General features: G+C 70.0%; 48 protein-coding genes and 2 pseudogenes. 26 read left to right on the top strand and 24 right to left on the bottom strand.

Translation table 11 applies throughout. The features are described from left to right. The first annotated feature begins 82 nt into the window (after positions 1–82). From Ari01nite_RS50570 to Ari01nite_RS45815, 3 genes are read left to right on the top strand one after another with little or no spacing between them, the layout of a single operon-like run. Positions 83–1,342 (top strand): IS701 family transposase, encoded by a 1,260-nt coding sequence (locus Ari01nite_RS50570; protein ID WP_239163581.1) that lies wholly within the window; start codon positions 83–85, stop codon positions 1,340–1,342. Beyond that, on the top strand, positions 1,231–1,725 hold the full coding sequence (locus Ari01nite_RS45820) for a substrate-binding domain-containing protein (protein WP_239163580.1): 495 nt from the start codon (positions 1,231–1,233) through the stop codon (positions 1,723–1,725). Before Ari01nite_RS50570 ends, Ari01nite_RS45820 begins: the two co-directional genes overlap by 112 nt. 17 nt (positions 1,726–1,742) lie before the next feature. Continuing rightward, a complete protein-coding gene (locus Ari01nite_RS45815; protein ID WP_203790594.1) occupies positions 1,743–2,816 on the top strand; it encodes a LacI family DNA-binding transcriptional regulator in 1,074 nt (357 codons plus the stop codon). Here the strand turns inward: Ari01nite_RS45815 and Ari01nite_RS45810 are convergent. Then, complete coding sequence (locus Ari01nite_RS45810; RefSeq protein ID WP_203790593.1) at positions 2,771–3,004, bottom strand: hypothetical protein; 234 nt, start codon at positions 3,002–3,004, stop codon at positions 2,771–2,773. The genes Ari01nite_RS45815 and Ari01nite_RS45810 overlap by 46 nt on opposite strands. Before the next feature lie 71 nt (positions 3,005–3,075). Here Ari01nite_RS45810 and Ari01nite_RS50565 point away from each other — a divergent pair, with 71 nt between their 5' ends. The 5 genes and pseudogenes from Ari01nite_RS50565 to Ari01nite_RS45795 all read left to right on the top strand — a co-directional run bounded on the left by Ari01nite_RS50565 (position 3,076) and on the right by Ari01nite_RS45795 (position 5,589). Further along, positions 3,076–3,222 (top strand): hypothetical protein, encoded by a 147-nt coding sequence (locus tag Ari01nite_RS50565; protein WP_239163579.1) that lies wholly within the window; start codon positions 3,076–3,078, stop codon positions 3,220–3,222. A 55-nt stretch (positions 3,223–3,277) separates the two neighbouring features. After that, positions 3,278–3,388, top strand: a pseudogene (locus tag Ari01nite_RS51330) (hypothetical protein); the annotation flags it as partial. A 27-nt stretch (positions 3,389–3,415) separates the two neighbouring features. Continuing rightward, the gene (locus Ari01nite_RS50555; protein ID WP_239163578.1) at positions 3,416–3,742 is read left to right on the top strand and encodes a hypothetical protein; all 327 of its coding nucleotides are present in this window, start codon (positions 3,416–3,418) and stop codon (positions 3,740–3,742) included. Beyond that, positions 3,709–4,230: an ABC transporter permease gene (locus Ari01nite_RS45800; RefSeq protein WP_239163577.1), complete on the top strand. Its 522-nt coding sequence runs from the start codon at positions 3,709–3,711 to the stop codon at positions 4,228–4,230. Before Ari01nite_RS50555 ends, Ari01nite_RS45800 begins: the two co-directional genes overlap by 34 nt. 126 nt (positions 4,231–4,356) lie before the next feature. Further along, positions 4,357–5,589 carry a poly(ethylene terephthalate) hydrolase family protein gene (locus Ari01nite_RS45795; RefSeq protein ID WP_203790592.1) on the top strand — a complete coding sequence of 411 codons (1,233 nt, stop codon included), beginning with the start codon at positions 4,357–4,359 and terminating at the stop codon, positions 5,587–5,589. Here Ari01nite_RS45795 and Ari01nite_RS45790 read toward each other — a convergent pair. The 7 genes from Ari01nite_RS45790 to Ari01nite_RS45760 all read right to left on the bottom strand — a co-directional run bounded on the left by Ari01nite_RS45790 (position 5,558) and on the right by Ari01nite_RS45760 (position 17,192). Continuing rightward, entirely contained in the window at positions 5,558–7,063 is a 1,506-nt protein-coding gene (locus Ari01nite_RS45790) for a tagaturonate reductase (protein ID WP_203790590.1), read from the bottom strand. The two genes, Ari01nite_RS45795 and Ari01nite_RS45790, sit on opposite strands and share 32 nt — an antisense overlap. A gap of 65 nt (positions 7,064–7,128) precedes the next feature. Next, entirely contained in the window at positions 7,129–10,275 is a 3,147-nt protein-coding gene (locus Ari01nite_RS45785; RefSeq protein WP_203790589.1) for an alpha-L-rhamnosidase, read from the bottom strand. Further along, positions 10,275–11,486, bottom strand: coding sequence for a glycoside hydrolase family 1 protein (locus tag Ari01nite_RS45780; protein ID WP_203790587.1), 1,212 nt, complete (start codon positions 11,484–11,486; stop codon positions 10,275–10,277). The genes Ari01nite_RS45785 and Ari01nite_RS45780 overlap by 1 nt, the downstream gene beginning before the upstream one ends. Before the next feature lie 6 nt (positions 11,487–11,492). Further along, positions 11,493–12,767 (bottom strand): ABC transporter substrate-binding protein, encoded by a 1,275-nt coding sequence (locus Ari01nite_RS45775; RefSeq protein WP_203790585.1) that lies wholly within the window; start codon positions 12,765–12,767, stop codon positions 11,493–11,495. A gap of 20 nt (positions 12,768–12,787) precedes the next feature. Next, the gene (locus tag Ari01nite_RS45770) at positions 12,788–15,460 is read right to left on the bottom strand and encodes an alpha-L-rhamnosidase (protein ID WP_203790584.1); all 2,673 of its coding nucleotides are present in this window, start codon (positions 15,458–15,460) and stop codon (positions 12,788–12,790) included. Then, entirely contained in the window at positions 15,457–16,278 is an 822-nt protein-coding gene (locus Ari01nite_RS45765) for a carbohydrate ABC transporter permease (RefSeq protein WP_203790583.1), read from the bottom strand. Before Ari01nite_RS45765 ends, Ari01nite_RS45770 begins: the two co-directional genes overlap by 4 nt. Beyond that, on the bottom strand, positions 16,275–17,192 hold the full coding sequence (locus Ari01nite_RS45760) for a carbohydrate ABC transporter permease (protein WP_239163576.1): 918 nt from the start codon (positions 17,190–17,192) through the stop codon (positions 16,275–16,277). Before Ari01nite_RS45760 ends, Ari01nite_RS45765 begins: the two co-directional genes overlap by 4 nt. Before the next feature lie 181 nt (positions 17,193–17,373). On the opposite strand from Ari01nite_RS45760, the gene Ari01nite_RS45755 reads away from it, so the two are divergent. The 7 genes from Ari01nite_RS45755 to Ari01nite_RS45725 all read left to right on the top strand — a co-directional run bounded on the left by Ari01nite_RS45755 (position 17,374) and on the right by Ari01nite_RS45725 (position 23,422). Next, on the top strand, positions 17,374–18,375 hold the full coding sequence (locus Ari01nite_RS45755) for a LacI family DNA-binding transcriptional regulator (protein ID WP_239163575.1): 1,002 nt from the start codon (positions 17,374–17,376) through the stop codon (positions 18,373–18,375). A 13-nt stretch (positions 18,376–18,388) separates the two neighbouring features. Further along, positions 18,389–19,300 (top strand): DUF6910 family protein, encoded by a 912-nt coding sequence (locus Ari01nite_RS45750; RefSeq protein WP_203790581.1) that lies wholly within the window; start codon positions 18,389–18,391, stop codon positions 19,298–19,300. A gap of 7 nt (positions 19,301–19,307) precedes the next feature. Further along, positions 19,308–20,087: an MEDS domain-containing protein gene (locus Ari01nite_RS45745; protein WP_203790596.1), complete on the top strand. Its 780-nt coding sequence runs from the start codon at positions 19,308–19,310 to the stop codon at positions 20,085–20,087. Beyond that, on the top strand, positions 20,084–21,034 hold the full coding sequence (locus Ari01nite_RS45740) for a sensor histidine kinase (RefSeq protein WP_203790580.1): 951 nt from the start codon (positions 20,084–20,086) through the stop codon (positions 21,032–21,034). The genes Ari01nite_RS45745 and Ari01nite_RS45740 overlap by 4 nt, the downstream gene beginning before the upstream one ends. A 65-nt stretch (positions 21,035–21,099) precedes the next feature. Beyond that, positions 21,100–21,792 (top strand): FKBP-type peptidyl-prolyl cis-trans isomerase, encoded by a 693-nt coding sequence (locus Ari01nite_RS45735; RefSeq protein ID WP_203790579.1) that lies wholly within the window; start codon positions 21,100–21,102, stop codon positions 21,790–21,792. Positions 21,793–21,866: 74 nt separating this feature from the next. Further along, complete coding sequence (locus Ari01nite_RS45730; protein ID WP_203790577.1) at positions 21,867–22,391, top strand: RNA polymerase sigma factor; 525 nt, start codon at positions 21,867–21,869, stop codon at positions 22,389–22,391. Next, positions 22,388–23,422, top strand: coding sequence for a CU044_5270 family protein (locus Ari01nite_RS45725; RefSeq protein WP_203790575.1), 1,035 nt, complete (start codon positions 22,388–22,390; stop codon positions 23,420–23,422). The genes Ari01nite_RS45730 and Ari01nite_RS45725 overlap by 4 nt, the downstream gene beginning before the upstream one ends. A gap of 171 nt (positions 23,423–23,593) precedes the next feature. On the opposite strand, the gene Ari01nite_RS45720 is transcribed toward Ari01nite_RS45725, so the two are convergent. After that, the gene (locus tag Ari01nite_RS45720) at positions 23,594–24,004 is read right to left on the bottom strand and encodes a peptidase inhibitor family I36 protein (RefSeq protein WP_203790573.1); all 411 of its coding nucleotides are present in this window, start codon (positions 24,002–24,004) and stop codon (positions 23,594–23,596) included. A gap of 318 nt (positions 24,005–24,322) precedes the next feature. Between Ari01nite_RS45720 and Ari01nite_RS45715 the strand changes: the two genes are divergently transcribed. After that, positions 24,323–25,042 (top strand): SIMPL domain-containing protein, encoded by a 720-nt coding sequence (locus Ari01nite_RS45715; protein ID WP_203790571.1) that lies wholly within the window; start codon positions 24,323–24,325, stop codon positions 25,040–25,042. On the opposite strand, the gene Ari01nite_RS45710 is transcribed toward Ari01nite_RS45715, so the two are convergent. Beyond that, positions 25,008–25,484, bottom strand: a complete 477-nt coding sequence (locus tag Ari01nite_RS45710; protein ID WP_203790569.1) for an SRPBCC family protein — start codon at positions 25,482–25,484, stop codon at positions 25,008–25,010. The genes Ari01nite_RS45715 and Ari01nite_RS45710 overlap by 35 nt on opposite strands. Further along, on the bottom strand, positions 25,481–25,810 hold the full coding sequence (locus Ari01nite_RS45705; protein ID WP_203790567.1) for an ArsR/SmtB family transcription factor: 330 nt from the start codon (positions 25,808–25,810) through the stop codon (positions 25,481–25,483). The genes Ari01nite_RS45710 and Ari01nite_RS45705 overlap by 4 nt, the downstream gene beginning before the upstream one ends. A gap of 78 nt (positions 25,811–25,888) precedes the next feature. Here Ari01nite_RS45705 and Ari01nite_RS45700 point away from each other — a divergent pair, with 78 nt between their 5' ends. Then, complete coding sequence (locus tag Ari01nite_RS45700) at positions 25,889–26,710, top strand: GNAT family N-acetyltransferase (RefSeq protein ID WP_203790565.1); 822 nt, start codon at positions 25,889–25,891, stop codon at positions 26,708–26,710. Between the two features lie 65 nt (positions 26,711–26,775). After that, entirely contained in the window at positions 26,776–27,555 is a 780-nt protein-coding gene (locus Ari01nite_RS45695; protein ID WP_203790564.1) for a maleylpyruvate isomerase family mycothiol-dependent enzyme, read from the top strand. On the opposite strand, the pseudogene Ari01nite_RS45690 reads toward Ari01nite_RS45695, so the two are convergent. Next, a pseudogene (locus Ari01nite_RS45690) lies at positions 27,542–27,850 on the bottom strand (TlpA family protein disulfide reductase); the annotation flags it as partial. The gene Ari01nite_RS45695 and the pseudogene Ari01nite_RS45690 sit on opposite strands and share 14 nt — an antisense overlap. Before the next feature lie 12 nt (positions 27,851–27,862). After that, positions 27,863–28,042, bottom strand: a complete 180-nt coding sequence (locus Ari01nite_RS45685) for a hypothetical protein (RefSeq protein ID WP_203790562.1) — start codon at positions 28,040–28,042, stop codon at positions 27,863–27,865. Positions 28,043–28,160: 118 nt separating this feature from the next. Here Ari01nite_RS45685 and Ari01nite_RS45680 point away from each other — a divergent pair, with 118 nt between their 5' ends. The 3 genes from Ari01nite_RS45680 (at position 28,161) to Ari01nite_RS45670 (ending at position 30,391) form a co-directional block, all read left to right on the top strand. Next, entirely contained in the window at positions 28,161–29,411 is a 1,251-nt protein-coding gene (locus Ari01nite_RS45680; RefSeq protein WP_203790560.1) for an MFS transporter, read from the top strand. 69 nt (positions 29,412–29,480) lie between these two features. Continuing rightward, positions 29,481–29,810 carry a carboxymuconolactone decarboxylase family protein gene (locus Ari01nite_RS45675; protein ID WP_239163574.1) on the top strand — a complete coding sequence of 110 codons (330 nt, stop codon included), beginning with the start codon at positions 29,481–29,483 and terminating at the stop codon, positions 29,808–29,810. Next, positions 29,810–30,391 carry a carboxymuconolactone decarboxylase family protein gene (locus Ari01nite_RS45670; RefSeq protein WP_203790558.1) on the top strand — a complete coding sequence of 194 codons (582 nt, stop codon included), beginning with the start codon at positions 29,810–29,812 and terminating at the stop codon, positions 30,389–30,391. The genes Ari01nite_RS45675 and Ari01nite_RS45670 overlap by 1 nt, the downstream gene beginning before the upstream one ends. Here the strand turns inward: Ari01nite_RS45670 and Ari01nite_RS45665 are convergent. Further along, on the bottom strand, positions 30,382–31,659 hold the full coding sequence (locus tag Ari01nite_RS45665; RefSeq protein WP_203790556.1) for an outer membrane protein assembly factor BamB family protein: 1,278 nt from the start codon (positions 31,657–31,659) through the stop codon (positions 30,382–30,384). The genes Ari01nite_RS45670 and Ari01nite_RS45665 overlap by 10 nt on opposite strands. 207 nt (positions 31,660–31,866) lie before the next feature. Between Ari01nite_RS45665 and bglX the strand changes: the two genes are divergently transcribed. Beyond that, on the top strand, positions 31,867–34,068 hold the full coding sequence (gene bglX, locus Ari01nite_RS45660) for a beta-glucosidase BglX (RefSeq protein ID WP_203790554.1): 2,202 nt from the start codon (positions 31,867–31,869) through the stop codon (positions 34,066–34,068). Positions 34,069–34,109: 41 nt separating this feature from the next. Here bglX and Ari01nite_RS45655 read toward each other — a convergent pair whose 3' ends face one another. From Ari01nite_RS45655 to Ari01nite_RS45640, 4 genes are all read right to left on the bottom strand, one after another. After that, the gene (locus Ari01nite_RS45655; RefSeq protein ID WP_203790553.1) at positions 34,110–35,642 is read right to left on the bottom strand and encodes a S8 family serine peptidase; all 1,533 of its coding nucleotides are present in this window, start codon (positions 35,640–35,642) and stop codon (positions 34,110–34,112) included. Positions 35,643–35,853: 211 nt separating this feature from the next. Then, entirely contained in the window at positions 35,854–37,674 is a 1,821-nt protein-coding gene (locus Ari01nite_RS45650; protein WP_203790552.1) for an ABC transporter ATP-binding protein, read from the bottom strand. Continuing rightward, positions 37,671–39,488, bottom strand: a complete 1,818-nt coding sequence (locus Ari01nite_RS45645) for an ABC transporter ATP-binding protein (RefSeq protein ID WP_203790551.1) — start codon at positions 39,486–39,488, stop codon at positions 37,671–37,673. Before Ari01nite_RS45645 ends, Ari01nite_RS45650 begins: the two co-directional genes overlap by 4 nt. An 87-nt stretch (positions 39,489–39,575) precedes the next feature. After that, the gene (locus Ari01nite_RS45640; protein ID WP_203790550.1) at positions 39,576–40,349 is read right to left on the bottom strand and encodes an IclR family transcriptional regulator; all 774 of its coding nucleotides are present in this window, start codon (positions 40,347–40,349) and stop codon (positions 39,576–39,578) included. 38 nt (positions 40,350–40,387) lie between these two features. Here Ari01nite_RS45640 and eda point away from each other — a divergent pair, with 38 nt between their 5' ends. Then, a complete protein-coding gene (gene eda, locus Ari01nite_RS45635) occupies positions 40,388–41,029 on the top strand; it encodes a bifunctional 4-hydroxy-2-oxoglutarate aldolase/2-dehydro-3-deoxy-phosphogluconate aldolase (RefSeq protein WP_203790549.1) in 642 nt (213 codons plus the stop codon). Then, positions 41,026–42,132, top strand: a complete 1,107-nt coding sequence (locus Ari01nite_RS45630; RefSeq protein ID WP_203790548.1) for a sugar kinase — start codon at positions 41,026–41,028, stop codon at positions 42,130–42,132. The genes eda and Ari01nite_RS45630 overlap by 4 nt, the downstream gene beginning before the upstream one ends. 281 nt (positions 42,133–42,413) lie before the next feature. Here Ari01nite_RS45630 and Ari01nite_RS45625 read toward each other — a convergent pair whose 3' ends face one another. The 6 genes from Ari01nite_RS45625 to Ari01nite_RS45605 form a co-directional block, all read right to left on the bottom strand. Continuing rightward, positions 42,414–42,755, bottom strand: coding sequence for a colicin immunity domain-containing protein (locus Ari01nite_RS45625; protein WP_203790546.1), 342 nt, complete (start codon positions 42,753–42,755; stop codon positions 42,414–42,416). Positions 42,756–42,768: 13 nt separating this feature from the next. Further along, complete coding sequence (locus Ari01nite_RS45620; protein WP_239163583.1) at positions 42,769–49,518, bottom strand: polymorphic toxin-type HINT domain-containing protein; 6,750 nt, start codon at positions 49,516–49,518, stop codon at positions 42,769–42,771. Positions 49,519–49,583: 65 nt separating this feature from the next. Continuing rightward, positions 49,584–50,861 carry a LamG domain-containing protein gene (locus Ari01nite_RS45615; protein WP_239163582.1) on the bottom strand — a complete coding sequence of 426 codons (1,278 nt, stop codon included), beginning with the start codon at positions 50,859–50,861 and terminating at the stop codon, positions 49,584–49,586. A 334-nt stretch (positions 50,862–51,195) separates the two neighbouring features. Then, complete coding sequence (locus Ari01nite_RS50550) at positions 51,196–52,629, bottom strand: hypothetical protein (RefSeq protein WP_239163573.1); 1,434 nt, start codon at positions 52,627–52,629, stop codon at positions 51,196–51,198. Between the two features lie 579 nt (positions 52,630–53,208). Next, positions 53,209–53,448, bottom strand: a complete 240-nt coding sequence (locus Ari01nite_RS45610) for a hypothetical protein (protein ID WP_203790542.1) — start codon at positions 53,446–53,448, stop codon at positions 53,209–53,211. A gap of 183 nt (positions 53,449–53,631) precedes the next feature. Next, positions 53,632–54,516, bottom strand: a complete 885-nt coding sequence (locus Ari01nite_RS45605) for a Sco1979 family transcriptional regulator (protein WP_203790541.1) — start codon at positions 54,514–54,516, stop codon at positions 53,632–53,634. Between the two features lie 262 nt (positions 54,517–54,778). Between Ari01nite_RS45605 and Ari01nite_RS45600 the strand changes: the two genes are divergently transcribed. Continuing rightward, entirely contained in the window at positions 54,779–55,510 is a 732-nt protein-coding gene (locus tag Ari01nite_RS45600; RefSeq protein ID WP_239163572.1) for a hypothetical protein, read from the top strand. Positions 55,511–55,704: 194 nt separating this feature from the next. Beyond that, a partial coding sequence (locus Ari01nite_RS45595; protein ID WP_438872302.1) for a glycoside hydrolase family 6 protein occupies positions 55,705–56,121 on the top strand: 417 nt, incomplete at its 3' end.

Here is a 56,121-nt window from a genome sequence, read left to right as displayed (position 1 = left end):
CGGTAGTTTGTCGGCTTCGTAACCTTTCTTCGGTGTGTGGCGTTGCGCTCGGCAGGTGTCGGATCGAGCGTTGGGGTGCTGGGTGGTTCGCGCGGTGTGCCCGCCGGCTGCGGGTCCGTTGGAGGACTACGCGGCCTGTTTCGACGAGTTGTTCTCCCGGTTGGCGCAGCGGCGGGGGTTTCGGGAGTATCTGACCGGCCTGCTGGCGCCTCGCGATCGGAACAAGACGCTCACCGGGCTGGCCGGAGCGGAACCGGTCACCGGGGCGCAGCACGCTGCGGTGCAACGGTTGCAGTACTTCCTGTCGCAGTCCACATGGGACGCCGACGAGGTCAACCGGCGGCGGCTCGAGTTGCTGGTGAACGATCCGGCGACCGCGCCGCACGCGCGGGGTGTGATCGCGATCGACGACTCCGGCGACCGCAAGGACGGCACCGCGACGGCGCATGTCGGCCGGCAGTGGCTGGGCCGTTACGGCAAGACCGACAACGGCATCGTCACGGTGACCACGGTCTGGGCTGACGAACGCCTCTACTATCCATTGCACGCGCAGCCTTACACCCCGGCTTCCCACTTCCCCCGCAAGCAGTCCGACCCCGAGTTCCGGACCAAGTTGCAGATCGCCGCCGATCTGATCGCCGAAGCGCTCGCGGCAGGCGTGACCTGCCGGGCAGTGGTGGCGGACAGCTTCTACGGCGAGCACGACGACCTTCGCGGCGCGCTACGTCAGAGCGGGCTGGGTTTCGTCATGGCCCTCAAACCGTCGCGCGGCTCGTGGCAGTACGGCGCCGAGGTGTACACGCCGAAAGACGCCGCCCGCGCCGTGCCCTGGGCCGGCCCCGAGAACCCGGGCGGCTGGCAACCGGTCACGCGAACCTTCCGCGACGGACGCACCGAGACCTGGTGGGCCACCGACGCCCGGCTCGGCTGGTGGGGACCCGACGGGCACACCCGCCTGGTCATCGCCACCACCGACCCGCAAACCCTGCCGGACAAGGCCACCTGGTACCTGGCCACGAACCTGCCCCGCCCCAGCGGCCCGCACGACAATGCCGAGGCCGCCCGCGAACCCGCGGACCTGACCGAGGTCGTGCGGCTCTATGGGATCAGGCACTGGATCGAGCAAAGCTACAAACAAGTCAAGGACGAACTGGGCTGGGCCGACTTCCAAGTCCGCTCCGCCACCGCGATCCGCCGCCACCAAACCCTCGTGAACTGCGCATTCTCGTTTTGCTGGGACGCCTGGTTCGACCAACCACCCACAAACGACCACACCGCAACCGTCCCGGAAACCGTCCCCGACGACTCCGGAGAGAGGGGGCGCCGAAACCAGCCCCACTGAACAGCCCAGTTGGCCGAAAGCCCTGCGCGCTGTCCGCGCCTGGCTCACCCCATGGCTGCTCCTGCAACGCTGCTGGACAGCATGGACCACCAAACCGCCACCCCGCGAACTCCAGCAACTGCTCAACGCCGTCGGAAACGGCCACGCCCTCAACCTCTATCTACCACCATAAAGACGACAAACTACCGCTAGACAACATCAGCCCCGCCAGGATCGGCCCGGTCCCGCCCACCACCGTCGACCAGGCCGGCCACCAGGTCGGCGTGACCGCGGCCCGGCTGCTGCTGGAACGCATCGCCGACCGCGGCCGGCCGGCCGCGCAGGTGCGCTTCTCCCCCACCCTGGTGGTCCGGGCCAGCACCGCGCCGCCACCGGTCCGTTGATCAGTACTCTCGGGGGTATGCCCAAGCCCGCGCCCCGCCGGATCACCATCATCGACGTCGCGCGCCACGCACAGGTCTCCACCACCGCCGTCTCCAAGGTCCTGCGCAACGCCTACGGTGCCAGCCCGGCCATGCGGGCCAAGGTGCAGCAGGCCATCGACGAACTCGGCTTCCGGCCGTCCGCCGCGGCCCGGGGACTCCGCGGGCAGACCTACACCATCGGCGTGATGCTGCCCGACCTGCGCAACCTGTTCTTCGCCGACATCCTCGACGGCATCACCACCCAGCTCGGCGACACCGACTACCAGGTTCTGCTCGCCCCCGGCTGCAACGGCGAACAGGCCGAGGCCCGGGTCATCGACGCGATGATCGACCGCAGCATGGACGGCCTCGTCCTCATCGCGCCGGTCTCCTCGAAGACCCGGCTGAACACCGTCGCGCGCAGCGTGCCCACCGTGGTCGTCGGCCGGCATGGCTCCGCCACCACCTACGACTCGGTCACCGACGACGACGTCGCGGGTGCCGCCCTGGTCGTCGACCATCTGGCCGACCTGGGCCACCGCCGCATCGCGCACATCGAACACCACGAGACAGATCCCGTACGCCTGGCCGAAATGCCCAACGCACAACGCGCCAACGGGTACCGCGACGCGATGCGCGCCCGGGGACTGGCCGACGAGATCGACATCGCGTCGACCAGCTACACCCACCACGGCGGCTACGCCGGGGCCAAGGAACTGCTGTCCCGGCCGCACCGGCCGACCGCGATCTTCGCCGGTGCGGACGTCGTCGCCCTCGGCGCCATGGAAGCCATCGCCGAGGCCGGGCTGACCATCCCGGACGACATCTCGGTGGTCGGTTATGACAACAGCGCCCTGGCCGCGTTCGGGCCGATCTCGCTGACCAGCGTCGACCAGGACGGGCGCGAAATGGGCGCCAACGCCGCCCGCCTCGTGATCGACCGGATCGCCGACCGGACCCGCCGCACCGTTCAGGTCAAGCTGACCCCCTCACTGGCCGTCCGGCGCACCACCGCCGCACCTGTTCAGGGAGCCGAGGTGAACTCGGCGAGTCCGGCGCCGACCGAATAGACGTCGTAGAGGCCGTTCCGCCCCACGAAGGTCGCGCCGGAGGTGACCGGGGTGCTGGTGGCCGACGCCGACGCCAGCGAAATCCAGATCTGGCCCCCGGTTCCGGCCGGTGCGGTGGCCTGGAGGCGGAACTGGCCCGCCGCGTCCCGGGCCCACTTGACCACGAGCGGTCCGGCGGACGTCGGCACCTGGCCCTGCGCCAGCTCAGCGGGCCTGCCTGCGGTTTCACCCGCCAGGTCGCATCGCCGGGAAGTCCACGATGATCAAGATCGTCGCCGGCGCGGAACGGTCCGACGCCGGCACCGTCGAGTTCGGCGGCGCGCCGGTGACGATCGGGTCCACGTCCGACGCCATCGCGCTGGGCATCGCCACGTCTATCAGGAACCGCAGTTGTTCGACGAGCTGACCGTCGCCGAGAACATCTTTCTGGGTCGTGAGCTGCGCCGCCGGGGCCGGGTCGACTGGGCGGCACAGAACCGGCACGTGGTGGAGTTGCTGGCCATGCTGGATCTGCCCGGGCGCCTCGCCGGCCGGCGAGCCTTTCGGTCGCCGAGCGGCAGCAGGTCTCCATCGCCAAGGCGCTGTCCCACGACGCCACCGTGCTCATCCTCGACGAACCGTCAGCGATCCTCACCCACGCCGAGATCGACGTGCTGTTCGCCGTGGTCCGGCGGCTCACCGCGGCGGGCGTCGCGGTCGTCTACATCTCCCACCGGCTCGACGAACTGGTCCGGATCGCCGACGAGGTGACCGTGATGCGCGACGGCACCACCGTCGGCACCTATCCGATCGGCGACCTGAGCGCGCGGCAGATCGCCGAGCTCATGGTCGGTGAGGTGCTGTCCGGCGAGCGGCCCTCGCGCGCGGCACCGGCCCGCGGGCGGTCAACGGCGTGCTGGTGTCCTACATCGGCTTCCCGGCCCTGATCGCCACGCTGGCGACCTACTACGCGTGCAAGTCCCTGGCGATCGTGATCAACGATCAGAGCCCGATCAGTACGCCGCCCATCCAGGACCTCTACTCGCTGAGCCGGGCCGTCGAGCTGCCGCTGTTCGGCCGGGACACCCGGTTCAAGGCGTACGTCTACGCCGGTCTCATCTCCGGCCTGGTGGCGGTCGTGACCGTCAGCCAGTTCGCCTCGGCGCGCCCCGACGCCGGCGTCACCGGCAACGGCATGGCGCTGCCGGCCATCACCATTGCCGTGCTCCGCGGCGTCGCGATCACCGGCGGTATCGGCCGGGTGTCCGGGGTGGTGCTCACCACGCTCCTGATCGTCTGGCTCAACGCCGGCATCCTGCTGGCCTTCGCCGGTAACGAGGGTGCCCAGTACCAGTTGTTCGCCCTGGGCGCCGTGCTCGTCTTCGCGGCCCTGCTCAACGGCCTCACCAGCCGCCGTTACAGCGGTACCGGCTGAGCAACGTTATCCGGCACGTGTGCGCATAAAGACCATGCTCATCTTGACCGCCAACGCATAGATACATATCGTTCTATGGCCCAGTTGAGCAACGTTACCCACAACACCCAGGGAAGGGTGAAAGCCATGTCCCGCGTCCGCAAGTTCCTGGCCGCGACAACGATCGGGTTGGGCCTCCTCGCCGGCTCGGTGGCCGTCAGTCCCGCGTCGGCCGCCGACAACCCGTACCAGCGTGGGCCGGACCCGACCGCCGCCAGCATCGCGGCGGTGACCGGCCCGTTCGCCACCGCATCGGTCACCGTGCCGCGCGGCAACGGCTTCGGCGGCGGAGTGATCTACTACCCGACCGACACCAGTCAGGGCACCTTCGGTGGGATCGCCATCTCGCCCGGTCTCAACGGCACCTGGCCCGGCATCGCCTGGCTCGGCCCGCGACTCGCGTCGCAGGGCTTCGTCGTGTTCGGCATCGAGACCAACAACCTCAACGACAGCCCGACCAGCCGCGGGACCCAGCTGCTGGCCGCGCTGGACTACCTGACCGGGAGCAGCTCGGTGCGCACCCGGGTCGACGCCGGCCGGCTCGCGGTGGCGGGCCACTCGATGGGCGGCGGCGGTGCGCTCGACGCGGCCCTGCGCCGGCCGTCGCTGCGGGCCACCATCGGCAACGCGCCCCACCTGCCGTCGGGCAGCCTGGCCAACGACCGGGTGCCGACCCTGATCTACGCGATGCAGAACGACACCCTCGTGCCGCCCTCCCGGCTCACCAGTCTGTACAACACCGTGCCGGCCACCACCGAGCGGGGCTATCTCGAGATCACCGGCGCCGGCCACAACTACATCGGTCAGCCGAGCACCATCCTGGCGCGCACGATGATCCCCTGGCTGAAGATCTTCGTCGACGACGACGCCCGCTACAGCCAGTTCCTGTGCCCGCTCACCGACCGCTCCGGCATCTCCCAGTACCAGAGCAGCTGCCCGCTGATCACGACGTCACCGACGACCGGCCCCACGGCGCAACCGACCACGGCCGCCCCGACGACGACGCCGACCACGCCGCCGGTTGGCGGCCCCTGCGAAGCCACGCACCGGACGGTCAACTCGTGGTCCGGCGGATACCAGGGTGAGGTGACGGTGCGGGCCGGCTCGGCGGCGATCAACGGCTGGACCGTCAGCTGGACGCTGGGCAGCGGCCAGACGATCAACCAGGTCTGGGGCGGCGCGCTGACCGCGAGCGGCACCGCGGCGACCGTGCGAAACGAGACGTGGAACGGTCCGGTGGCGGCCGGCGCGTCGACCACCTTCGGCTACATCGCCACCGGGAACGCTCCTACTCAGCCGCTGGCTTGCAGCGCCCGGTAGTCCCGGCTTCCCGGCCGGCCAGCAGTGCGGACAGCACGCCGGCCGGCTCGGTCCCGAGCAGCGCGCGCACGTGGGCATCGGTCTCCGCGGTGAGACGTGCTGCCGTCGCGGCGTCGCGCAGCTCGGGCCAGTCGAGCGACGCGACGAAGCCGGCGATCCAGGGGCCGGTGCGGGTGGCGTCGAAATCGGCCCGCAGACGGCTCACGAGCGTCTCGTCGTCGCGGACCTCGACCGTCCCGAAGGCACCCGCGTAGCTGGTCAGCAGGCAGGCGAACGCGAACACCCCGAGGTCGGCCCGCCGCCCTCGGGACCACGCGTCGAGCACCACCGGCAGGTTTCTCGTCCGCCACTTGGCGAGCGCGTTGAGCCGGATGTCGGCGAGCAGGTGCTGCAGCGCGGGATTGCGGAACCGGTCGAGGATGGCGGCGGCGTACTGCTGCAGGTCCGCAGGGCCCTCCGGCGCCGGCAGCGACGGCAGCACCTCGTCGTCGAGCAGATGCCGCAGGTAGGCGCCGACCGCCGGATGCTGGACGGCGTCGAGCACGGTGCGGCAGCCCACCAGCGGGCCGACGGCCGCCATCGCGGTGTGCGTGCCGTTCAGGATGCGCACCTTGCGTTCCCGGTAGGGCCGGATGTCGGACAGGAACCGCACGGGCAGAGCGGCCCGGTCGAGCGGGAACTCGTCACGGATCTCCGGCCCGCCGGCGATCGCCCAGTCGGCGTAGTGCTCGCCGCGGACGATCAGCCGGTCGTCGAAGCCCAGCGAGGCGCGGAGTTCGGCGGCCTCGCCCTCCGAAAGCCCCGGCACGATGCGGTCGACGATGGTGTCGTAGAAGCGGCAGTGCGCGGTGACCCACTCGATGAACTGCGGGTCGAGCGCCGCCTCGGTGGCATGCCGCAGGATCAGCGAACGCAGCGTCGCACCGTTGTCCTCGATGAGCTCGCAGGGCAGGAACGACAGGCCCCGCCGGGGGTCGCCGGCGAAGTGGCTCCAGCGTTCGTGCAGCAGTGCCGTCATCTTGGCGGGGAACGAGGCGGGTGGTGCGGCGCCCAGGTCGCCGGGGGCGTAGACGATGCCGGCGTCCGTGGTGTTGGAGATGACCAGGCTCAGCGTCTCCTCGTGCATCAGGGCACGGCAGCCGTCCCAGTCCCGGTACGCGTCGACGACCGACTGCACCGCCGTCACCAGCGTCGTCTCGGTGAACGGACGGCCGTCCCGGACGCCGTCGAGCAGGACGTGGAACATCCCGTCCTGCTCGACGAGCCGACCGGTGACCTGTTCGGGCCGCGGCGTGGCCTTCATGACCGCGATGCCGTGCCGCAGCACGCCCGCGTCGTTGGCCCGGTGCACCATCCAGTCGGCGAAGCCGCGCAGGAAGTTGCCGGCGCCGACCTGGAGGATCCGGATCGGCAGGGTCTCCCGGCCCGGGGCCGCCTCGGCGAGTGGCCGTAGGTCACGGATGGTGGCGGACACGCTCAGTCTCCTCGATCGACGATGTTCAGTGTCGACCAACGTAGTGCAAGCGCTTTCCTCCGTGGTCAGCGGCCGGTTCGCACCGTGAAGGAGTGCGAGCCGGACGGGACGGCATAGACGACGTAGGCACCGTCGGCGCGCTGGAACACGGCGCGGCCCGACGCGGTGACGAGGCGCCGGTCGGCCGCCGGCACCCACACCTCGGCCTGGGTGTTGGCCGGAACGGTCACTGACAGCGCGAACCGGCCGGCGCTCTTCGTCCACGCCGAGCGGGCCCACCCGGCCGGGGTCTGGTGGGCACCGCTCGCCCTGGTCAGGTCGCCGACCGGCTTCGGCTTGACGACGAGCCGGTCGTAGGCCGGCGAGCCGGGCGCGGCCTGGATCCCGGCGATGCCGGCGTGGAACCACTCCTCGATCTGGGCCAGGATCATGTGGTTCTTGGAGTCGCCGCGGTTCCACCGTTCGCCGATGGTCGTCATGCCGCCCGGGTTGGCGGGCGTCGGCTCCATGAAGTAGCCGTAGCTCGGCTGGTCGTTCTGCTGCAGCACCTCCCACAGCACGTCGTCGCGGTCGCCGTTCATCAGCGCCCGCACGATCGGGCCCATCCCGATGGTGCCGCCGCTGAAGTGCGGCCCGGTGCCGTTGGGATGGAAGGCGTAGATCAGTTCCACCAGCGCCTCGAGCACCTTGCCGTGGCTGTCGGCCGGTACCAGGCCGGCGTCGAGGGCGAGCGCCTGCGCGGCCTGGGTGGCGCCGTCCGTCCCGGCGTTGCCGGTGGCGGTGTAGCGGCCCAGTGCCTCGTTGAAGAACGCGCGGTTGAACGCCGCCTTGATCTCCCCGGCCAGCGCGGCGTACCGGGCGGCGTCGGCGGTGTGCCCGGTCAGCGTGGCGATCCGGGCCATCGACTGGATGGTCAGGTAGTAGCCCCAGGTGCCGGTGATGCGCCCGGAGGTCGGCTCGGCGCCGACCCAGTCGCCCAAGGCGGCGTCGACATAGAACCCGCCGACCACCTTCTGCCGCTGGATGTAGTCGACGAAGCGCACCAGCCGGTCGTAGTACCGGGACATCTCGCCGGTGTCGCCGTACAGCTGGTGCAGGATCGCCGGGACGAGCACGATCGCGTTGCCCCAGTTGATCTCGTCACCGAACCGGCCGTTGTAACCCCAGTCGTAGACCGGGGTCTTCAGCGCGACGTTGCCGGCCATCGGGGTGTCCGCCAGCGACTGCCCCTCCACGAGATGGCGCATGGTCGTACGCATGAAGGCATTGAGCTGGAAATCGCGGTGAATGGCGCCCATCGGCATGGTGTAGTCGGCGGGGTACGACAGCTTCTCCCGGCCGGGACAGTCGGTGAACACCGACATGATGTTCGCGGCGAAGGAGTACCGCGACATCGTGTGGATGCGGTTGATCCGGTCGTTCGACGACGAGAAGGTGCCGGCGATCGGGGTGTCGGCCTGCAGGCGTACGCCGGTGATCAGGTTCTTGCCCGGGGTGAAACCGTCCGGCAGGCCGGTCACCTGCACCCACTGCATGCCGAAGTAGTTGAAGCGGGGATGCCACGTCTCGGTGCGGCCCCCGGCGGTGGTGTAGGTGTTGAACAGGTCGACGCCGCGGGATCCGCCGCCGCCCATCAGGGAGGCCTGGTTGACCGTGCCGTCCGGGTTGAGCGACTCGGCCGGCGCCACCTTCACCGTGGTGCCGGCGGGCACCCGGTCGAGCCGGAGCCGGGGCCAGCCCACGATGTTCTGCCCGAAGTCGAACACCCAGGTGCCCGGTGCCGGGTTGGTCACCGAGACCGGCTCGAACTCCTCCTGCACGGTGATCGGCTCGGCGGTGCGGGCGACGAGCGTGGTGGCGAGATTGGGCGGCGGCGCGAAGCCGGCGGCGATCCAACCGGTCGGGGTGCCGTCGCGGCGCTTCGCGGACGCTCCGAGGTCGGCGCCGGGGGCGTTCCAGCCGGGCTGCTCGCGGCGGGCGTCGTAATCGGAGCCCGAGTACCAGGCGTCGGTGACCAGCGGGCCCAGCGCGGTACGCCAGGACCGGTCGGTCACGATCGTCTCGCGGCTGCCGTCCCGGTAGCGGATCTCCAGCCGGCCGATGAAGCGCGGGGTGACGGCCGCGCCGGCGGAGGCGTCGCTGGCCGCGATGTTGTTGCCGGAACCCGTCACCTTCGCGCCCGCGGCGTGTGCCAGGGCGAGCGCCGGGGTGAAGGTGATACTCGTGGTCCCGATCGCGGTGATGGTGCGCGATTCGAACCGGTCACCCCCTCCCCCGGTGTCCACGTTGACGGTGCCGCCGACGTGATAGCCGGCGACCTCGCTGACCTCGACGACGGTGCTGCCGGCGGGAACGTCCGCGGTCAGGGTGCCGTTGCCCTTGAGCTGGCTCTGCCACCACGAGTAGGGAGAGGTGCGGCCGACCGCGGGGTTGGTGACGCTGCGGCGTACGTAGGCCGGGCCGTTGCCGAGTTCGACGCCGACGGCGTTCGCGCCGGACCGCAGCGCGGACGTGACGTCATAGGTGCGGTACTCGCTGGAGAGCTGGTAGTTCGAGTTGCCGGGGGCGAGGACCTCGTCGGTGACCTCGCGGCCGTTGACGGTGGCGTGGTGCAGCCCGACGCCGGAGAGATAGAGCCGCGCGTCGGCCACGCTCTTGTGCCGGGGCACCGCGAACTGCCGGGCGAAGATCGGCATCGGCTGGTTCTCGGCGCGGTCCGGGTAGTCGATCCACCGCGCCGCACCCCAGTCGGCGGCGTGCAGCAGGCCGGTGGTCCAGGTCGACGGGGCGGACCAGGCGGACACCTGCCGGTGGGCGTCCCAGACCCGCACCCGCCAGGCGACGCTGTCGCGCGAGCCGAGGTCACGGCCGAAACGCACCTGCTGGTCGTCGCCGGACACCCGGCCGGTACGCCAGAGCAGCCGGCCGGCGCGCAGGTCGGCGACGGTCGCGGCGGCCTGCACCTCATACCCGGTCTGCCGGTCGGCGGCGCAGACCCGGTGCCGGCAGTCGCCGATCGCGGTCATCTGCCAGGCCAGGGTGGGACGGACGTTGTCGAGGCCGAGCGGCGAGTCGTACCGGCCGTCGACGCTGAGCCGGACGACCCGGACACCGCCGGCGGAACCGGAGTGGGCGGCGGCCGGTACGGCGGCGCCGAGGGTGAGCAGTAGCGCTGTCGTCGTCAGGATCGCGGGTCTTCTGATCGGGGCCATCAGATTGCTCCTCTGTCGATAAATGCGTCGAGGCGGCCGGTTCGGGCAACGCGGCCGAAAGCGTGAGCGCTGGGTTTGGGTGTGCGGGTGAAGTCGTTCCGGTCGACGGCGATCAGGCCGAACCGGGGCCGGTAGCCCTCGCTCCACTCGAAGTTGTCGAACGCCGACCAGTGCAGGTAGCCGCGCACGTCGACGCCCTGCACGCGAGCCTGCGCCAGCGCGGCGAGGTGGGTCCTGAGGTAGTCGACACGTTCGGCGTCGTCGGCGGTGGCGATGCCGTTCTCCGTCACGTACAGCGGCAACCCGGTGCGGGCGGCGCGGTGCAGCATCTGCCGCAGCCCGTCCGGGTGGACCGCCCAGCCCATCTGGGTCGTCGGCACCCCGGCGGGCGGTCTGCCGAACCAGGTCGGCGAGGCCGGGTCGACCCACTGTTTGCGGTAGTACTGCACGCCGAGCCAGTCGCCGGCATCGGGTCCGGTGAGCCCGTCGAGGTAGCGGTCGACGATCTCGTACCGCATCAGGTCGTACAGCGTCCGGCACGCCTCGTCGTCGCGGGCCGGGGCCAGCAGCGGCAGCTGAACGGCCAGGCCGACGGGGCTGCCGGTCTCCTCGCGGACGGCACGGACGCCGGCGAAATGCGCGTCCAACAGGGCATCGCCGGCACGCCGCCACAACACGGCGTTGGCGATGCCCGGCGGGTGGTAACCCTCGAGGTAGCCGTGCAGGGCGATCATCTGCGGCTCGTTGACGGTGCAGACGTACGGCATGAGATCGCCCAGTTCGGCGGCGACTCGCTTGCCGTAACGGGCGAAGACATCTGCCGCGTCCGGGGCCAGCCAGCCGCCGGCGGCGGCGAACCAGCGCGGCAGCGTGAAGTGGTGCAGCGTGACGAAGGCGGTCAGGCCCTCGTCGCGCAGCACGGTGAGCACCCGCCGGTAATGGTCCAGCGCGGCCCTGCTGAACTCGCCGGGCGCCGGCTCGATGCGCGACCACTCCACGGAGAGGCGGTGCGCATTGTGGCCGAGCGAGGACAGCAGGGCGAAATCCTCGGCGTAGCGGTGGAAGTGGTCGATGCCGTCGCCGGAGGACTCCACGGCCGGGCTGGAGGGGTCGTGCTCGAAGTCCCACCAGTCGCTGTTGGTGTTGCCGCCTTCGACCTGGTGGGCCGAGGCGGCACTACCCCACAGGAAGTCCCCCGGGAAGTCGGCCACCGGTGACTACTCGCCCTTCTGGTATTCGGTGTCCATGTCCTTGAGCACCGCGTCCGCGGTCGACTGGTTGCTGAACACCTCCTGCAGACCGCTGAGCATGGTCTGCTGCACCTTGGCGTTGGGCCAGAGCTGGTCCATGAACGGCACCGTGCGGTTGCCCTGCACGAAGGTCGTCAGTTCCTTGAGGCCCGGGTCCACGGTGGTGCCGGCGTCGGGCAGGGTCGGCAGGCTGCCCTGCTTCTCGTTGAACACCTTCATGCCGGCGGGCGACATGACGTACGAGATGAATTTGATTGCCAGCTCTTTGTTCTTGGCCTTGGCATTGACGCCGTAGCCGGCACCCGCGGCGGCGGGCATCAGGAAGGCGGCCGGGTCGTCGGTGGCCGGCAGGGCGGTCATCGTGAACTTGCCGCTCGGGTTCTTCTGCTTGAGCAGGCTGATGATCCAGTTGCCCTGGACGATGCCGAGCGTCTTGCCGGTCGCGGCGAGCGTCTGGCTGGCCTCGTAGCTGGTGCCCAGCGGGTTCTTCTGGAAGCAGCCGGCCTTGGACATCTCCTGGTACTTGGCCATCGCCTGGGTCCAGGACGAGCCGGCGAAGGTGGTCTGGCCGGCTGCGAGCTTGGTGTTGAAGTCGCGGTCCGGGCCGAACACGACGGTGGCCGCGAGGGCGTAGAGGACGAGCTGGGTGACCCAGTTGTCCTGGATGCCCAGCGCGTAGGCCGGGGTGCCCTTGCCGGCCGCGTCCCGGCAGAAGGCCAGCAGCTCGGTCCACGTGGTCGGCGCCTTGAGGCCGGACTTCTGCAGGGCCTCGTCGTTGTAGACCGCGCCGATGCCGTTGAGGCCGAACAGCGCGTTGTAGGTCTTGCCCTCGTACTGGGCGACGGTCTTGAACGAGTCCGGCAGCTTCGCGGCCCACGGCTGGTCGGACAGGTCGAGGAGATAACCGGGCTTGGCGAGTACGTAGGTGGTGCCCGGGTTGCCGTTGCCGGGCCACACGGTCATCACGTCCGGTGCGGTGCCGGAGGCCAGCTGGGTCCGGATCTGGGCCTGGTACTGGTCGGCCCCGCTGGTGGTGAAGGTGACCTTCACGCCCGGGTTGGCCGCCTCGAACGCCTTGATGACGTCCTCGATGGAGCCCTGGTCGACCGACGCGAGGGTGAGGGTCTTGTTGTCACCGCCGCCGTCCGCTCCGGAGTTGGCGTTGGTGCCGCTGCTGCACGCCGCGGCGAGAGTGACCGCGGTCAGGGCGGCGACGAGGGGCGTGAGTCTGCGTATGTTCATGATCGCTCCCGGGGTGAAGATCAATAGGCGGCGGTGAAGGTGAACCGGCCGGAGGTCAGCCGCACGGTGGCGCCGCGGGCGGACGGTTCGGCCGGGACGGGAGCGTCGTCGAGACGGACGCTGCCCGGGTCGGTGGTGGGGATCTCCAGAACGGCGGTGCTGCCGGGCGGCACCGCGACCACGACGGTGAGCTGGTCACCGTCCAGGTCCCAGCCGCAGCAGACGAAACCGCGGGCGGTCTCCTGCTCGGCGCGCGCCCAGGTGAGCTGCCCGCCCGGTGTCGGCCGCAGCATCAGTTCGCGGTAGGCGACCGAGCCCGGCGCCTGGTCGATGCCGGCGACGCGGCCGAAGAGCCAGTCGCCGACGCTGCCCAGGCTGTAGTGGTTGAAGGAGTTCATCGCGGCGGACTGGAACCCGCCGTGCTCGGTCCAGCCGTCCCAGCGCTCCCAGATCGTGGTGGCGCCGTGCCGGATGGAATAGCCCCAGGACGGAAAGTCGTCCTGGTGCAGCAGGGCGTACGCGAGGTCGGCGCGGCCGTGCTCGGCCAGCACCGGGCACAGCAGTGCGACCCCGACGAAACCGGTGGTCAGCCGGTTGCCCCGCTTCTCCACGTCGGCGGCCAGGTGACCGGCCGCCGCTTCGACCAGGTCCGGCGGCAGCAACCCGAAGTCGAGGGCCAGCAGGTAAGCCGTCTGGGTGCCGCCCTCGACGGTGCCGTCGTCCCGGACGTAGGCGTCGATGAAGGCCGACCGGATCTTGTCGTGCAGGGCCCGGTACTCGTCGAGTTCGGCCCCGCGCCCGAGCACCTCGGCGGCGTCCGCGACGATCCGGGTGCTGTACGCGAAATAGGCGGTCGACAGCACGTCACGCGGGGTCTCGGCGTCGACCTGCAGCCAGTCGCCGTACGAGTTGCCGGTGCGGTGCCGCCACAGCAGGTCGGGATTGTGCCGGCGGACGTGCTCGATCCAGGCGACCATCGCCGCGAAGCTGTGCTCCAGCGTGCGCCGGTCGCCGTAGGCCCGCCACAGCAGCCAGGGGATGATGACGCCGGCGTCGCCCCACGCCGGAGCGCCCTCCCGGTCGAGCACCAGGACCGGCGCGACGTCGCGGAAGGCCCCGTCGGCGTCCTGCCCGTCGACCACGTCGCGCATCCAGCGGGCGAGGAACGCGGACACGTCGGCGTTGCGGGTCGCGGTCGGCGCGAACACCTGGGCGTCGGCGAGCCAGCCGAGCCGCTCGTCGCGCTGCGGGCAGTCGGTGGGCACCGCCACGAAGTTGCCGCGCTGCCCCCACACGATGTTCGCCTGCAACTGCTCGACCATCGGGTCGGAGCAGGTGAACCGGCCGGTGAACGGGGTGTCGTTGTGCAGGACCCGGGCGCTCACGTCGGCCGCGGACAGCTCCCCCGGGTAGCCGGAGACCTCGGCGTACCGGAAGCCGTGGAAGGTGAACTGCGGCTCGAACTCCTCCTCGCCGCCGGCCGTGACGTAGGTGTCGGTGGCCGCGGCCCGGCGCAGATTGTCGAGGTAGAGCTCGCCGCCGGAGAGCACCTCGGCGTGCCGCAGCACGATCCGCCGCCCCGGCTCGGCACCGCGGATCCGCAAGCGGACCCGGCCGACCACGTTCTGTCCGAAGTCGACGACGAACCGGTGCGGTCCCCGCCGGTCCACCGCGACGGCCGGCACCTCGGCGGTGACGCGGATGGGATGATCCGGCTCGGCGACCAGCGGGCCGGGCTCGCGGTCGAGCACCGCGACCGGCCGGAACGACGGCGATCGCCGGGCGTCGGCGAACTGGCCCATCAGCAGGTCGGCCGCCAGGATCGGTCCGGCCCCTTCGGTCCAGTCGCCGTCGGTGGCGACCACCTGTCGCGAACCGTCGGCGAAGTCGAGGACCAGCTGCGCCAGATAGCCGGTGGCGGTGCCGTAGTGGCGGGCCGGCCGGCTCGGGTCGAACCCGACGTGGCCACTCCACCAGCCGTCGGCCACGATCGCGCCGATCTCGTTGACACCGGCGTGCACCCGGCCGGTCACGTCGTAGGTCTGGTACTGCAGGCGCCGGTGGTACTCGGTCCAGCCGGGTGCCAGCTCGCGGTCGCCGACCCGGGCGCCGTTGAGGCTGGGCTCGTAGACGCCGCGCGCGGTGGCGTACAGCCGGGCCCGCACCGGGCGCTCGGCCACCTCGAAATCGTGCCGCAGGTAGAGCGGGGCGGCAGCCGGGCTGGGGAAGGAGCGCTCCTCGTCGGTGGGCGGGTCGACCAGCGGCAGGCTCACCGGGTCGCGGCCGATCCACCCGGCGGTCCAGTCGTCGCGGTGCAGCAGCCCGGTCTCGAACCAGCTCTGCGCCGTTCCCGCCGCGGCGCCGGTCTCGTCCCACACCTCGACCCGCCAGTGATAGCACGTGGCGGACTGCAGGACCGGTCCGTCCCAGGGCACGAGCAGCGTGTCGCCGCTCTCGCGGCGTCCGCTGTCCCAGATCAGCCGGGCCTCATCGTCCAGGTCACCCTCATGCCGGGCAGCCGTGATCCGGTACGCCGACGGGGCCGCACCCCGCCGGTCGCTGCGCAGTTTCCAGGACAGCCGCGGACGGAACTCGCCCAGACCCATTCCGCCCAGACCCATTCCGCCCAGACCCATTCCGCCCAGCCCGAGAGGCTCGGTGAGCTGTTCGGTCGTCAACCCGTACGGTGTCATCCTTTGAGCCCTCCGGCGAAGCCGTTGATGATGCTGCGCTGCAGCGCGAGATAGACCGCCAGGACCGGGACGATGCTGATCAGCAGGGCGGCGAAGATGAGGTTCCAGTCCGAGACGAACTGGCCGACGAAGCCGGCGACGGCCACCGGCACGGTCTGCTGGTCGCTGCCGCTGAGGTAGAGCAGCGGGGTGAAGAAGTCGTTCCACACCGCCACCGCGTTGAGCACCAGGGCGGTAACCGTGATCGGCTTGAGCATCGGCAGCACGACGTAGCGGAACGTGGTGAAGGGGCTCGCCCCGTCGATCGCCGCGGCGTCCTCGAAGTCGCGCGGCAGGGCACGCAGGAAGCCCACGTACAGGAAGGTCGTGAACGGGACCTGCAGGCCGGCGTAGAACAGCACCAGGGACCAGACCGAGCCGAGCAGTCCGAGGTCGCGGACGGTCTGGTAGAGCGGCAGCGAGGCGAGCTGGAACGGCAGGATCAAACCCAGCATGATCAGCAGGAACGTGCTGCGCGACCAGCGCGCCGTCGATCGGGCCAGGGGGTACGCCGCCAGCGCCGAGACGGCCAGCACGATCAGGACGCTGACCGTGGTCACCAGCACGCTGTTGATCAGCGCGCCGCCGAGGCCCGCCTCGCGCCACGCGCCGGTGAAGTTGGCGAACGTGGGCGAGCGGGTCGGACTGATCGGCGAGGACGTGTCCGACGGCTGCCGGATGGCGAGGTTGACCAGCACGTACACCGGGAAGGCGAAGACGACGCCGACCGCGACCATCACCATCTCGAGGGCGAACGTGCGCTTCGTGTACCGGTTCACGACGCCGCCTTCTCGTTGCGGTTGAGGACGGTGTACTGAGCGGCGGAGGCGATCGCGACGATGGCGGTCAGCACCACGGCGAGGGCGATGCTGTAGCCGAACTCGCCGAGCGTGAAGGCGTCCTTGTAGATCAGCGTGGAGATGGTGTCGGTCGCGTGTCCCGGGCCACCGCCGGTCAGGGCGTACACCTGATCGAAAAGCTTGATCCCGCCGATGATCGACAGCATCAGGTTGATCGTGATGGCGGGTGCGAGCAGCGGACGGACGATCGACCAGAAGCGCCGGACGGCACCGGTGCCGTCGATCGCGGCCGCCTCGTAGATCTCGCGCGGGATCGACTGGAGGCCGGCCAGGAAGATCACCATCGAGTAGCCGGCGAACTGCCACACCACGACCAGCACCACCATCCACAGCGCCAGATCGGGGTCGCCGAGCCAGTCCTTGCCCCAGGGCCCCAGCACCGCGTTGACCGCGCCGTCCGGGCCGAGCAGGTTGCGCCAGAGGTACGCGGTGACGATCGGCGTGATCACGGCCGGGGCGAACAGCAGCACCCGCAGGAAGTTGCGCGTCTTGATCATGCTGTTGACGCCGAGCGCGAGCAGCAGGCCGATGCCGTTCTGGATGACCGTGATGGCGACCGCGATCAGCACGGTGTGCCAGACCGCCTGGAGCGCGTCGGCGTCGTCCAGCATGTCGGTGAAGTTGCGCAGGCCGATGAAGGCGAAGTCGGGGTCGAGGCCGTCCCAGTCGGTGAAGGCGTAGTAGACGCCGCGGGCGCTGGGCACGAGCACGACGAACGCGAAGAGCACCATGGCCGGCACCGTGAACCACCACGGCGGCGCCACACTCCTCCGGCGGGAGCGGGCCGGGGCGGTCACCCCCTCGGAGGGGCGGGCTCGGAGATCGACAGACACGGCAACCCGCTCCTTGAATCGTTTCAGTGGGATTCGGCGGTCCTCGGCGTAACGTGGGTAACGTTTTCTAAATGTTTCGCCGACCTTACGAGCGCGTCACCGCCAACGTCAAGGTTTATGCTGTGTAACGTTTTCCAAACGAGGAGCAGGATTGGTCGCTCGGCGAATCACGATCGTCGACGTGGCGCGCCACGCAGGCGTTTCCACGACGGCGGTGTCCAAGGTGCTGCGGAACGCCTACGGCGCCAGCCCCGCCATGCAGACGAAGGTGCGCGCGGCCATCGAGGAACTGGGCTACCGGCCGTCGGCCGCCGCTCGCGGGCTGCGCGGACGGACGTACACGATCGGCGTCCTACTGCCCGACCTGGGCAACCCGTTCTTCGCCGACATTCTCGCCGGCATCGGCGAGCCCCTGGGCGGCACCGACTACCAGGTGCTGATGGCCTCGTCCTGCAACAGCCAGGCCGGCGAGGCCCGGCTGACCGAGGCCATGATCGACCGCAACATGGACGGCCTCATCCTCATCGCGCCGGTCTCCTCGCGCCGGCACCTGCAGAACGTGGCCCGCACCGTGCCGACGGTCGTGGTGGGCCGCCACGGGCACTCCCCCGACTACGACACCGTGGCCGACGACGACTTCACCGGGGCCGGCCTCGTCGTCGACCACCTGGTCGGCCTCGGCCACCGGCACATCGCCCACATCGAGCACCGGGAGACCGACCCGGAACGCCTGCGCGAGATGCCCAACGCCCGGCGGGCCGACGGCTACCGCCACGCGATGCAGGTGCACGGCCTCGCCGACCACATCGACGTCGCCGCCACCACCTACACCCGCGAGGGCGGCTACACCGGCGCCCGGCAGTTGCTGAGCCGCGAGCAGCGCCCGACCGCCATCTTCGCCGGCGCGGACATCGTCGCGATGGGCGTGTTCGACGCTCTCACCGAGGCCGGCCTGTCGGCACCCGGGGACATCTCACTGGCCGGCTACGACGACACCGCGTTCGCCTCGTTCGGGCCGATCTCGCTGACCACGGTCGACCAGGCCGGCCACCAGATGGGCGCCGACGCGACGCGGCTGCTGCTGGGCCGCATCGAGGACCGGTCCCGCCCGACCGCGCAGGTGCGGCTCTCCCCCACCCTGGTCACCCGCCGGACCACCGCTGCGCCGGGGACGCCCGGCTGACAGGATGAGGGCCGTGAGGCTGACCGTGGAGAGCGTGTCGTCGCTGGTCTTCGACGACGGGACGCCGGTGCGCGCGGCCTCGGCGATCGCCGCCTTCGGCGACGGCTGGCTGGTGGTGCAGGACGACGCCACCCATGCGGCCTGGTGCCGGCCGGGTTCCATCAGGCCGGTACGCGTGGTGGACCCGGTCGACGGCCTCGAGGAGTTCAGCGCCGCCGCGGGCACGAAGCACCTGAAGCCGGACTTCGAGGCGGCGTGCCCGGTCTCGCTGCCGGGCACCGGGGGTGTGCTGCTGCTCGGTTCGGGTTCGACCAGCGGCCGGATGCGCGCGTCGCTGGTGACCCTGCCCGCCGCTACCTTCGCGGTAGCCGGCCTCGAACCGGTGTACCGCGACGTGGCGGCCGCTCTCGGCCTGCGCCGGGAACAGCTCAACCTGGAGGGCGCCTGCGCGATCGGTGACCGGCTGCGCTGGTTCCAGCGGGGCAATCTCGCCGCGGGCACGCCGACCGCCTCGGTCGACGTCGACCTGGCGGCGTTGCTGACCCTGGTCACCGGTGCGGACCCCGCCGCCCGGGTGACCGTCGGCCACCCACGGTTCTACGACCTGGGCGCGGTCGGCGGCGTGGCGCTGGCGGTCACCGACGCGGTCGCGCTCGCGGACGGCCGGGTCCTGGTCAGCGCCGCCGCCGAGGACACGCCCAACGCCGTCGACGACGGACCGGTGGTGGGCGCGGCGCTGGCCCTGCTCGACGACCGGGAAGTGCTGGCCGTTGCCGCGCTACCGGCCCCGGCCGGCGAGATCCACAAGGTGGAGGGCCTGGCCGTGCGGGCGACGACCGCCGACGGGCTCCGGCTCCTCGCGGTGTCCGACGACGACGATCCGGCGGTGGCGTCGCGGCAGCTCGCCGTACGGCTGACATGGTGACCCCGGCATATGCTCGTCGGGTGAGCAGCGATCTCCGCCATCCGGGCACGTCTGCCTGGCCTTCGACAGCCGGGCCGACCTGGAGTCGCGAGCCCGCGCCTTTCTCGCCGCCGGTCAGGCGGCCGGTGAGCTGACCCAGTTCATCGCCACCGCCGCACCGGCCACGCCGCTGCCGTTCGTGCCGCTGGGCGACACCTACCCGGAAGGCGCGATCATCGATCCGTTCGCCCAGGTGGCGGCGTACGCGGCAACCACCGATCAGGCCCTCGCGGCCGGCTGGACGGGCCTGCGGGTGGTGGCCGACGTGACGCCGCTGGTGCGGACGCCGGCGAAGCTCGACGCCTTCGCCCGCTACGAATACCGGATCGACCGCTATTCCCGGGATCACCCGTTCCGGGCGATGTGCGCGTTCGACCACGCCGAGCTGGGCGACGACACGATCGCCCAGGTGGCGTGCATGCATGCCGAGTCCGACCCGGCCGTGCCGTTCCACCTGCACGCATGCCCGCCCGCCGACGGATGCGCCGCGCGCACCGGCGAGCTCGACTGGACCACCGACGACCTGTTCACCGCGGCCCTGCGCCGGGCCGACCTCGCCCCGGCCGGCCACGACGTGGTGCTGCAGGCCGGCGGCCTGCGGTTCGCCGACCACCGCTCGCTGCTCCGGCTGCAGCAGTACGCGGAGGACCACGCCATCACCGTGGTGCTGCGCGACGCCAGCCGGGCCACCGCGCGCCTGGCCGGTCTGCTGGATCTCTCCCGCCTGCGGGTGGAGGCCCAGCGATGAGGACCGGCGCGGCGGCCGGCCACGAGGGCTACTTCCACGAGGCCGTCTACTACTCCTCGGACGAGGAGCTGCTGGCCGTGCTGGTCCCGTTCCTGGTCGGCGGCTGCGCCGCGGGCGAACCCACCCTGGCGCTGGGCGGCCGCAACGCCGATCTGGTCCGGTCCGCCCTCCCGGCCCGCGTCCCGGTCGACTTCCTGGCCGGCGGCGCCGTCTACGCCCGGCCGTCCGGGGCGATCCGCTCGTACCGCCGGTTGCTGGCCGATCACGTGGCGGCCGGGGCGCATCAGATCCGGATCGTCGGCGAGCTGCCCCCCACCGCGTTCGGCACGACCTGGGACTGGTGGTCGCGCTATGAATCAGCGATCAATCACGCGTACGACGACTTCCCGCTGTGGAGCATGTGCGCCTACGACCGGCGCACCACCCCACCGGAGAAGCTGCTCGAGGTCGCCCGCACCCACCCGCGCACCGCGCACCCGGACGGCTCCCATCCGCTGAGCACGGCGTACACCGATCCGGTCTCCTACCTGAGCGAGTCACGGCCCGGATCCGCCGACCCGGTGCAGGCGATGCCGCCGGCGGTCGTCCTGGCCGCGCCCGGACCGGCCGCCGCCCGGGCCGCGGTGTGTGCCGCCGCCACCGGCGTCGTCACCCCGGACGACCTGGACGACCTGCTGGTCGCGGTCAGCGAGGTGATCACCAACGCGATGGTGCACGGCCGGGACCCGGTCGAGATGCGGCTCTGGACCGGCACCGACCGCGTCGTCGTCACGGTCCGCGATGGCGGGGCGGGTCCGAAAGACCCGTTCGCCGGGTTGCTCCCGGCCACCGACCGGGCCACCGGCGGCCGCGGACTGTGGATCGTCCACCAGTCCTGCAACCACGTCACCACCGAGCTCTCCCCGGACGGCTTCGCCCTGCGGCTGACCGCCGGAAACCCGGACTGACCCGGCAGCGGCTGCGTTAGCTCCGGGTGGCACCGGTCCGCGGCCGGGTGCCGTATGGTCGGACGGTGCCCGATCCCGTAGCCAGCCGCGGCAGCGCGACCGCGAAACGTGCCGCCTCCGGACCGCCTCTCAAGACGAAGGCGGAGAAACGTGCCGAGGCCAAGGTCGCCAAGGCCCGTGCCCGCGCCATGCAGAAACGCCGCCAGGCATTGGCCGTCGGCGGCACCGCGGTCGCCGTACTCGCTCTCATGGTCGGGCTGATCGCATGGATCGGCAGCACGTCGCCGTCGCCGAACCCCACGGCCGCGACCGCGGCGGCGACAGCCGACGCCAGCCCCGCCCCCGCCGAGCCGGCCGCGGCGTTCCCGCCCGTGCCCGAGGGCGCCGACCCGGCCCTGAGCAAGAAACCGGTCGTGACCAAGGGCACCGGCACCGTCACCAAGCTCAAGACCACCACCCAGATCAAGGGCACCGGCGCGGCGGTCCAGTCGGGCCAGACGGTCAACGTGAACTACGTCGGCGTCACCTACGCCGACGGCAAGGAGTTCGACTCCTCCTGGAGCCGCTCCCAGCCGTTCAGTTTCGAGGTCGGTGCCGGCAACGTCATCCAGGGCTGGGACCAGGGACTGCTCGGCGTCACGGTGGGCAGCCGGGTCCAGCTCGACATCCCGGCCGGCCTGGCCTACGGCGACAAACCGGCCGACGGGCAACCGGCCGGCACGCTGCGTTTCGTCGTCGACGTCTTGGCCGCCGCCTGAAAGATCTTCAAACTTTTCTCCCTCGGCTGTGAACACCACGGCGGTGCCGGACACATACGGGGAGAGGAGGTTTGATGGCCACGGCTCAAGACCGGTTCACCCGGATCTACGAGGAGCATTACGACGCCGTCGAGCGCTATGTGCGCCGGCGCGCTGACGATGCTGTCGTGCGTGACGTGGTCGCCGAAGTCTTCCTTGTCGTGTGGCGCCGGTTCGACGAGGTTCCCGCCGAGCCGCTGCCGTGGCTGTACGCGACGGCGCAACGCACCCTCGCCAACGAGGTACGCGGCAGCCGTCGTCGCACCCAACTGGTGGCCCGGGTCGCCGAACACGCGGCCACGGCGATCGACGACCACGCCGAGGACGTGGTCGGCATGGTCAGCGTGGCCGCGGCCATGGACCGGCTGTCCGAGCCGGACCAGGAAGCCCTGCGGCTGGTCGCGTGGGAAGGGCTCAACCTTCGCGAAGCGGCGCGCGCCGCCGGCTGCTCCATCACCGCTTTCGCAATGCGCCTTCATCGGGCACGGCATCGGTTACGCCAGGAGATGACCTGGACGACGCCGAACCCATTGGTGGCACTACGAGGAGAACCGACGTGAATTTGCGCATGACCAGCGAGGTGCGCCGCCTTGTCGGCCCGCTGGACCCGGTCTCCGAGCCGCTGGTCGGCCCGGAGGAACGGCGCGCGGACCTGCAGCGGATCCTCGCCACCACCTTCCCGGCGCCCGTACCGGCGCGACCCGCGGTCCGCCGCCGGCCGATGATGCTGACGGCCGGGGTCGCCGCCGCGGTGCTGGTGCTGGTTGTCGTCGCCGGCACCCAGGTGGTGGGCTTCGTCCAGCCCGCGTACGCGGCAACGCCCGCTCTCCTCTCCTACGCCAACGGTGGCGGCGACGCTGCCGCCCTGCTCACCGGCATCGCCGCTCGTGCGGCGGGAGCCCCCGGCCCCGCCCGCACCGGCCCCGATGAGCACCTGATCGTTCAGTCCTGGAACCTGTTCACGCAGATCGACGGTGAGCAGGTTCGCACTGCAGTCGTACCCGTACGCACCGAGTCGTGGAGGTCCCCCACAGACGCGGGCAGGGTCGACGTGCGCTACGGCGAGCCGGAATTTCCCGCCGGCTCAACCCGGTTGTCGTGGCGCTTGCAGGGGTCTCCCGGCGGCGAAGCCTCTCCGAACACCGAGATCTTCGCCGCCGGGAAGTTCCCGGCGATGTGGAAGGGGCCGCTGCCGAGGCCGTCCGACATGAAGCGATTTCTGGCGATCGGCCATCCCAGCACGAACGGACCGGCCGAGACCTTGGTCGCGGTCAACGACCTCGCCCGTGAGCGGGTGCTGACCCCGGCGCTGCGAGCGGCCGCCCTGCGCACGCTCGCGGCATTGCCCGGCCTGACGTACGACGGCGCTGTCACCGACCGCGCCGGTCGCTCCGGCCAGGCGTTCTCCGTGGTTTCCGGGCACACCGGCCTGCCGACCAGGCACACCGTAATCGTCGACCCCGCGACGGGCGCTCTGCTCGGCTACGAATCGACCCTCACGACCACCGCCGGCAAGCTCGGCGTCCGGGTGCCCGCCGTCATCAGCTACGACACGTACGTCACCGCGGAATACGGCTCGACCCCGAGATAACTCCATAGCCAGCGCATCAGCCGCCGACCTCCTTCCCGGCTGCTGACGCGATTCACGGTCGGTGAGCCCAATGGGCAAGGGTGAGCCGGCCGTACGAGAGGTGCGGCATCGGGTGAGAAGCCCACCCGGTGCCGCACCTCTCGACTAATCACAGCCGGACCGGACAGCTAGCTAGCCCTGTACGGAGTCGGCGATGTCATTCCAGACCGTGCCCACGTTGGCCGTGTAGCCCCCGGCAGCCAGCGACAACGTCCCGACCGAGTCGTCGGCGACGTACGCGAGGTCGCCGCTGGACTGGTTGTTACGCCAGGACGACATCACGTTGGCGAACCCGTACGCACCCAGGTCCTGCCACTCGTCATCCTGGAAGATCAGCCGCCGGCCCCCGCCGTTGATCGCCTCCCAGAGGCAGACCCAGCCGCTGGCGCACGCCGGTACGGCCGCGACCGACCGACCGTCGGCCAGGGCGGTGTTGCCGAGTGCCACGTCGGCCTCTTCCGGCGTGGTGAAGCAGCGCACATCATTGGCCGAGAAGGAGATGCAGCTCTGCGCTCCCGACCATCCATCCCTCAAATTGATCACCCGGCCGTCGTAGACGGCTGTTACGCCGTCCTCGAACTCGGCCGACTGGGCAGCCTGCGCCGCCGTTGACGAAGAGAGAACTGTCCCGACACTTATCGCGATTACACCTGCGGCCAAAGCCCAACGCATTGGCTGTTCCTCCCCATGGCCTCACCTGCGGAGCCAAATCGACCAGAGTCTATATCTGTGCGTTACCGGCGAGGCTCGGCCATACGGCCCGGTATTTCGTTCACCGGCTCGGGCTACATCGGCGCAGATTTGACACGGCCCAGAAAGGGAGCGGTATTAACTAGGGGAAATTCTGCCAGAAGGTGAAAAATGACTCGGACACGTTTCGCCCCGCCCGCGCTCTTCGTACTGGCAACGCTGGTGATGCTGCTGCTCTGGCCGCTCGGGGCGGATCCGGCGTCGGCCGCGGCCGCCCGGGACAGCATTCTGGTCACCGGAAAGGGCCAGGTGTCCGGTAAGCCGGATCTGCTCACCGCCGACTTCGCGGTGGAGACCGAGGCGTCCACGGTCGCCGAGGCCCTCGATCGCGCCGGCGCGGCAGCCACCCGGATGCGCGACGCGCTGGTGCACGCCGGGATCGCCGAGGCCGACCTGCAGACGTCGAACCTCGGCGTCGGCTCGACCATGAACGACGAACGCGAGATCACCGGCTACACCGTGAACCAGGGGCTCACGGCGAAGATCCGGAACCTGCCGCGGGCCGGCGCGATCCTGTCCGCCACCGTGGCCGCGGGTGGCGACGCGGCCCGGCTCAACGGCGTGTCGTTCGCGATCGAGGACGACGGCGCACTGCTCCGGGAAGCCCGCCGTAAGGCGTTCGCCGACGCCCGCGAGAAGGCCGAACTCTACGCCCGCGAGGCGGGCCGGTCGCTCGGCCGGGTCGTCTCGATCAGCGAGGCGGCTCCCAGCCACCCGGGACCGAGCGGACCGGACAGCATGGCCGCGGACGCCCGGTTCCCGATCGAGCCGGGCCGGCACCAGCTGGCGGTCACCATCACCGTTGAATGGGCCCTCGCACGTTCTCGGTGACGTAGGCCGCCAGGTTGCTGAGCGTCTGCCGGCCGCCCTCGATCGCGTGGAACTTCTCGACCGCCTCGTCGCGCAACTGCCGGGTCGGGAACACCGTGCGCATCACGAGCCGGGTCGCCGCACCGTCCGGAGCGAAGGTCAGAACCGACGCGAAGGCGTTCGGGTCGTCGCGGGACTCGCCGTGCAGCAGTTCGATCCGCTCCGGCGGGACGATCTCGGACCAGGTGATCCACTCGGCGTAGTCGGTGCCGTCCGGCCCGTGCATCACGAAGTCCCACACTCCGCCGACGCGGAACTCGAACGACCGCGTGGTGGTGCTGAACCCGGTCGGACCCCACCACTGCGCCAGGTGCCGGACCTCGGTGAACGCCTCGAACACCAGCTCCCGCGGCGCGTCGATGACCCGGGAGATGACAATTTCGCGGTCGGCTGTCGCGCTCATCGGTTCCTCAGTTCCCGTACGTAGACGTCCAGACGGTCGAAGCTCTCGTTCCAGAACTGCTCGAACCCGCCGGCCCACTCGTGGACCGGCCGCAGCCCGCGGGCGTCCAGGCCGTAGAGGCGCTGCTGGCCCGCCCCGCGCACCCGCGCCAGCCCGACCTCCCGGAGCACCCGCAGGTGCTTGGACGTCCCCGGCAGACTCAGGCCCAGTTCCTGGGCCAGGTCGGTCACCGGCCACTCACCGCCGCGCAGCAGCGCCAGGATGTCCCGGCGCTGCGGCTCGGCTATCGCGTTGAACGCGTCCGACGTCGTCGCTGCTCGTGCCATGGCCGACACGATATTTTCCGATATGGGAAAACGTCAAGCGGTGGTTGCGCGCGAACGCGCCACGGATCAGGATCGGCTGTGCCCTGGTCCACCTCACCGGACGTCCGCGATCTGCTCACCGCGGCCGGCGACTTCCTCCGCGACCGACCGGTCGACCACACCGTCCTGCTGACCGAGGCGGCCTATCTCACGGCCCGGCCCAGCACGGCGACCGATCAGCTCTACGGCTGGTGGGACCACGACGGCGTCGTCGCCGGCGCGTTCCTGCAGGCGCCGCGACACCCGCCGATCCTGTCGACGATGCCCGGCGAAGCACTCGAGTCGCTCCCCCACGTCCTGCCCGGGCTGACCAGCGTCGGCGTCGACGGCCGTTCGGCCGGCGCCGCCGTGACCGCCTGGCGCAGCCGCACCGGGGCCACGCTGACCGAGCGCTCCCGCATCACGCTCTACCGGCTGGCCGGTCTCCGGCTCGCCGACGCCCCGCCGGGACGGCCCAGGACAGCCACGCCGGCCGACCGTGACCTGCTCGTCTCCTGGTACCGGCAACTCATGGCCGCGTACCCGGACGATCCCAGCGACCTGGCCTACGTGGTGGACGACCCGATCGGCTACGGCGGCATCACGCTGTGGGAGGTCGACGGGACACCGGTGGCGATGGCCGGCCGCAGCCGGCTCGTCGCCGGCATGGTCCGGCTCGGCGCGGTCCACGCCCCGCACGACGAGCGACACGGCGAGGCCGCCTTCGAGGCCGCCTGCGCGGCAGCCACCGAGACGGCCCGCGACGTACTCGTCTTCGCCGGCGCCGACGACGCCCACGCCGGCGCGGCGTACCGGAAACTGGGGTTCTTGCCCGTCCTCGACCGGGTCATGCTGGCAACCGACCGCCAGTCATTCAACTGATGCGGACGCGGCGGACCGGCTCCTAGGGTCTGTATCGACGTCGGGGAGCATGGGGAGGCGCAACGATGGAAACGTCCGCGTACTTGAACGCTGTCGTCGAACAGACGAACACGTTGGCCGGTTGGGTGCACGGCCGGGATGCGACGGCCCCGGTGCCGACCTGCCCCAAGTGGACGCTGGCCGATCTTGTCGACCACGTCGGCGCGACCCAGCGCATGGTGGCCATGCTCGTCGGCGAGCGGATGACCGAGCCCGACAGCGCTTACGCCAGGTACGTCCCGGCGCCGGGCGATCCGGCCCAGTGGCGCGACTGGCTGACCGGCACCGCGGCCGAGGCGGAGCAGGCGTTCGCCTCGGTCACCGACGACACACCGGTGTGGGATCCGTCCGGCGCGGCCGCGGGCGTGCCGTTCTGGTCACGCCGGCTGTTCGGCGAGGCCTGCGTGCATCGCGCGGACGCGGCCGCGGCGCTCGGTCTGCCCTACGAACTGGCGCCCGAGCTCGCCGTCGCCGCCATCGAGGACTGGCTGGACACGCTGACCTCCCGCGGCTACTGGGAAAACCGGCCGGACTTCGCCGATGCGATGCGCGGCAGCGGCCAGACCCTGCACTTCCACGCCACCGACGCGTCCGGCGAGTGGCTGGCCCGCCGGGAACCGGACCGGGTCGTCCTGGAAAGAACACACACCAAAGCAGACATCACGGTACGCGGCCCGGCCGCCGACCTCCTGCTGGTGCTCAGCCGGCGCCGGCCGCTGAGCGCGACGCCCACCCTGGAACTGCACGGCGACCGGACGCTGATCGACCGCTGGATCGAGCACATGGACTGGGTCACGGGCGACTGAGCTGCTCGTCGAGGGTCCTCGGCAGCTCGGCGACGTCGAGGTGGCCCCGTGCCGTGACGGTGCCGTCCGCGTCGAGCACCACAAACGTGCTCTGCGCCGTCATGCCGAACAGCTTCCACACCGTGCCCTGCTCGTCGGCGAGTTGGGGGAAGCCGGACAGCTTGCCCATCCGGACGAAGTCGTGCATCGCCGGTACGCTGTCGAGCCCGGCCACCCCGACCACGGTGGCCTTGCCCGCGTAGTCCGCGGCGAGCGCGTTGACGTGCTTGGCCTGCCCGAGGCAGGTGGGGCACCACGGCGCCCAGAACTACAGGACGGCCGGCCGGCCCGCCAGACTGCGGCCCTCGAAGGTGGCGCCCTCCAGGGTCGCCACGGTGAAGTCGTAAACACTCGCACCGTCGGTGGTGGCGGCCTCGCCGCCGCACCCCGCCAGGGCCGTCACGGAGCAGGCTGCCAGGGTGAACAGATCCCTCCGGCGTACCCGCATGTCGCTCCTCGGTCTTGCTGACGGCCGGTGTCCCGGGTGTCTTGGCAGGTGACAGAGTAGGCCGGGACCGGCAGCAGGTCGACCCACCGGCCGGCATGCGGAAGGGACGCCTCTGCTCATGAGCCTGACCGGACACGTCGATTCGCCCGAGGCCCGTCGAGCGCTGCACCGGCGCACCATCGGCGTCGTCATGGCGTCGCAGGTGTTCAGCGGGGCCGGACTGTCCGCCGGCGTCACGGTGGGCGCACTGCTGGCCGCGGAGATGCTCGGCACCAGCGCGCTGTCCGGCCTGCCGTCGGCCCTGTTCACGGCCGGGTCCGCCGGCGCCGCGCTGGCGGTGGGGCGGCTGTCGCAGCGCCGGGGCCGCCGCGCCGGGCTGACGGCCGGGTATGCCGCCGGGGCGGTCGGTGGCGCCGGGGTGGTGGCGGCCGCGGCTCTCGACAGCGTCGTACTGCTCATGTTTTTCCTGCTCGTGTACGGCGCCGGCACCGCGACCAACCTGCAGGCCCGCTATGCCGGCGCCGACCTGGTCGAACCCGGCCGGCGGGGTCGCGCGGTCAGCTCGGTGCTGGTCGCCACCACGGTCGGCGCGGTCATCGGTCCCAACCTCGTGGCGGTCACCGGCCGCGCCGCCATGCACTGGCATATTCCGGCGCTGGCCGGCCCGTTCGCCCTCGCCGCCGTCGCCTACGCGACCGCCGGCACCATCCTGTTCCTGCTGCTGCGCCCCGACCCGCTGCTCGCCTCCCGGGCCCTGCCGGAACAGGTGCCGGCCGACGAGCAGGGCACGCCCGCGGCGCCGACCCGGACCGATCGGGCCGGCGTCCTCGCCGGTGCCGCGACGATGGTCCTGACCCAGCTGGTGATGGTCGCGGTGATGACCATGACGCCGGTGCACATGATGGCCCACGGGCACGACCTGGCCGCGACGGGCCTGGTCATCGCCGTGCACATCGCCGCCATGTACCTGCCGTCGCCGATCACCGGCATCCTGGTCGACCGGGTCGGCCGCGTCCCGGTCGCGGCGGCGGCCGGCGTCACGCTGCTCGCCGCCGGCATCGTCGCCGCCACCTCACCCGAGGAATCCGTCGTCCTGTTGACGGTGGCGCTCGGGCTGCTCGGTCTGGGCTGGAACCTCGGCCTGATCTCCGGCACCGCCATGATCACCGACGCCGCGCCGGTGCGGACCCGGGCCCGCACCCAGGGCACCGTGGACCTCTGGGTCGCGCTCGCCGGAGCCGGCGGCGGCATCACCAGCGGCGTCGTCATGACCGCCACCAGCTACCCGGCGCTGTCGATCGCCGGAGGCGCCCTGGCCGTCGTCGTCATCCCCTTCGTCGTGGTCAGCGCCCGCCAGGTCCGCGTCTGAACGAGCGGTCACGCTGTGGTTTGGTAGATCAGGTCGGGTAACCGAACTGCGGCGGAGATGGAGGGCACCATGCCGGACGAGGACGGGAAGCGAGCGCTGCACCAGGCTCTGGTGGATCGGATTCTGCATGGCGACGGCAGCGCATCCGTCCAGCAAAGAGCACAGGCATTCCGGAACGAGGGTCTGTCCCCGCCGCTCAGTACGCTGGTCAGTAAAGTCGCCACGAGCCCGGCGCTGGTCACCGACGCGGACTTCACCGCGGCCGAGAAAGCGGGCCTCAGCGAGGACCAGCTCTTCGAACTCGTGATCTGTGCCGCGGTCGGCCACTCCACCCGGCTGTACGAGGCCGGACTGGCGGCCCTGGCCACGGCAGCCGCGGCCGACGGGGAGGCTCGATAATGCGCCTCGACATCCTCAACACCGGCTATCGGCCCGCGACCAAACTCCTGTTCGGCGTGATCCGTGCGTTCTCCGGGCATCCCGTTCCGGACGCCGCGAAACTGGTCTTCTACCGGCCCGATTTCTACGGCGACCGGGCCAAGGACTTCACCCACGAGGCCATGCGCGGACCATCCGCCTGGTCGGTCGGCGAACGGGAACTGATGGCGGCCTACGTGTCCCAGGTGAACGACACTGCGTTCTGCATCGGCGCGCACAGTGCGACCGCCCGGCAGGCATTGCCGGACGCACCGACGGTCGCGGCCGTCCTTGCCGACCTGGAATCGGCCCCCATCGCCGAGCCGCTGCGGGCGACGCTACGGATGCTCGGCAAGCTGACCAGACACGGGGACCTGAGTGCCGACGACATGCGTGCGGTACTGGCCGCCGGTGTCACCGTCCGGCAGGTCGAGGACGCGCTGGCGGTCTGCGCCGCGTTCAACATCACCGACCGGCTCGCCGACGTCTTCGCGTTCGACGTGCTCAGCCCGGAAGGTTTTGAGGCGGGAGCCAAATACCTGCTCAAACGGGGCTACCGGTAGACGGTCAGCGTTTCCCCGCGCGGGCAGAGCAGGTAGCCGGTCGTTGCCCGGCAGTCCCGTGCGGTGGCCCGCTCGACGGTGCCGAGCATCGCCTGCCGGCCGTCGGTCAGGTCGAGACGGTTCACCGCGATGCGGTACGGCGGCGTCCTGGTTCCGCGGAGCAGCAGCAGCGCGCCGGCCGCGTCGGGCAGGAACGCGTGCTGGCCGCTGAACGGATGTCCGATCGTCCGGCCGGTGGCCGAGTCGACCAGCACCGTCGTGGCCACGGTCAGGTTGGCGGCGGCGGAGAGCAGCAGGCGCCCGCCGCCCAGGTCGCGCACGAAGGCCATGTCGTTGCGCCGCCAGACCTCGCGGCCGGTCCCGGCGTCGCGGCCGACCACGCCCCGCACCCCGGCCGTGCAGATCAGCGCGCCGCAGCCGGTGACGTAGCCGATCAGTTCGTCGGAGCGCCACAGCGGGCGCAGGTCGGCGGTGCGGTAGACGGTCGCCACCGTCTGCGCGGAGGCCGTGCGCACCACCACCAGGTGCGGGTCGGCGGGCAGCAGCGTCGCCGAGTACACCCCGCTCCAGGGGAGGCGGCCGTGGTGCCGCACCGCGCCGTCCGCATATCCGTAGATGGTCGCCGCGCCCGTTCTGGTCACCGTGACGATCGTGGCCGGCCGGCCGGCCTCGGCGATCGCGGTCCACTCCTCGGCCGCCGCCACGGCGCGTCGCCAGACCTCCCGGCCGTCGCGCAGCCGCACCAGACGCAGCCCGGTGGTCACGCCGAACCGGTCCGTCTCGGCGAGCAACGCGTCACCGCGTGCCACCGACGGTGTGGCGTCACCGGCCGAGCTCCACAGCTGCCCGCCGGTCGCCGCGTCGAGCGCCACCGTTCCGCGTACCGCCTCAATGCCGGACGTGGGCACCAGCAGCACGTCGCCGGCCGGGCGCACGCCACGGCCGGCATCCGCAGCGGCGACCGGTGTGCTCCATCGAGGCTCGCCCGTGCCCAGGTCATAGGCGGTGACCACGGGCGGCCCCGCCGGACTGGCCCGGGTCAGATACACCGTCCGGCCGTCCAGCGCCATGGTGTCGGTCGGCTGGAACACCGCTTTCCAGAGCGGGCGTACGAGTGACGGCGGCGACGGTGCGGACGCGGCCAGCGCCAGCAGACCGGCCACGGTGAGCACGGCCAGCGCCATCCGGCACAGCCGGGGCAGGTTGACCGGTGCGGCCGCCGGCTCGGCACCCGCGTCGACAGCGTTACCAAGGTCGATCAGGGTCATCGTCAGCCGACCGCCGTCACGGGTAGTTGTCCTGCCGCTGACAGGCACCATAGCTCGGCGGCCTGCGCAGCGGGATGACCGCGGCGGCCGCCGCACCAGAACCGGTTCCCGCTATCGTCACCTTCGACGGCCTGCCGATCATCATCGGGATCGATCCGCCGCTCACCAGCCGCTGACCGTTCGTGCAGCCCAGCAAGGAAGGCGTAAATGACGACGCGAATCGACGAGCTCCTCAGCAAGATGACGCCCGAGGAGAAGGCCGGCCAGCTGACGCAGTACTTCTACTTCGCAGACCAGCCCGAGCAGCCGCGCCAGGTGGAGGCGGCGCTGGCCCGCGGCGGTGCCGGTTCGCTGCTGTTCATCACCGATCCCGCCGAGATCAACCGGCTGCAGCGCCTGGCCATCGAGGGCCACCGCCTCGGCGTCCCGCTGCTGTTCGGTCTCGACGTCATCCACGGCCGCCGCACGGTCTTCCCGGTGCCGATCGCCATGGCCGCCTCCTGGGAGCTCGACCTGATCGAGCGCGGCCAGGCGGTCGCCGCCCGGGAGGCGCGCGCGGCCGGCGCGCACTGGACGTTCGCGCCGATGGTGGACATCGCCCGGGATCCGCGCTGGGGCCGCATCATCGAGGGTGCGGGCGAAGACCCGTTTCTGGGCGCGGCCGTCGCGGCCGCTCAGGTCCGGGGATTCCAAGGACATGCGGGAGAGGTACGCCCGGACGGCGTGATCGCCGGCCCGAAGCACTTCGCCGGGTACGGCGCCTCGGTCGGCGGCCGCGACTACGACGAGGCGAGCCTGTCCGAGTACGACCTGTGGAACGTCTACTTCCCGCCGTTCCGGGCCGCGGTCGAGGCCGGTGCCGGCAACGTGATGACGGCCTACATGAGCCTCAACGGGGTGCCGGCGTCCGGGAGCCGGTGGCTGTTCACCGAGGTGCTGCGGGAGACCTGGGGGTTCGGCGGTTTCGTGGTGAGCGACGCGAACGCCGTCCGCAACCTGGTGACGCAGGGCTTCGCGGCCGGCCCGGCCGATGCCGCGGCCCGCGCCCTGACCGCCGGCGTCAACCTGGAGATGACGTTCAAGGATCCGGCCTACGCACACCTGCCCGAGGCGCTCGAGGCCGGCACGGTGACGATGGAGCTGATCGACGAACGGGTCCGCGCCGTGCTCGAGGCGAAAGAGCGTCTGGGCCTGTTCGACAACCCGTACGTCGACGAGGAACGCGCCCGCCAGGTGCTCGCCGACCCGGACCACCGCCGGGCCTCCCGCGAGGCCGCGCAGCGGGCCGCCGTGCTGCTGCGCAACGAGGGCGACCTGCTGCCGCTCGACGCCGCCCGGCTGGAGTCGATCGCCGTGCTCGGCCCGCTCGCCGTCTCGGCCCGGGACACGCTCGGGCCGTGGGTGTTCGACATCGACCTGGACGAGACCGTCACCGTGCTCGACGGCATCCGCAACGCCGTGGGCGAGACCGTGCGCGTCGACTTCGCGCGGGGCATTCCCGTCGCCCGCCGGCATTTCCCGCACATCTTCGACCCGGACGAGAAGAACGTCGAGATCGACCCGGAGGGCTTCGACGAGCCGGCCGAGTTCGCGCGGGCGGTCGCCACCGCCGCGGCCGCCGACGTCGCGGTCGTGGTGGTCGGCGAGGCCGAGAACATGATCGGCGAGGCGGCGTCGCGGTCGTCGCTGGAGCTGCCCGGGCGGCAGCTCCAGCTGCTCCAGGCCGTCGTCGCGACCGGCACGCCGACCGTGCTGCTGGTGCTGAACGGCCGGCCGCTGGACCTGCGCTGGGCGGCCGCGAACGTGCCGGCGATCCTGGACATCTGGTATCCCGGCACCCAGGGCGGCAACGCCGTGGCCGACCTGCTCTTCGGCGGGGTCTCCCCCGGCGGCAAGCTGCCCTTCACCTGGCCGCGCACCGTGGGGCAGATCCCGATGTGCTACGCGCACACCCGCTCCCACGACCCGGAAAACCAGGAGCGCCGCTACTGGGACGAGGAGAGCACGCCGCTGTTCCCGTTCGGATTCGGCCTGAGCTACGGCCGTTTCAGCTACGCCAACCTGACCGTCGACCGGCCGGCGGTGGCCCCCGGCGAGACCGTCACCGTGTCCGTCGACGTCACCAACACCGCGCGGCGGGAGGCGGCCGAGGTGGTGCAGCTCTACCTGCACCAGCGCCACGGCCGCGCGGCCCGGCCCGTACGCGAGTTGAAGGGTTTTGAGAAGTTGATCGTGCCCGGTGGCGAGACCCGCCGGGTGACCTTCACGGTCGGCCCGGACGAGCGGCGCTACTGGAGCGCCACCGAGCGCGACTGGGTCCTCGACGAGACCACCTTCGACGTCTACGTCGGCGGCGACTCGACGGCGGCCCTGACCACCACCTTCACCACCGCCGGACGACAGCCGTAGCGACGGGTGGGGCGCGCCGCAGCGCGCCCCACCCCTCTCGGTCAGCCCCAGTAGGCCGCGGACCAGTCGTCGCTGGCCCAGAACCGGGCGGTCCAGGTGCCGGCCGCCCAGAAGCGGCCGTTCCAGGTGCGGCCGGTCCAGGCCGGGTCGGTCCAGTTCGCGGTGCCGCCCCACGAGCCGCCGGCCCAGGTGGCCGCACCCCAGGTCTTCGACGCGAACGAGGTGCCGGTCCAGCCGTCGCCGGCCATCCGGTTGCCCATCCACACGCCGCCCGACCACGAGGTCTGTGCCTTGGTCTTGGCCGACCAGGAGGCCGTGTCGAACGGGCCGAAGATGGTTTTCTGCCCGCTGAGCTGCACGCCGTTGGCAACGACGCGGCTGCTGCCCCGGGTGGTGTCCAGCATGCCGGTGCCGTACGACTCGCCGATCGCGCCGCCGCCGGTGAACGCGGTGCCGGCCAGGGCCATGTTCACGTTCAGTTCCTTGACGCCGAGGGTGGCCGCCTTGCCCTTGCTCAGGTAGGTGCCGTTGACCAGCAGGTACTTGAGCTGGATCGGGGTGAGGGTGGGACGGGCCTGGAGGACGAGGGCCGCGGCGGCGGCGGTCACCGCGGCGGCCTGCGAGGTGCCGCTGCCCCGGAACAGGGTCTCGCCGGTCCGCGCCTTCGGGAAGGCGTTGTCGATGTTGGAGCCGGGTACCCGCAGCGACGGGATCGAGGTGCCCGGGGCCAGCACGTCGAGCGGGCGGCCGTTGGTGGAGAGATTGGTGTACGCGGCCAGGTCGTCGTCCGCCGTGCCGGTGGTGCCGTAGGTGTTGGCCGCACCGACCGCGAGGACCGACGTCGACTGCGCCGGATGGGTGAGCTTGCCGTAGCCGTTGCCCTGGTTGCCCGCGGCGGCGACGACCGTGATGCCGGCCTTGTACGCCTGCTGCACGGCGAGGGTCATCGGGTCGTCCCAGACGGCCGGGTTACCGCCGGTGCCGTACGACAGACTGATGATTTTGATCGGATTTGCCGGGTCGTAGTTGCGGTTCTTCACCACCCAGTCGATGGCCGCGATCATCTGCGTCACGTCGACCGCGCCGTTGGCCGTGCCGACCTTGATCGAGGTGAGCTTGGCGTCCGGCGCGATGCCCCTGGTGCCGGTCGCGGTGTCGTTGCCGATGATGATGCCGGCCATGTGCGTGCCGTGCCCGTAGGTGTCGAGGTAGCGCAGGCTGGCGCTCTGCGACTCGAACGACAGGTCCGGGCCGTTCACCACCTTCGCGGCCGGGATGCCGGGTACTGGGGCGACGCCGGTGTCGATCAGCGCGATGCCGACGCCCTTGCCGGTCAGGCTGGCGGCGGCGCCGCTGTCCGCGCCGATGCTGGTCCGCACCTGCTTCAGGGTGGTCACGACGCTGGTGGTGTCGGTCGCGGTGGCCCCACTGAGCCAGATGCCGGACCAGCCGCCACCGGACCCGAGGCCGGCCTGCACCGTGGCGGGTGCCGCGGCGCCGCCGGTGAGCGCCACCGGAAGTAGCCCGCCGAGGAGGGTGAGGACAGCCGTACGAGTACGACTCTTTGCTGACACTGGCCGTTGCTCCTTTGGTCGTTCCGGGACGGGGATCTCCCGGCTCACCACCCAGAATGATCAGCTAGAGACCGAAATTCAGTACCTGAACCGGATAAGTGCCGGTTCCGCGCTCCGGTCCGGCCTGTTGATCGCCACGGCCCCGCGCCCGGACATCGGGTTCTGCACGGAAGTCAGCTCAGGAATCGGCACCGGCGGCCGACAGGAGGTCTTACCTTCGCGTGTAGGCGTCGCTGGTCAGCGTGTGCAGCTCAGCATAGGAGCCGCCCGCGGCGAGCAAATGCTCGTGAGTGCCGTGCTGCACCAGCCGGCCCGATTCCATCACCAGGATGAGGTCGGCCCCGGACACCGTGGAGAACCGGTGCGACACGATCAGCGTGATCGCCCCGGTGCGGCTCGCGATGTCCCGCGCCCGGTTCATGTAGTGCTCGAAAATGGCCTGCTCGCTGGGCGCGTCGAGCGAGGCGGTCGGCTCGTCGAGCACGAACAGCAGCGGCTCGCGGCGCATGCATGCCCGGGCCAGCGCGGTCTTCTGCCACTGCCCCTCGGACAGCTCGACCCCGCCGAGGTCCTTGCCCATCATCGTGTCCAGCCCGTCCGGCAGCCGGTCGAGCAGCACCTGGCCGTCCGCGGCGGCGAGCGCCTCGGCGATCCGCTGGTCGTCCTCCCGGGCCGGCAGGTCGCCGAGCCCGACGACCTCGCGGAAGGTGGTGCGATAGCGGCCGAAGTCCTGGAACACCACGGACATCCCCGCCCACCACGACTCGGCCTCGATGGCGCCCAGGTCGGTGCCGTCGACCAGGATCGCGCCGCCGGTCGGCCGGTGGAACTTGCACAGCATCTTGACCAGGGTCGTCTTGCCGGAGCCGTACTCGCCGACGACCGCGACCACGCTCCCGGCCGGGATGTGCACGCTGACGCCGTCGACCGCGTTGTGCCCGGTGCCCGGGTAGGCGAACGTGACGTCCCGGAGGCGGATGCCGTCGGTGAGGGCGAGCGGCGCCCGGCCGGTGCCGCGCGGCCGGCTGCGCTGCTCGTCGACATACTCGCGCAACCAGAGGTAGTGAGTGGACTTGCGGCCGGCCAGGGCCGCCGCCGTCGAGCTGTCCACCGCCTGCTGCACCGCCATCCGCAGGTTGGCCGCGACCGTGATGGCCAGCACCAGGTCGCCGACGGTGCCGGTGCCGTTCATCGTCTGGTGCACCACGAACCAGAGCGCGGCACCGAACCCGGCGGTGAACACCGTCCAGCCGCCGGTCCGCCAGATCGCCCCCTCCAGCTGCGCCCGGAAGAGCATCTCCTTCGCCCGCCGGAAGGCCTGCTCCTGCATCTCGCCGATGACCGGGCCGGCACCGCTGACCCGGATCTCCTTGCCCGGCAGCGATCGGGTGGCCAGCTCGAAGAGGTGCCGGGACAGCCGCAGGTCCTCGGCCGACTCGGTGTCGGCGCGCACCATGGCCCGGCGGCCGCGGGCGTCGAACCACAACGGCACCACTGCAAAGATCAAAAGCAGGAGTAGGTACGGGCTGACCGTCCCGAGGAGCGCCAGCACCGCGACCAGCCGGGCGATGTTGAACAACCCGTCGAGGGCGCCCCACGCCGAGAACATCACCTGCCAGGAGGCGCCCTGCAGCGCGGTCACCCGGTCCAGGAAATCGGTGCGTTCCAGGTGATCCATGGTCTCCACGCCGCAGACCGCCCGGATGATCTCCGGATCGAGTTCGAGCAGCCCGACCCGGTCGGTCAGGTCGATGCCCAGCGACCAGATCTCGCGCTCGACCACCGCGTTCACCGTGTAGGCGACGGCCATGCCGACCGCGGCCAGGATCGCCGCCCGCGCGCTGCCGGTGCCGGCCGCCGCCGCGGCTCCACTGTCGACCGCCTCGCGCAGCAGCAGCGCGATCGCCGGGATGGTCCCGACGCCCACCACCCGCAACACGAGGGCGGTCACCGTCCGGGCCGGCTCGTGCCTGTAGCAGAGCACGATCAGCAGCCACCACAGCCGCACGTACCGCATCCAGCGCGTCGTCACAGTTCGTCCTCCTCGACGCGGTCGTCGAAGCCTCGGCGGAAACGCTCGGCCTGGATGGTGAACATCCGGGCGTACTCGCCCCCGCCGGCCATCAGCTCGGCGTGGCTGCCCGATTCGGTGATCCGGCCGCCGTCGAGCAGGACGATCCGGTCGGCGTGCCGCACCGTCGAGAGGCGGTGCGAGATGAGCACGATGCTGGTGTCCCCGGCCCGGCCGGCCAGCCGGCCGAAGACGTCGGCCTCGCTGCGCACGTCCAGGTGCGCGGTCGGCTCGTCGAGCACCAGCATCCGGGAGCCGGTGTGCACGGCGTAGAGCGCCCGGGCGAGCACCACCTGCTGCCACTGGCCGCCGGAGAGGTCGACGCCGCCGGTGCGGGTGCGGGCGAGTGGGGTGTCCAGCCCGGCCGGCAGCCGGTCGAGCACCGGGCCGAGGCCGGCCTCGTCGATCGCGGCCCGCAGTGCGGCCTCGTCGAGCGGGACCGAGGCCTGGCCGAGCCGGATGTTGTCGCGGGCGGACAGGTGATAGCGCACGAAGTCCTGGAACACCACGGAGATCTGCCGGCGCCACGCCTCCGGTCCGATCTTCCGGATGTCGACGCCGTCGGCGGTGATGCTGCCCGCGTCCGGCTGGTAGAGCCCGGCCAGGATCTTGATGAGCGTCGACTTGCCGGCCCCGTTCAGACCGACCAGGGCGAGCAGTTCGCCGGGCCGCACGGTCAGGTGGAGATCGTCGAGCACCAGGCGGTCGGTGCCCGGGTAGTGGAACCGTACGCCGCGCAGCTCCACCAGCGGCGGCGCCTCACCGGCCACCCGGGCCGCCGGTGCCACGGCCGCCGGGACGGGCAGCGCCGTGCGGAGCTTCACCAGGGCCTTGACCGCCGGCAGCGCCCCCTCGATGTCGACCGCGTCCTGGATGCGGCCGACCGCGGCGTAGACCGCGAAGGCCGCCGTGAACACCGCGGTCTCCAGCGCGATCCCGATCCGGCCGTCGACCACCCCGTCGGCCACGACCGCGTAGGTCACCCCGAGCGGCACCAGGACCAGGACGGCAACCCGGAGCCAGGCAAGTCCCCGGTCCAGGCCGCGGTTGGCCCACAGCGGCCCGAACATGACGTGCACCGAGGCGATCTGCCGCTGCACCGCGAACTCGCCGAAGCCGTAGACCCGCTGTTCCTTGCCCTCGGCCGGGGACATGACCCGTTCCTTCCAGTCCCCGAAGCGGCGCGCTTCGCGGGCACCGGCCGTCCAGGTGCGGGCGAACCACAGCGACCGGTGCCACTCGAACGCCCGGTTGACCAGGGCCGGCACCACCAGCACCGGGAGCAGCCACCACGCGTAGACGGCCACGATCGCGGCGGAGGTGGTCGCGCCGACCCACCGCAGCATCGACCCGACCTGGGCCTCGGTGCCCTGACCGGGGGTCTTCTCGGTCCAGAAGTGCGGGTCGGCGGTGGCCAGGCGGACCAGATCCTGGATCTCCGGATCCTCCAGCTCGCCGATGGTGGGGCCGGCCGCGGTCAGGCGGGCCAGCTCGGCGCGGTGCGCGCCGTCGATGCGCGCCTTGACCAGCTCGGTGAGCGGCACGAAGAAGGCGTCGAGGATCTGCCCCACGAGCACGGTGCCGGCGAACGCGACGAGCGCGACCAGAAAGGTCTGCCCGTGCTCGACCCGGTCGATGAGCAGCGCCATGGTGAGCGCGACCCCAGCCGGCAGGACGGCCAGTCCCAGGCGCAGCACGACCCACGCGGCAACCGGGCCGGTGCCGGCCGCCCGGAGCCCCCGGAGCAACAGCAGACGGTCACGCAGAACGGGCATCCGGCCTCCCCCGCGGTCCAGATTCGAAGCGCTTCGACCCTGGTCGATGCCGGGTGAGGTGTCAAACCGATTTCGGCGGGATGAGCGTCACGTGGTCAGCATGCTGCCCGCCCGGCCCAGGGCGCCGACCGTCTCGCGCAGCGCCGCCACGATCGACGCCTCCAGTTCCGGCCGCAGCCGGCTCACCGGCACCGAGATGCTGACCGCGTCGACGGCCGGCGCGGTCAGCGGAACCGCCATCGCGATGCAGTTGATGCCCTCGGCGTTCTCCTCGCGGTCGACGGCGTAGCCGGCCGCGCGCACCTCGGCCAGCGCCGCGTGGAACGCATCGCGATCGGTGATCGTGTTGGCGGTCAGACCGGCCAGCGGCCACTGCAGCATCCCGCCGGCCTCCTGGTCGGTGTGCTCGGCGAGCAATGCCTTGCCCAAGGCCGTTGCGTGCGCCGGGAGCCGACGGCCGATCGCGCTGTAGAGGCGCAGGTGGTGCACCGATTCGCGCTTGGCGACGTAGACCACCTCGGCACCGTCGAGCCGCCCGAGGTGGACGGTCTCGCCGAACCGGCGGGACAGGTCGTCGAGTATGCCGCCGAGCAGGCCCACGGTGCCGTCGCCGTCGAGATAGGCAGCGCCGACCCGCAGGGCGCGCAGCCCGAGCCGGAAGTGGGTACCGTCGTCGGTGCGCACCCAGCCGCGGGCGGTCAGCGTGCGCAGCAGGCCGTGCAGGCTGCTCTTCGGGATGTCGAGCTCCCGGGTCAGATCGACCAGCGTCCACGGGCGCGGCTGGTCGGCGAGCAACTCGAGCAGGTCGAGGGTGCGCCCGGCCGACTTGACGGGCTGGTAGTCCTCGGATGCGGTTGGCACGGTTGGCACCGTACCCGAGCCACAGTAGGGTCACATACATGACTGACGTTCAGAAGAGTGAACACGCTGATATAGGCAAGGTACTGCCGGTTCTGGTGATCGAGGACGCGAGCCACGCCAACGCGCTCGGTGACGCCCTGGTGAAGGGCGGCCTGCGCGCCGCCGAGGTCACCCTGCGCACCGCCGCGGGCATCGACGCGATCCGCACCCTGGCCGGCCGCGACGATGTCATCGTCGGCGCCGGCACGGTGCTGACCGCCGAGCAGGCCGAGCGGTCGATCGAGGCCGGCGCCCGGTTCGTGGTGACCCCCGGCTTCGCCCCCACCGTCGTCCGGGCCTGCCAGGAGGCCGGTGTGCCGGTCTTCCCGGGCGCTGCCACCGCGACCGAGATCCAGATGGCCGTCGACGCGGGCCTCGACGTCGTCAAGTTCTTCCCGGCGCAGCAGCTCGGCGGCGCCGCGATGATCAAGGCACTGTCGGCCCCGTTCCGCGGGGTGCGGTTCATCCCCACCGGCGGCGTCACCACGGCCCTCATCCCGGAATACCTCGCGCTGCCGGCCGTCCTCGCGGTCGGCGCGACCGCGGTCGCGCCGGCGGACCTGATTGCGGGCGAACGCTGGGTCGAGATCACCACCCGGGCCGAGCAGGCGGTCGCGGCGGCCTCGGGCGGTGCCGCATGAGCGCGGTCACGCCGAGGCCGAAGGACGAGTGCCGCTACGACCTGGTCTCGCTCGGCGAGATCATGCTGCGCCTCGACCCCGGCGAGGGCCGGGTCCGCACCGCGCGATCGTTCCGCGCCTGGGAGGGCGGCGGCGAGTACAACGTGGCCCGCGGCCTGCGGCGCTGCTTCGGGCTGCGGACCGCGGTCGTCACCGCGTTCGCGGACAACGAGGTGGGCCGCCTCCTGGAGGACTTCGTCCTGCAGGGCGGCGTCGACACGAGCTTCATAACCTGGATGCCGTACGACGGCATCGGCCGCAGCGTCCGCAACGGGCTCAACTTCACCGAACGCGGCTTCGGCGCGCGCGGCGCCGTCGGCACCTCCGACCGCGGCCACTCCGCGGCCAGCCAGCTCAAGCCCGACGACGTCGACTGGGACCACCTGTTCGGCACGCTGGGCGCCCGGTGGCTGCACACCGGCGGCATCTACGCGGCGCTGTCCGAGACGGCCGCGCAGACCGTCGAGGCCGCGATGACCGCCGCCCGCCGGCACGGCACGATCGTGTCCTACGACCTGAACTACCGGCCCAGCCTGTGGAAGGCGGTCGGCGGCCAGGACCGCGCCCGCGAGGTCAACCGCCGCCTCGCTGGCCTAGTCGACGTGATGATCGGCAACGAGGAGGACTTCACCGCCTGCCTGGGCTTCGAGGTGCCGGACACCGACATCCACGGTGGCGGCTCCCTGGATGCCGGCAAGTTCAAGTCGATGATCGAGGCAGCAGTCCAGGACTACCCGAACTTCAAGGTCGTCGCCACCACCCTGCGCGGCGTCCGCAGCGCCACCGTGAACGACTGGGGCGCCGTGGCCTGGGCCGGCGGCTCCTTCGCCGAGGCAACCCACCGCCCCGCCCTGGAGATCCTCGACCGGGTAGGCGGCGGCGACAGCTTCGCCTCCGGCCTGATCTTCGGCCTGCTGGAACGCGACGGCGACCTGGCCCTGGCCGTCGAGTACGGCGCGGCCCACGGCGCGCTGGCGATGACCACCCCCGGCGACACCTCGATGGCCAGCCTCAAGGAGGTCGAGGCCCTGGTGAAGGGCAGCAGCGCCCGGGTTCAGCGGTAAGAGCTGGACAGGTTCAACGAAGCGGCCCGGCATCCGCCGGGCCGCGCGCACGCGCGTGGTGGAATTCATTTCATCCACCTGCATGGTGAATTTCTGAACGTCATCATAGACGACGGTCAGCGGCCCGCCGCGCTTGAACCGATTCGGCTCGAAATCGATCACAGCGCCAACCCGGGCTTGACACACAAGCAAGACCACCAGCACACAACGGAGTGGCATCAATGCGCGCGACAGTGGCGGACACTCTGTTATAGAGCTTAAGGCAGACGTTAATCATGCGACTATTTGCGCTCCAACCCCCTCAGGCGTTCGAGACAGTCGCGCACCCGGTCGACCAATTGCTCATCTGTGATGTCGTCGGGGCCGCGAAGCGCGGGGTCAATAACATAATCGTCCAGCAAATAGAAAACGTCATAGAGGATGCGTTCGAAGTTCTCCCGAACTCGCTCGTTACCGTCCAATACCCGGCGCCGGGCAGACAGCCACGCTCTGGCAAACTCTGGGCCTGACATCTGCCCGTTGGTCAGATCGTTCATGAATCGAAGCTGCCACGCCACACCCGTGCCCGGCGTCACCTCGGACGGAGCTGACCAGGCACGATCCTGCGGCTTCTGCGTGTTCATCAATTCCTCCCGGCTACCAGAGGTAGCCCTTGTTGACAATGCCGGAGAACTGGTTGTCACCAAGTCTATATGCGGTCCAGAACTTTCCGGTTCCTGCATTCAACATGACCATATTTTTGGTTGAAGTATCAATAAACCCTACCGCCTGGCCTTGCCCTCGATAATTGAACCTGTAGATCTGCGTGCCGGGCGCAGTCATGTGCGCGCGCATTGCCCCTTCAAACGCAGCAAGATTGGCCTTGTTCCTATTTCCAGTAATACCGAAGTCCGCAGCGTGCGCATCGTACTTTTTACTGAGGGTTTTGTTGTCAGCGAAGTCAGCCTTGTTCGCCCAACCAGCAGCCGCAGTTCCGCACCCATTCGTGTTGTGAACGAGTACCGGCGTGGTGCCAGCCATCACATAGTACGTGTGCAGGTCGTCGACGGTTAGGTTGTAGGCCGGGGCTACCCGGTGGGTCTTGTCGAGGAAGCCGTCGACTCGGGCCTGGGCGCCGGTCGCCGTGCGTAGCAGGTCGCCGTTCTGGAGTTCGTCGGCGCGTTCCCAGCGTCCGTCGGTGAAGTTCCAGAAGGGGTGGTCTTCGGTCGTGATCAGCGGCTGGCCGTCGATGTTCAGTGTGTAGAGGTCGTCGGAGTGGATCCAGACCGCTTCCACCTTTCGCGGGCCCTCTTCGCCGGTATCCGGGTCAGTGGCCAGGACGTCGTCGCCGACCTTCACATCTTTGAACTGCTTCAGCGTTCCGTCTGCCATCAGGACGGGGGTGTCGGCGGAGAAGCTCTTGCGGCTGCCGCCGGCCCAGATTGCGCTGAGTTTGCAGGCGGACATGCCGCCCGCTGCTTCGGCGACGACGGCCACCGCCGTGATGGCTTGCTGCCAGGCGGGTATGCCTTTGGCTTCCTCGCGTGCCTGGATGTTGGCGGTGTTGGCTACGTCGGTCAGCTTTCGGTATGCCTGGCCGCCGCAGTTGGCCTCGAGGTATACGCCTTCGGCGCACGCTTGCACGACTGCCGTCAGGTACTGGTGATCGGCCAGTGCCTGGCCGCCGTTTCCTCTGGTAAGTGAGGCGATCTGGGCGTAGTAGTTGCTGATGTACCTGGTGAAGTTGGTGACCTCGTAGTGGTCCAGGCAAACGATGTCGGTGATGCAGATATAGGACGTTCTCGTGTGGTTGACGCCCATCTCGTGGACGATGTTCAGGTCGCCTCGGGTGTTCTTCTTCTTGGCCGGTTTTCCGCCGCCCGGGGTGCGGTGCTTGTATTTGCCGGTCTTCGGTAGTTCACGGCCGAACTGATCGTCCAGGTCGGGATCGATGGGATACAGGCCGCTTGGGTCGGAAAGGGTGGTCGGGTTGTTGTTGGCGTAGGCGTAACCGTTCCACTGCTGCGGGACGGCCAGGTCCTGCACCGGGTCGACGGAGATGAACCGGCCCATGGTCGGGTCGTATTCGCGGGCGCCCAGGTGGATCAGGTTGGTCGGGTCCTGGTCGCCGCCGACGAACGTCTTGGTGCCGGTCCAGGCGACATTCGGGCCGATGCTGTTGCCGTACGGGTCCTGGTAGCGCTTGGTGACCGTCTGGGTGGGGGTGTTGGCAATCGCGATGGTGCTGGTGCCGTGCCGGTCACCGGAGAGGAACTGCAGGCTGGCGGCGGTGCGCTGAGCGACGGTCTGCCCGTTGTAGGTGTAGTAGCGCTGGGCGGTCTTGACGCCGCTGGTGGACAGGCGGATCTGCGTGTTGCCGACGTAGAGGGTGGTTCCGGTGGGATCGCGGGCGATGAGGCGGCTGCCGTCGGCGTCGTAGACGTACGACGAGGTGTCGCCGCCCTCGGTGACCGAAGCGAGGTGGTTTTCCGCGTCCCAGCTCAGGGTCTGCTGGGCGCTGGTGCCGGGCCGGCTCGTGGTGTTTCCGGTCGCGTCGTAGAGGTAGTTTGCGGAGCCGGTCTGGACGCCGCCGACGGTTGTGGTGGTGCGGCTGACCGCATGCGCGTGATCGGTCGCGGCGTAGTGGGACGTTACGGTCCGGTCGCCGGTGGCCGTGTGCGTGGTCTCGGTCCGCCGGTTGCCGGTAGAAGCGGCCACGCCGTTGCCGTCGAAGGTCCAGGATTTCCAGTACGGCGCTGCACCGCCCAGCGCGGCGACGGACTGCGCCGTCGCGCAGTCTCCCCCAGCAGGGGTCCACGCCTGGCTGAGCCGCTGCATGCCGTCATAGCCGAAGCACTGGGTGTGGGCGGTACCCCCGGCAGGGGTGTCGGCCGCCTTGCGGACGTTACCGGCGGCGTCGTAGCTGTAGGAGATGTCACCAACGACCGACGGCGCGGTCGACTTCAGGGTCTTCGTCTGGGTGAGCCGGTGGGTGGCGTCGTCGAAGACGAGCTTCTGCTGCACCCACGGGGCGGTGTCGTTGTCGGCAAAGGTGGTCAGGGCCGGCTGGTTGTACTGGTCGTACTGGGTGGACAGGACGATCTGCTTGGTGGCGTACCCGTAGTTGGTGCTGAGACTGTATGGGCTGCCGGTTGGCGAGTCGTAGGTGTAGTTGAGTGTTTCGGCGGTGAGGTCGCCCGTCGCCGGGATGCTTTGGCTGTTCAGGGTGCCGTCGAGGTTGTAGGCGGCGGCGAAGGTGTAGTTGCCGGCAAGGGCGCCTTCCTCACCGGGGATGCTCGTGGTGGTGCTCGCCGGCTGGTAGAGCCAGTTGTAGCCGTTGATGGTGGTCTTGTACTCGCGTGAGCCGACCCATCGGCTCGAAGAGGTCAGGTAGCCCTTGGCCTTGGTGTCGTAGACCCAGGTGGCCAGCTTGGTGCCGGTGTTGGCGGCGCCGTGCCAGGTGGATGTTTTGCGCCCGAGCGGGTCGGCGTATCCGGCGGGGAGCGTGTAGTCGTGTGAGATGGTCTGGTTCGACGCGTCGGTCGTGCTCGTCACGTCTCCGAAGTCGTTGTAGGTGGTCGTGGTGGTGCCGGAATCCGGGTCGGTCCGGCCGGTGGGACGGCCGAGCAGGTCGTAGCGGAAGCTCCACTGGTTGCCGGCGCCGTCCTTGACGCCGGTGTTCTGGCCCTTGGCGTTGTAGGCGTAGGTGGTGGCGTTGTAGCCGCTGCCGACGGTCGAGGTACCGGGGTGTTCCCGGAACTCGATGATCCGCCCGAGCGCGTCGTAGTGGGTGGACGTCGGGGTGCCGGCGCCGGGCGGGGCAGCATCCGCGGCGGGGATGACGTCGATCCGGTCACCGCCGTGAACGGTGGTGGTGTGCCACTGCGTGATGCCGCGCGAGAGGAACGCCGAGCGAATCGTCCGGCCGGCGCCGTCATACGTGGTGACCGTCTGCGACGGGATGTTCTGGTCGATCGGCGGCGGGAACACAGTGGCGCTCGGCTGGCCGGCGTCGTAATGTGGCCCGTTCGCCTTGCTGACCTGGCCCAGCGAGTTGTAGAAGGTGTCGGCGGTCAGCCGCCCGCCGGCGGTCGAGCGTTCCTGCGTCTGGACGAGCCGCAGCAGCCCGTCGTAGAACGCGTACGACGGTTCGTACGTGACCCGCGAGTTCAGGGTGTTCGTGGTCACCACCGTCGGCGCGCCGTCGTTCTGGCTGATCTGGTAGCTGAATGTCGCGTTGGCGCTGGCCCCGGCGGCCTTGGACCGCGTGGTCCATGCGGCGGTCATCCGCCCGATCCCGTCGTAGGTGGTGTCAGTGCGCTTGCCGTTGACGTCCACCGACCCGGTGGCCAGCCCGTAACCCGGGGCGATCTCCTTGGTGGTGGACCAGCCGAGCGGGTTCTGGGTGGTCTTGACCGAGGTCACCGGCCCGGTCGCCGGCGTGTATTGGGTCAGGGTGTGGTTGCCTCGCACGTCGGTGGCGTCGGTGATGCGCCCTGCGGGGTCGTAGACGCTCTGCGATGTGGTCAGCCAGCCGATACTCGAGGTGCTCCAGTCCTTGGCCTGCTCCACCTTGGTCACGTCGCCCTTGGTGGGCGCGGTGCCGTAATCGGACCTGTCGAAGCTGGTCCTGATGTCCGAGATGACGTCGTCTGCGTTTGCCGGGTTACTCCCGCACGTCTTGGCATACGTCTGCACCCGTCCCACCGTGCTGAGGATGTTCGCCGTGGTGTTGCGGTTGTAGGTGGTGATCGCGCAGGTGTCGTCCGAGCCGTCGGTGGTGTCGCCCTTGGCCCAGACATGTGTGGGCATGCCGTACGGGTCGAAGGTCGTCGTGGTCTCGGTGGTCTGCTTCCCGCGGCCTCCGTCGAGGGTCACGCGGTGGCGGGTGGCCGACGTGCCGGTGTGGTGCGCGGAGGTGGTGACGTTGTTGATCTTCCTGCTGGCGGTCGCGGCGGACTTCCACGGGTCGTTGATCTCGCCGGAGACCTCGGCGCCGCCCGGCCCGTTGAAGGTGATCGCCTCGCGCACCATGCCAGCGAACACGTCGTCGTCGGCAACCTTGGCACCGGTGGAGTCCGTGATCTGCACGCTGCGGGTGCCGGACGAGGTCCGGTCACCGTTCATACCCTGAAAGTAGAGGGTCTTGGTACTGGTCTTCGGGTCGCCGGTGTCACCGACCGTGGTAATGACCGTGTCGTAGCCGCGCCACTGTGCCCAGGTCTTGCGCGATGCCGGGACCAGGCCCGGATCCTCGTCGTAGTGCCAGGCCGGCGTGCCGTAGCTGTACGTGGTGTAGATGCGGTTCTGACCGCCGGTCCGGTCGTTCTCGGAGACAGCCGTCACGACGTACCTGTGGAACCAGTCGATCCTCGGGTTGGTGTCGGTGCCGCGCGCCCAGTACGCCGGGTAGCAGCGTGAGGTGTTGGCGTCCTCCCTCGGCGTAGCGCCGGCGACACACTGCGCCGTGGAGTACGTGATACCGATCTGCTCGCCGGTCTCGGTCAGGATGTCCGAGACCCGCCACCAATTCATCTTCGGGGCGCCGTCGGTGCTCGTGTCGACCCGGTTGGCCATCTGGACGCCGGTAAACTTGATGTCCGGAACCGTATTGGTGCTGCCGTAGAGGCCAGTATGCGAGATCGAGGCGAGCCACAGGCCGGCCCGGGTGCTGTCACCGGGGTCCGGGTACGTCTGGTGCATCGTCCACTTCTCGACCTCGTCGTAGCCGGCGTTGGCCGTGTTCCACACCGAGGTCAGCACGGTGTTCAGGCGTTTCTGACTGAAGAAGGTCGGCGAGTACTGCGTACACGAGGTCGTGGAGGTGCAGGACTGGTCCCACGGCACGTCCGGCCAGTTGCCCGGGTTGCCCGGCGTGCAGGTCGATCCGGCGGTGATGCACCGATCGGCGACCGCGAAGTCGACCTTGTACGGGGCCTGTGCGGTCAGACCGCTGTCCTTGCCTGCCGTGCGCCGGTCGGTGCCGTAGTCGATGCGCGTCAAGTAGCCGCCGCGGGTGTAGGTCGCGACCGACGTGGTGGTCAGGTTCTTCGCGTAGTTGTTGGTCTCCTGCGCGTACCACAGCGACATGGTGTTGCCGTGGGTGTCGACCACGTAGTCGAGGTTCCACCGCCACGCCTGCTGGCAGGAGGCCGAGGCGAAGCTGGCGTGGTAACACGGCTCGTTCGGGTTGTTGCCGAACACCGGGACGGTGAAGGCGGAATTCGTCGTCGGGTTGGTGACGGCCCAGCCGTCGATGCGGTTCAGCCCGAAGTAGTACTTCGTGCCGTCGCCGGTCGTGACCACCCAGTACTCGCCGTCGCCGTCCCCGTTGGTCGCGCCGGCGCCCAGTTCGACCTTGGACCCGTCGTCGTCCTTGAGCACGTAGCGGCCCTCGGCGTCGTCCCGGATGATCTCGCTCGAGTGGCCGGACAACGACAGCACCGCGTTATATGAACCCCAGCAGAGGTCGCCCGTCTTCGTCGAGTTGGTCGCGGTTCCGCCCATGTCGTCGGAACAGGACTTGTAGCTGCGGGAGATGGAGCCGGGCTCGTACGAGAACCCCTCTCCGATCCAGCCGGGTTGGTTGTTCGAGGCCGCCATCTGCCCGTCAACCGACTGCGACGAATAGCTCAGCGCCACGTCGGGGTGCGGTCCGGCACTGGCCGGTGGCACCCGCATGGGGTAGGACCACCCGAAGTCACCCGACTGTCCCCCTGCCGACCAGGTCGACGATGCCTCAAGCGGCGTGGCGGTGAAGTCGCCCGCCGGGCCGGACGGCCCCGCGCTCAGGGCCAGCATCGTGGCGGTAGTGGAGACCTCGACGACGGCTGTCACCGTCGAGGAGGCGATGTCATTCGCAGTCGGCAGCACCACCGGTTCACACGCGGGTGCGCATGCCGGCAGCTCCACCAGCCGCAACCGGTTCGCCCAGTCCGCACCATACGCGTGGCGGAACGGGCCGTAATCGACCGAGACCTCAACCCTGCCGGTAGTGCCCTCACCGTCGGCCCGGCCAACCTTCAGCAGCAACTCATGGTTTGCCTTCACAGCGGCGACCCGGTCGAACACGTCGACCCGAACCGACGACGGCACCGCTGCTCGCTGAGCCGGCGCGCCGAGCGTGACCGGCGTTCCGGCCACCGCCGCATGGGCGGCACCGATCGGCACCGTGCGAGATGACGCCGCCGGCCAGGCCACCGGCCGTTCCGACGTGAGCGCCGCGGCCGCAGCCGGGTCTGGCTTGCGCTTCGGGATGGTTCGAGGCTTGCCGGGCGGGACACTGCGGGGCTTCGCCAAGGTCTCCTTGGACGGGCCGTCGGCGCGGGCCGGCTGTGTGCCCACCGCTGTCACGCACAGGACCGCAACGAGCGAACCGGCGAGCAGTCGACGACTGGGGCGAAGCATGGTCACGAAAGCCTCCACGTAGGCGCGACCGGGAATAAAACACGTCGGGAAAGGTCCCGGGCCGATCAGTCGGGTGACACGTAGAACGGGTCGCTGTAGCGGTACAGGTTGTCGATCTGGGCGGTGGTGAGCACTCCGTTGAACAGGGCGACGTTGTCGATGCCCCCGTGCCAGTAGTCGGCTGCCACGCCCTGCCACCAGGCGGCGCCCACCAGGACCGGGCCGGCGGCGTGCCAGGGGGCGGCGCCGAACGTGCCGGATGCCTGCAGTCCGCCGTTCACGTACAGGTTCATCTGCCTGGTGGTGAAGTCGAAGGTGCCGGTGAGGTGCACCCACTGGTCGACCACGGCCGTACCGGGAGCGGCCACCACCGTCGCGTCGGGCCAACCGATGTCGGAGTGGTTCATCCGGAACTGGTACTGGTTGGTCTCCTGTTTGATGCCGAGGCTGAAGTTCGACGCCATCGTGCCGCGCTGCGCCACGGCGCTGAGGTTGCCACCAGTGATCAGGTTCGGGCCGATCCACGCGGACACCGAGAACGAGCCGTCGGTGCGCACCCCGGAGTGGGCCGAGACGGCGCGCGGTCCCCCGCTCAGCATCACGGCCGGGGTGCCGCCGTTGTCCGGTGGGTTCATGTTGTCCCACCCCGGTTCCGGCTCGACGTTCCAGGTCAACGGGTTGTCCCGCCGGCCGTTGTATGCCAGGTCGAACCCAAGCGGGAAATGGTCGGCCCAGCTCGCTGCGGACTGCGCGTCGACGTCGGGTTGATAGATGACGCGGTCCCACACCCGTACGTCGGCGATGTCACCGGCCCACCAGCCACCACTGGCGTCGACGTAGCGTTCCCGCCCGACGACGAACGGCCCCGCTGCATCCCACAGCGGCGCACTCAGCGGTGCTGACCCTTGGGCTACGCCGTTGACGTAGAGGGCGATCCGGTTCTCCGAGAGGTCGTAGACACCGACGACGTTGCTCCACACGCCGGCCTGGGCCGCGGCGGCGGACGTGACCCGGGTGCCGTAGACCTCCGAGCTGTCGGTCTGGATCACGTTGAAGCTGAACCTGCCCTGGTAACAGCCGAGGTAGAAGCCGCTGGTGTGCACACCGTCCTGGGACACCGCGGTGCCGCTGCACGACGTGCGGGTGGGCCGCAGCCACGCGGAAACCGCGAAGGACGTGTTGGTGTGGATCGGCGGCGCGCCCGTCAGCGCGGACGAGGTGCCGTTGAACCGGGCGACGCTTTCACCGATCTGCCGGCCGTCCGGTGTCCAGGCGAGGTTGGCGGCGGTCAGCGGGTGACTGGTGCGTCCGGTGTCGGTGCCGTCACCGTTGAGGCGCCACACGCTGGTCGGCGTGGTCGGCACATCGACCAGGAACCCGGCGGACCCGGGTGCCGAGACGATCCCGGTCGCGGTGTAGGCGGTCGCCTGAATCGTGTTGTCTCCCACCGTTGTGGGCGTGTACGACACGGTCACCGACGCGCCGTTCGTGGTGGTCACCGTCTTGGAAGGACCGCCGGCCAGCGGGCCCCAGACATACTTGACCACCTTGCCGGCGTCTGGGCCGGTCGCCGCGATGGTGAATCGGCCGGGTTGCCCGACGCCGCCGTGGACGGCGTCGTCGTCGGGATAGCGGTTGTCCGCGGTCACGATCGTTGGTGGCGCCGGAACCGTGTTATCAATCTTGAAATAACAGGTCTTCGACGCCGAGTCGGTCCCGTCGGAGGCAGTCACGGTCCAGGAGTAGGTGCCGCCGCTGGGTATCGCGGCCGCCGGGATGCCGGCAACCAGCCGTTGACTCGCACCACTGGTGACGTTCGGGTACGCCGTGCTGCTGGTACCGCCGCCGGCCTTCGGGTAGGTGAACGTGACCGTGGACTTGTCCGCCTCGGCATCGGTCACGGTGACCTTCGGAACGGGATTGCGGGCAGGAGATCCGTACGTCGACAGCAATGGCGCACTCGCCGCGGTGGTGGCGCAGGTAGCCCGCGTCGGTGTGCAGGTTGCTCAGTACCGGAGCCGTGTTGTAGGTGACCGACAGGTGCGCGCCGCCGGCCCCGGAGGTCTCGTCGAACTTCTTCCAGCCGTTCGATCCGTCACTGGAGACCGTCTCGTTGGCCGCTCGCAGGCCGATGGTGATGCTCGCGTTCGCCCTGGCCGAGTGAACGGCCGACGTCAAGGCGCTCGACGTGAACTCCGACGCCACACTGGGTGCCCATTTGCAGTTCTGGTTGGACACCGTCGCCAGCGAACCGCCCCAGGACGACGCGTTCGAGTTCCAGGTCGTCGCGCTGCTCAGCGTCTGACTCGAGATGTGCAGCTGAGTTGTCGTGTTCGAGCAGGCCCACGAGTACAGCAGATTGTTGGCGAACGTCACCGCGGTGACATGCTTGTTGCGCCACGCCGCCGTCGAGAACTGGAACAACGAGCGGTACATGTTCACGGTGTCGCCCGCGTTACCCACCTTCGCGTGACTGCCCCGGTCGTAACTCCAGTACTGCTGTCCCGGATGCCCCTTATTGATCATCGTCCAATGGCTGCGACCGGGCGATGAGGACTTCGGGTCGATGAAGATCGGGAACTTCGCCGCCGGATCGGTCAGCAAGCTCTGCACCGGTGTGATCACCAACGTGCGGCCCTGCATGACCATCGGCATCTGCGCCACCCGCGCCGCAGACCCCGGCCCGTCGATCGTCGACTCGCCTTCGGCTCGCGCATCCTCCGGCAGCGTGTCGGAAGGCGCGGTACTCGGCCGCGTCGAGTCCCACATGTAGGCGTCGCCGATCGCGAAGGTACCGGTCACCGCCTCCTGCGGGGTGCGCGCCGTGCCGGCCGCACCGGCAGCGCTCAAACCCGTACCGGAGAGAGCGAACCGCAACGAGGTCAGCTCCGAGCTGGTGGCCGCCGTGGCGGCCTTGACCACGAGCACCTCGGAGAATCCCCACTCGTCGACCTTCATCTTCAGGTCGACTCCGGGCAGAACCTCCTCGTAGGTCGCCACCGTCCGATCGAGCGTCGGCTTCGGCAGCGTGTACCCGGTCCATGTCCAAACCAGCTGCTGACCGTTCTCGGCGGTCCGGGCAAGCGGCCCAGGACCGCCGCCGGACAGCACCACCGACGTCGGCGCGGCGCCAGGCGAAACCGTGCCGTCACCGTTGAACCGCAGGTTCAGATCCACCGAGGCCCAGGTCCCGTCGGCGCGCCGGACCCGCTGCGGCAGCACCGACTCGGTGACCGTGAACGTACCCTCGGCATTAGCCACGAGCGACGTCGTCGGGGTGGTCGCGTCGGTCACCGCCACCGACTTCTTACACGATTTCGCGTACGCCAGAGCGGACACACGATCCGGCTTCGCCTTCGCGGTGCAGACAGCTGCGGCTGGAGCTGGCTCAGCACTTAGCACGACAGCACAGCCGGCCAGCACCATGCCTGCAAGCGACGCGCCCCACGCCAGGCCCCAGGAAACCGCTTGCCGACGCCGCGCAGCACTAACCAGGCCCCACATCGTGTCATCTCCCCGTTCCGCCGGGGCCACCAACGCACCCGGCGATCGACACCGATCGCTGCGGGGGAGCCTGTTGGCGTTGGGTAAACGGGCGGTTAACGAAGGATGCTATTCAGGTGTCCGTGAGCTATCAGTAAAGAGAATTCGTCATGGCATAGTTACGAACAGTTAGAACACGTCTGATCTTCACGGCAACGGCCTCGACGGGAGCTGTCTCGCCCGGACCAGCGCTCGACGACGGCCGACCTCCCGGCCGGTCTCGGTCTGCTCGACGCCGACGATCTCGTACCACGTCTCGCTGTCGTACTGGACGGGATGTGACCAGTCGACGTACTCGATTGTCATCCGCAACGGGCCAGCGCCGAAGCGATAGTCCGCTTCCTGGAAGGTGCACACCGGATACACCGGCTCGCTTCTCGGTCTCATGCCAGATCCCCTGTGGAGCCGTTGCAAGAGTTATGCGTCAACGGGTGAGACCATGGTCACTATCCGTTCGCGTGCTCCAGCATCGTCGTTTGCTCCGGCATAAGCAAGGGCATATGCACGTGCATATGCACCTGAGTGGACATCGGTAAGATCGGCGGCCCGGGCAGGCCGTTCGGGGGATGGTCAGGCCGCGCGTTCGCCCGGTTCGGTCAGCGCCCGGTCGAGGATGTCGGCGGTGCGTTCGGGGGACGCCGCCAGCAGGCACGAGCGGTCCAGCGTGATGGCGTACTGCTCCACGTCGCTCGGCTTGTCGACGAACGTCGCGCTGGTCAACTGCTCCAGGTAGACCACGTCGGGCAGCTCCTGCTCGCCGAAGCGCAGGATCGTGAACGGGAAACCGGCCGCCGCCGGCGCCGCACGTTCGAAGGACACCACCTGGACCCGGACGTGGGGCAGCCGGGAGGCGGCAGCGAGCGCCTGGATCTGCGCTCGCATCACGTCCCTGCCGACCACCCGGCGGCGCAACACCGCCTCGTCCAGGACCGCCCAAAGATGCGGCGGATTCGATCTGTGCAGGATCGCCTGGCGTCGCTGCTGCACCTCGACGCGCCGGTTGATCTCGGTCTGCGAGTCCTCCGGGTGCGTACGCCGGATGAGCGCCCGGGTGTATTCAGCCGTCTGCAGCAGGGCCGGGACGGCGTGGACCTCGTACGCGCGGATGAGGCAGGCCGCATCCTCCAGGCCCAGATAGGACAGAAACCACGGCGGCACCAGGTCACCGTACTTCTGCCACCACCCGGGGATGTTCGCCTGCCGGGCCAGCAGCAGCAGGGCCGCACTCTCCTCGTCGCCGGCTCCGTACAGGGAGAGCAGATCGGCGACGTCACGCTCCTTGAACGGAACGCGACCCAGCTCCATGCGACTGATCTTGGAATCCGACCCCCGGATGTGCCACCCCGCGGCCTCCCGGGTGACGTTCGCGTCCCGGCGCAGGCGGCGCAGATGCGCTCCCAGTTGGATACGGCGTGCGATCGGGCCGCTGTCGCCTTCTTGACGAACTGAGATCATCGGTCACCTCGGGCAGACGGTGGCACTGGCGCATGGCCGGCCCGCCCACGCAGCGACCGGCCGTGACTGAACGGATACTACCCGCGTGCACGTGCATTCAACCGTGCAGACACCCATGCCGCCAAGCGTTCACCGAAAACCTTTCGCTTCGCCGCCACCCATTACGCGGGAGCAGCGTCTGGAACTGCTTATATTGACGAATGCCAATGCGTTGATATCCTCCTGAAAAGGTTTTCGAACGACCGATCTGGAGGCAGCCGACATGTCGATCACGACCACTTCTCGAGGACGACGCTGGGCGGCCGCAATCGCGGTCCTGCTCATCGGCCTGGCGCCGGCCGCGTCCGCCGGCCCGGCCTCAGCAGCCGAGGTGGGCGAAGCGGCTGAGGTGGCCGAGGCGCCGCCGTCCGGCACCGTGCGGGTGTTCTGGCTCAAGCCGACCGACAAGCCGTTCGACCAGCGGTATCCGGACGGCATCGCCGCGGTGATGCGTGAGGCGCAGCGTTACTACCAGCAGGAGCTGGGCAAGACGTTCATCCTGAACGACCCGGTCGTCGAGGTCGTCAACGGCGAGCACGACGAGAACTGGTACATCACCAACAACTGCACCGGCAGCGACCACTACTGGTGCGTGGTCGGCAACATGCACCAGGAACTGATGCGCCGGTTCGGTATCAGCAGCCCGGACAGCCGCTGGCTGAACGTCGGGGAGATCAGCGCCGAGGAGCCGAACCGGTCCGGCGGCGGCGCGAGCCTCGGCTGGGTCACCCTCAGCGGACACGACGCCGACGGCGCGGCCGGCATCGGCGGCAACATGAACCGCTGGTACGGCGGCATGGTGCACGAACTCGGCCACGCCTTCGGCCTGCCGGACTCCACCTCGACCGACGGCACCCCGATGTCCGCGTCTTTCTACAGCTACCCGAACACGCACTTCAGCCAGGCCCAGAAGAACGCCATCCTCAACGGCCGGTACGGCAGCTTCCTGCACTGACGCCGCGGTCCTGAACCCGCCACCGACAAAGCGCGCACAGCGGAAAGTTCAGGACCCTTTGCCTTGGGAGCGCTCCCATGGCATGCTGGGGGTGCAGTCACATATTGATCTCTGTCTATTTGTGACTGACTCCCCCCGCGGCGCCACCCCGGGCGCCGACACATCCCCGAGGAGCCACCAACGTGAGACCTCGCATCACCCTCGGCCTGACGGCCGTCACCGCAGTAGCACTCGTGTCCGGTCTCGGCATCGCGGTCGCCACCAACGCCGGCGCCGCCACGACCGCCGCCGCGCCGCCGCCGACCACCCTGGCCCGGGTCGAGAACCCGTACGCGGGCGCCCAGGGCTATGTGAACCCGGAGTGGAAGGCGAAGGCGGAGTCGGTGTCCGGCGGTAACCGGGTGTCGAGTAACCCGACCGCGGTGTGGATCGACCGGATCGCCGCGATCGAGGGTACGGATAACAGCAGCTCGAACGGTTCGATGGGTGTGCGGGACCACCTGGACGCCGCGTTGGCGCAGGGTGCCGGTTACATCCAGTTCGTGATCTACAACCTGCCCGGCCGGGACTGTGCCGCGCTGGCCTCTAACGGTGAGCTCGGCCCGAACGAT

Source organism: Paractinoplanes rishiriensis, assembly GCF_016862375.1.
In the GTDB taxonomy this organism is placed as follows: domain Bacteria; phylum Actinomycetota; class Actinomycetes; order Mycobacteriales; family Micromonosporaceae; genus Actinoplanes; species Actinoplanes rishiriensis.
This window is presented reverse-complemented; position numbering and strand designations above follow the sequence as displayed.

Coding starts and splice junctions, on each gene's coding strand:
- Ari01nite_RS45815 (WP_203790594.1), top strand. CDS start 1,743: ATGCCCAAGCCCGCGCCCCGCCGGATCACCATCATCGACGTCGCGCGC.
- Ari01nite_RS50565 (WP_239163579.1), top strand. CDS start 3,076: ATGATCAAGATCGTCGCCGGCGCGGAACGGTCCGACGCCGGCACCGTC.
- Ari01nite_RS45795 (WP_203790592.1), top strand. CDS start 4,357: ATGTCCCGCGTCCGCAAGTTCCTGGCCGCGACAACGATCGGGTTGGGC.
- Ari01nite_RS45785 (WP_203790589.1), bottom strand. CDS start 10,275: ATGGCCCCGATCAGAAGACCCGCGATCCTGACGACGACAGCGCTACTG.
- Ari01nite_RS45775 (WP_203790585.1), bottom strand. CDS start 12,767: ATGAACATACGCAGACTCACGCCCCTCGTCGCCGCCCTGACCGCGGTC.
- Ari01nite_RS45770 (WP_203790584.1), bottom strand. CDS start 15,460: ATGACACCGTACGGGTTGACGACCGAACAGCTCACCGAGCCTCTCGGG.
- Ari01nite_RS45740 (WP_203790580.1), top strand. CDS start 20,084: ATGAGGACCGGCGCGGCGGCCGGCCACGAGGGCTACTTCCACGAGGCC.
- Ari01nite_RS45730 (WP_203790577.1), top strand. CDS start 21,867: ATGGCCACGGCTCAAGACCGGTTCACCCGGATCTACGAGGAGCATTAC.
- Ari01nite_RS45715 (WP_203790571.1), top strand. CDS start 24,323: ATGACTCGGACACGTTTCGCCCCGCCCGCGCTCTTCGTACTGGCAACG.
- Ari01nite_RS45710 (WP_203790569.1), bottom strand. CDS start 25,484: ATGAGCGCGACAGCCGACCGCGAAATTGTCATCTCCCGGGTCATCGAC.
- Ari01nite_RS45705 (WP_203790567.1), bottom strand. CDS start 25,810: ATGGCACGAGCAGCGACGACGTCGGACGCGTTCAACGCGATAGCCGAG.
- Ari01nite_RS45695 (WP_203790564.1), top strand. CDS start 26,776: ATGGAAACGTCCGCGTACTTGAACGCTGTCGTCGAACAGACGAACACG.
- Ari01nite_RS45685 (WP_203790562.1), bottom strand. CDS start 28,042: ATGCGGGTACGCCGGAGGGATCTGTTCACCCTGGCAGCCTGCTCCGTG.
- Ari01nite_RS45680 (WP_203790560.1), top strand. CDS start 28,161: ATGAGCCTGACCGGACACGTCGATTCGCCCGAGGCCCGTCGAGCGCTG.
- Ari01nite_RS45675 (WP_239163574.1), top strand. CDS start 29,481: ATGCCGGACGAGGACGGGAAGCGAGCGCTGCACCAGGCTCTGGTGGAT.
- Ari01nite_RS45670 (WP_203790558.1), top strand. CDS start 29,810: ATGCGCCTCGACATCCTCAACACCGGCTATCGGCCCGCGACCAAACTC.
- Ari01nite_RS45665 (WP_203790556.1), bottom strand. CDS start 31,659: ATGACCCTGATCGACCTTGGTAACGCTGTCGACGCGGGTGCCGAGCCG.
- bglX (WP_203790554.1), top strand. CDS start 31,867: ATGACGACGCGAATCGACGAGCTCCTCAGCAAGATGACGCCCGAGGAG.
- Ari01nite_RS45645 (WP_203790551.1), bottom strand. CDS start 39,488: ATGCCCGTTCTGCGTGACCGTCTGCTGTTGCTCCGGGGGCTCCGGGCG.
- eda (WP_203790549.1), top strand. CDS start 40,388: ATGACTGACGTTCAGAAGAGTGAACACGCTGATATAGGCAAGGTACTG.
- Ari01nite_RS45630 (WP_203790548.1), top strand. CDS start 41,026: ATGAGCGCGGTCACGCCGAGGCCGAAGGACGAGTGCCGCTACGACCTG.
- Ari01nite_RS45625 (WP_203790546.1), bottom strand. CDS start 42,755: ATGAACACGCAGAAGCCGCAGGATCGTGCCTGGTCAGCTCCGTCCGAG.
- Ari01nite_RS45620 (WP_239163583.1), bottom strand. CDS start 49,518: ATGCTTCGCCCCAGTCGTCGACTGCTCGCCGGTTCGCTCGTTGCGGTC.
- Ari01nite_RS45610 (WP_203790542.1), bottom strand. CDS start 53,448: ATGAGACCGAGAAGCGAGCCGGTGTATCCGGTGTGCACCTTCCAGGAA.
- Ari01nite_RS45605 (WP_203790541.1), bottom strand. CDS start 54,516: ATGATCTCAGTTCGTCAAGAAGGCGACAGCGGCCCGATCGCACGCCGT.
- Ari01nite_RS45600 (WP_239163572.1), top strand. CDS start 54,779: ATGTCGATCACGACCACTTCTCGAGGACGACGCTGGGCGGCCGCAATC.